45 protein-coding genes, 1 tRNA gene and 3 pseudogenes (2 of these 49 running past the window's edge) are annotated in these 57,671 nt (G+C 62.6%); 19 read left to right on the top strand and 30 right to left on the bottom strand.

Annotation, left to right across the window (positions count from 1 at the left end; genetic code table 11):
• The 3 genes from glgA to G8E03_RS06435 all read left to right on the top strand — a co-directional run.
• Positions 1-1,013 carry the 3' portion of a glycogen synthase GlgA gene (gene glgA / locus G8E03_RS06425; protein ID WP_166189909.1) on the top strand. The gene continues 391 nt to the left of window position 1, outside the view, so 1,013 of the gene's 1,404 nt are visible here — the last part of the coding sequence; the start codon falls outside the window, past its left edge; the stop codon is at positions 1,011-1,013.
• An 80-nt stretch (positions 1,014-1,093) separates the two neighbouring features.
• Positions 1,094-2,980: a glycogen debranching protein GlgX gene (gene glgX / locus G8E03_RS06430; RefSeq protein ID WP_166189911.1), complete on the top strand. Its 1,887-nt coding sequence runs from the start codon at positions 1,094-1,096 to the stop codon at positions 2,978-2,980.
• Entirely contained in the window at positions 2,977-4,596 is a 1,620-nt protein-coding gene (locus G8E03_RS06435; protein ID WP_166189913.1) for an alpha-glucosidase, read from the top strand. Before glgX ends, G8E03_RS06435 begins: the two co-directional genes overlap by 4 nt.
• A gap of 91 nt (positions 4,597-4,687) precedes the next feature.
• Here the strand turns inward: G8E03_RS06435 and G8E03_RS06440 are convergent, their stop codons facing one another.
• The 15 genes from G8E03_RS06440 to G8E03_RS06510 form a co-directional block, all read right to left on the bottom strand.
• Positions 4,688-4,954: a DUF1467 family protein gene (locus tag G8E03_RS06440; protein WP_166189915.1), complete on the bottom strand. Its 267-nt coding sequence runs from the start codon at positions 4,952-4,954 to the stop codon at positions 4,688-4,690.
• A complete protein-coding gene (gene mce, locus G8E03_RS06445; protein ID WP_166189917.1) occupies positions 4,951-5,355 on the bottom strand; it encodes a methylmalonyl-CoA epimerase in 405 nt (134 codons plus the stop codon). Before mce ends, G8E03_RS06440 begins: the two co-directional genes overlap by 4 nt.
• Before the next feature lie 73 nt (positions 5,356-5,428).
• Positions 5,429-6,430: a ligase-associated DNA damage response exonuclease gene (locus G8E03_RS06450; RefSeq protein WP_166189919.1), complete on the bottom strand. Its 1,002-nt coding sequence runs from the start codon at positions 6,428-6,430 to the stop codon at positions 5,429-5,431.
• A 57-nt stretch (positions 6,431-6,487) separates the two neighbouring features.
• Positions 6,488-6,856 (bottom strand): hypothetical protein, encoded by a 369-nt coding sequence (locus G8E03_RS06455; protein WP_166189921.1) that lies wholly within the window; start codon positions 6,854-6,856, stop codon positions 6,488-6,490.
• Between the two features lie 16 nt (positions 6,857-6,872).
• Entirely contained in the window at positions 6,873-7,568 is a 696-nt protein-coding gene (locus G8E03_RS06460; RefSeq protein WP_240910451.1) for a DUF6478 family protein, read from the bottom strand.
• Between the two features lie 64 nt (positions 7,569-7,632).
• Positions 7,633-8,295 (bottom strand): hypothetical protein, encoded by a 663-nt coding sequence (locus G8E03_RS06465; protein ID WP_205793286.1) that lies wholly within the window; start codon positions 8,293-8,295, stop codon positions 7,633-7,635.
• Positions 8,282-10,006 (bottom strand): dihydroxy-acid dehydratase, encoded by a 1,725-nt coding sequence (gene ilvD, locus G8E03_RS06470; protein ID WP_166189927.1) that lies wholly within the window; start codon positions 10,004-10,006, stop codon positions 8,282-8,284. Before ilvD ends, G8E03_RS06465 begins: the two co-directional genes overlap by 14 nt.
• A 298-nt stretch (positions 10,007-10,304) precedes the next feature.
• Positions 10,305-11,411, bottom strand: coding sequence for a BMP family ABC transporter substrate-binding protein (locus tag G8E03_RS06475; RefSeq protein ID WP_166189929.1), 1,107 nt, complete (start codon positions 11,409-11,411; stop codon positions 10,305-10,307).
• Between the two features lie 42 nt (positions 11,412-11,453).
• Positions 11,454-12,503 (bottom strand): ABC transporter permease, encoded by a 1,050-nt coding sequence (locus tag G8E03_RS06480; RefSeq protein WP_166193940.1) that lies wholly within the window; start codon positions 12,501-12,503, stop codon positions 11,454-11,456.
• 77 nt (positions 12,504-12,580) lie between these two features.
• Entirely contained in the window at positions 12,581-13,669 is a 1,089-nt protein-coding gene (locus G8E03_RS06485) for an ABC transporter permease (RefSeq protein WP_166189931.1), read from the bottom strand.
• Positions 13,666-15,165 carry an ABC transporter ATP-binding protein gene (locus tag G8E03_RS06490; protein ID WP_166189933.1) on the bottom strand — a complete coding sequence of 500 codons (1,500 nt, stop codon included), beginning with the start codon at positions 15,163-15,165 and terminating at the stop codon, positions 13,666-13,668. The genes G8E03_RS06485 and G8E03_RS06490 overlap by 4 nt, the downstream gene beginning before the upstream one ends.
• Positions 15,162-16,103, bottom strand: coding sequence for a xanthine dehydrogenase accessory protein XdhC (gene xdhC / locus G8E03_RS06495; protein ID WP_166189935.1), 942 nt, complete (start codon positions 16,101-16,103; stop codon positions 15,162-15,164). Before xdhC ends, G8E03_RS06490 begins: the two co-directional genes overlap by 4 nt.
• A 40-nt stretch (positions 16,104-16,143) precedes the next feature.
• Complete coding sequence (locus tag G8E03_RS06500; protein WP_166189937.1) at positions 16,144-18,534, bottom strand: xanthine dehydrogenase molybdopterin binding subunit; 2,391 nt, start codon at positions 18,532-18,534, stop codon at positions 16,144-16,146.
• Positions 18,534-19,949, bottom strand: a complete 1,416-nt coding sequence (gene xdhA / locus G8E03_RS06505) for a xanthine dehydrogenase small subunit (protein ID WP_166189940.1) — start codon at positions 19,947-19,949, stop codon at positions 18,534-18,536. The genes G8E03_RS06500 and xdhA overlap by 1 nt, the downstream gene beginning before the upstream one ends.
• A gap of 120 nt (positions 19,950-20,069) precedes the next feature.
• Positions 20,070-20,801: a hypothetical protein gene (locus tag G8E03_RS06510; RefSeq protein ID WP_166189942.1), complete on the bottom strand. Its 732-nt coding sequence runs from the start codon at positions 20,799-20,801 to the stop codon at positions 20,070-20,072.
• 135 nt (positions 20,802-20,936) lie between these two features.
• Here G8E03_RS06510 and dnaE point away from each other — a divergent pair, with 135 nt between their 5' ends.
• Positions 20,937-24,464: a DNA polymerase III subunit alpha gene (dnaE, locus tag G8E03_RS06515; RefSeq protein ID WP_166189944.1), complete on the top strand. Its 3,528-nt coding sequence runs from the start codon at positions 20,937-20,939 to the stop codon at positions 24,462-24,464.
• Positions 24,465-24,622: 158 nt separating this feature from the next.
• On the opposite strand, the gene G8E03_RS06520 is transcribed toward dnaE, so the two are convergent.
• Positions 24,623-25,744, bottom strand: a complete 1,122-nt coding sequence (locus tag G8E03_RS06520) for an iron-containing alcohol dehydrogenase (RefSeq protein ID WP_166189946.1) — start codon at positions 25,742-25,744, stop codon at positions 24,623-24,625.
• Positions 25,745-25,854: 110 nt separating this feature from the next.
• On the opposite strand from G8E03_RS06520, the gene G8E03_RS06525 reads away from it, so the two are divergent.
• Together G8E03_RS06525 and G8E03_RS17300 are read left to right on the top strand one after the other, a co-directional pair.
• Positions 25,855-25,929, top strand: a tRNA-Gln gene (locus tag G8E03_RS06525).
• Between the two features lie 70 nt (positions 25,930-25,999).
• Positions 26,000-26,440 carry a hypothetical protein gene (locus G8E03_RS17300; protein WP_205793288.1) on the top strand — a complete coding sequence of 147 codons (441 nt, stop codon included), beginning with the start codon at positions 26,000-26,002 and terminating at the stop codon, positions 26,438-26,440.
• Positions 26,441-26,473: 33 nt separating this feature from the next.
• Here the strand turns inward: G8E03_RS17300 and G8E03_RS06530 are convergent.
• Positions 26,474-27,814 (bottom strand): annotated as a pseudogene (locus tag G8E03_RS06530) (IS3 family transposase).
• A gap of 226 nt (positions 27,815-28,040) precedes the next feature.
• Here G8E03_RS06530 and G8E03_RS06535 point away from each other — a divergent pair.
• Positions 28,041-29,015: pseudogene (locus tag G8E03_RS06535) on the top strand (IS3 family transposase).
• 216 nt (positions 29,016-29,231) lie between these two features.
• Here the strand turns inward: G8E03_RS06535 and G8E03_RS17425 are convergent.
• Positions 29,232-29,483, bottom strand: a pseudogene (locus tag G8E03_RS17425) (transposase); the annotation flags it as partial.
• A gap of 182 nt (positions 29,484-29,665) precedes the next feature.
• Here G8E03_RS17425 and G8E03_RS06545 point away from each other — a divergent pair.
• Positions 29,666-31,591, top strand: coding sequence for a PhoX family protein (locus G8E03_RS06545; RefSeq protein WP_166189950.1), 1,926 nt, complete (start codon positions 29,666-29,668; stop codon positions 31,589-31,591).
• A gap of 75 nt (positions 31,592-31,666) precedes the next feature.
• Here the strand turns inward: G8E03_RS06545 and cysG are convergent, their stop codons facing one another.
• The 11 genes from cysG to G8E03_RS06600 all read right to left on the bottom strand — a co-directional run bounded on the left by cysG (position 31,667) and on the right by G8E03_RS06600 (position 46,981).
• Positions 31,667-33,073: a siroheme synthase CysG gene (gene cysG / locus G8E03_RS06550; RefSeq protein ID WP_166189953.1), complete on the bottom strand. Its 1,407-nt coding sequence runs from the start codon at positions 33,071-33,073 to the stop codon at positions 31,667-31,669.
• A gap of 21 nt (positions 33,074-33,094) precedes the next feature.
• The gene (locus tag G8E03_RS06555; protein ID WP_166189955.1) at positions 33,095-35,722 is read right to left on the bottom strand and encodes a nitrate reductase; all 2,628 of its coding nucleotides are present in this window, start codon (positions 35,720-35,722) and stop codon (positions 33,095-33,097) included.
• Positions 35,719-36,051 (bottom strand): nitrite reductase small subunit NirD, encoded by a 333-nt coding sequence (gene nirD / locus G8E03_RS06560; protein ID WP_166189957.1) that lies wholly within the window; start codon positions 36,049-36,051, stop codon positions 35,719-35,721. The genes G8E03_RS06555 and nirD overlap by 4 nt, the downstream gene beginning before the upstream one ends.
• The gene (nirB, locus tag G8E03_RS06565) at positions 36,048-38,501 is read right to left on the bottom strand and encodes a nitrite reductase large subunit NirB (protein ID WP_166189959.1); all 2,454 of its coding nucleotides are present in this window, start codon (positions 38,499-38,501) and stop codon (positions 36,048-36,050) included. Before nirB ends, nirD begins: the two co-directional genes overlap by 4 nt.
• 5 nt (positions 38,502-38,506) lie before the next feature.
• Positions 38,507-40,189 (bottom strand): ABC transporter ATP-binding protein, encoded by a 1,683-nt coding sequence (locus tag G8E03_RS06570; protein WP_205793366.1) that lies wholly within the window; start codon positions 40,187-40,189, stop codon positions 38,507-38,509.
• Positions 40,190-40,194: 5 nt separating this feature from the next.
• Positions 40,195-41,277, bottom strand: a complete 1,083-nt coding sequence (locus G8E03_RS06575; protein WP_166189963.1) for an ABC transporter permease — start codon at positions 41,275-41,277, stop codon at positions 40,195-40,197.
• Positions 41,278-41,346: 69 nt separating this feature from the next.
• Positions 41,347-42,714 carry a CmpA/NrtA family ABC transporter substrate-binding protein gene (locus tag G8E03_RS06580; RefSeq protein ID WP_166189966.1) on the bottom strand — a complete coding sequence of 456 codons (1,368 nt, stop codon included), beginning with the start codon at positions 42,712-42,714 and terminating at the stop codon, positions 41,347-41,349.
• Positions 42,715-42,986: 272 nt separating this feature from the next.
• Positions 42,987-44,162: a CmpA/NrtA family ABC transporter substrate-binding protein gene (locus G8E03_RS06585; RefSeq protein ID WP_166189968.1), complete on the bottom strand. Its 1,176-nt coding sequence runs from the start codon at positions 44,160-44,162 to the stop codon at positions 42,987-42,989.
• On the bottom strand, positions 44,159-44,743 hold the full coding sequence (locus G8E03_RS06590; protein ID WP_166189971.1) for an ANTAR domain-containing response regulator: 585 nt from the start codon (positions 44,741-44,743) through the stop codon (positions 44,159-44,161). The genes G8E03_RS06585 and G8E03_RS06590 overlap by 4 nt, the downstream gene beginning before the upstream one ends.
• Before the next feature lie 122 nt (positions 44,744-44,865).
• A complete protein-coding gene (locus G8E03_RS06595; protein WP_240910440.1) occupies positions 44,866-45,927 on the bottom strand; it encodes an alpha/beta hydrolase in 1,062 nt (353 codons plus the stop codon).
• A gap of 109 nt (positions 45,928-46,036) precedes the next feature.
• Positions 46,037-46,981, bottom strand: coding sequence for a LysR family transcriptional regulator (locus G8E03_RS06600; RefSeq protein WP_166189975.1), 945 nt, complete (start codon positions 46,979-46,981; stop codon positions 46,037-46,039).
• 84 nt (positions 46,982-47,065) lie between these two features.
• Here G8E03_RS06600 and G8E03_RS06605 point away from each other — a divergent pair, with 84 nt between their 5' ends.
• From G8E03_RS06605 to G8E03_RS06650, 10 genes are all read left to right on the top strand, one after another.
• Entirely contained in the window at positions 47,066-48,622 is a 1,557-nt protein-coding gene (locus G8E03_RS06605) for a sulfatase (protein ID WP_166189977.1), read from the top strand.
• Positions 48,609-49,598, top strand: a complete 990-nt coding sequence (locus G8E03_RS06610; RefSeq protein ID WP_166189979.1) for a Bug family tripartite tricarboxylate transporter substrate binding protein — start codon at positions 48,609-48,611, stop codon at positions 49,596-49,598. The genes G8E03_RS06605 and G8E03_RS06610 overlap by 14 nt, the downstream gene beginning before the upstream one ends.
• Positions 49,599-49,637: 39 nt before the next feature.
• Positions 49,638-50,126 carry a tripartite tricarboxylate transporter TctB family protein gene (locus G8E03_RS06615; protein WP_166189982.1) on the top strand — a complete coding sequence of 163 codons (489 nt, stop codon included), beginning with the start codon at positions 49,638-49,640 and terminating at the stop codon, positions 50,124-50,126.
• Between the two features lie 4 nt (positions 50,127-50,130).
• On the top strand, positions 50,131-51,639 hold the full coding sequence (locus G8E03_RS06620) for a tripartite tricarboxylate transporter permease (RefSeq protein ID WP_166189984.1): 1,509 nt from the start codon (positions 50,131-50,133) through the stop codon (positions 51,637-51,639).
• A gap of 89 nt (positions 51,640-51,728) precedes the next feature.
• The gene (locus G8E03_RS06625) at positions 51,729-52,127 is read left to right on the top strand and encodes a Fur family transcriptional regulator (protein WP_240910441.1); all 399 of its coding nucleotides are present in this window, start codon (positions 51,729-51,731) and stop codon (positions 52,125-52,127) included.
• 73 nt (positions 52,128-52,200) lie between these two features.
• On the top strand, positions 52,201-52,740 hold the full coding sequence (locus tag G8E03_RS06630; RefSeq protein ID WP_347340512.1) for a DUF2796 domain-containing protein: 540 nt from the start codon (positions 52,201-52,203) through the stop codon (positions 52,738-52,740).
• Between the two features lie 20 nt (positions 52,741-52,760).
• Complete coding sequence (locus tag G8E03_RS06635; protein WP_166189988.1) at positions 52,761-53,459, top strand: ABC transporter ATP-binding protein; 699 nt, start codon at positions 52,761-52,763, stop codon at positions 53,457-53,459.
• Positions 53,456-54,706, top strand: a complete 1,251-nt coding sequence (locus tag G8E03_RS06640) for an ABC transporter permease (RefSeq protein ID WP_166189991.1) — start codon at positions 53,456-53,458, stop codon at positions 54,704-54,706. The genes G8E03_RS06635 and G8E03_RS06640 overlap by 4 nt, the downstream gene beginning before the upstream one ends.
• Before the next feature lie 17 nt (positions 54,707-54,723).
• The gene (locus tag G8E03_RS06645) at positions 54,724-55,227 is read left to right on the top strand and encodes a DUF3299 domain-containing protein (RefSeq protein ID WP_166189993.1); all 504 of its coding nucleotides are present in this window, start codon (positions 54,724-54,726) and stop codon (positions 55,225-55,227) included.
• The gene (locus G8E03_RS06650) at positions 55,221-55,745 is read left to right on the top strand and encodes a DUF3299 domain-containing protein (protein WP_166189995.1); all 525 of its coding nucleotides are present in this window, start codon (positions 55,221-55,223) and stop codon (positions 55,743-55,745) included. Before G8E03_RS06645 ends, G8E03_RS06650 begins: the two co-directional genes overlap by 7 nt.
• A gap of 85 nt (positions 55,746-55,830) precedes the next feature.
• Here G8E03_RS06650 and G8E03_RS06655 read toward each other — a convergent pair whose 3' ends face one another.
• A complete protein-coding gene (locus G8E03_RS06655) occupies positions 55,831-56,745 on the bottom strand; it encodes a cation diffusion facilitator family transporter (RefSeq protein WP_166189998.1) in 915 nt (304 codons plus the stop codon).
• A 281-nt stretch (positions 56,746-57,026) separates the two neighbouring features.
• Here G8E03_RS06655 and G8E03_RS06660 point away from each other — a divergent pair, with 281 nt between their 5' ends.
• A protein-coding gene (locus tag G8E03_RS06660) for an alpha/beta hydrolase (protein ID WP_205793290.1) crosses the window boundary here: on the top strand, positions 57,027-57,671 show its 5' portion. It continues 591 nt past the right edge of the window; the window shows 645 of its 1,236 coding nt (coding positions 1-645); it begins with the start codon at positions 57,027-57,029; its stop codon lies off the right edge, out of view.

Here is a 57,671-nt window from a genome sequence, read left to right on the forward strand (position 1 = left end):
ATGACTGGCAGGCGGCGCTGGTGCCGGTGCATCTGCGCTTCGGCGGGGGGCCGCCCAGTGTTCTGACGATCCACAATATCGCGTTTCAGGGCCGGTTCGGCGGACAGGTCTTTGGCGAACTGGGCCTGCCCGATTCCGCATGGTCCGTCGATGGAGTCGAATATTACGGCGATGTCAGCTTCCTCAAGGGGGGGCTGGTCACCGCGGATGTCATCACCACCGTCAGTCCGACTTACGCGCGGGAAATCCTGACCCCGCATTTCGGTATGGGCATGGAGGGCGTGATCGCACCCCGCGCCCATCTGGTGCGCGGCATCGTCAACGGCATCGACACTGACGTGTGGAACCCCGAAACGGACGACGCTCTTGCCCGCAACTATACGGCCCGCACGCTGGCACGCAGGCGGGTGAATCGCCAGGCGCTGAACGATGAGTTCGGCCTGACGCCCGGCGGTCCGCTGTTCTGCGTGATCTCTCGCCTGACCTGGCAAAAGGGGCTCGACCTGCTGGCGGACAATATCGACCACCTCGTGGGCTTGGGCGGCAAGCTGATGGTGCTGGGTACGGGGGAACCGGGGCTGGAGGATGCGTTTCGCAAGGCGGCGCGGCGGCATCCCGGTCATGTGGCGACCCATATCGGCTTCGATGAGAAGCTGAGCCACCGTGTTCAGGCGGGGTCCGACGCGATCCTGCTGCCGTCGCGGTTCGAGCCTTGCGGGCTGACGCAGCTATACGCCCTGCGCTATGGCTGCCTGCCGGTTGTGGCGCGCACGGGTGGTTTGGCCGACACCGTGATTCATGCAAACGGTGCGGCCCGTCGCGCAGCGGTTGCAACCGGCTTCGTTCACGATACCGACAGCGGCCCCGCGCTGGGGGATGCGATCACAGATGCGGTGGCGTTGTACGGCACGCCAGAATGGGGTGTGATGCAGCGCAACGCCATGCGTGCGGATGTAAGCTGGAACGCCTCGGCCGAAGAGTATGCCGCCCTCTACAAAACCATTGCGCTCTGACACGACCTTGCCAATTGTGCATTGCACCATAGGTGTCATCGCGGCAGTGCCGAATCGGTGCGCGCCTTTTAGGAGATGACATGCAGGACGACCTTCGCCCCGGCGCGACGCTGACCGACACCGGCGCACGCTTTACCGTCTATGCGCCTCGCGCGGATCATATGTGGCTGTGCACGGCCGGCGATCAGGTCGAGGATCGGCAGGAGATGCTGCGATCCCTCGAACATGAGGGCTGGTGGCAATTGGAGGTCGAGGGCCTGGGCGACGGCACGCGGTACGGCTACCGCGCCGAAGGGGCCTACGACCCCGAGGCTGGCACATGGTTCGACTTCTCGAAGTTGTTGGTGGACCCTTGGGCGGTGGAACTGGACCGGCCCTATTCCTATGACCCCTCAATGGGGATCGAGGGGATGGATACCGGCGAACGCACGCCCTATTCGATCCTGCGCGCCCCGATGGAACCGTTGGACTTCGCCCCGCTGTTCCAGCCCGGTGGCCTGATCTATGAGACCAACGTCAAGGGCTACACCGCCACCCATCCCGACGTGCCCGAGGATATTCGCGGCACCGTTGCGGCGCTGGCGCATCCGTCCATTATCGACCACCTCAAGGCGATGCATATCGACGCGATCGAATTGATGCCGATCACGGCCTGGATAGATGAGCGGCACCTTGGTCCGCTCGGCCTCAGCAACTTCTGGGGTTACAATCCGGTGACATTCATGGCGCTGGACCCGCGCCTTTGTCCCGGTGGTGTGGCGGAACTGCGCGAAACGGTGTCGAAACTGCGTGAGGCAGGCATCGGCGTTCTGCTCGATCTGGTGTTCAACCATACGGGTGAGGGCGACAATGGCGGCCCGACCGTCAGCTTCCGCGGCCTCGCGAATGAGGAATATTACCGCCATATCGATGGCGTGATGATCAACGACAGCGGGTGCGGCAACACCGTCGCCTGTGACCACCCGGTCATACGCCGGATGATTGTGGACAGCCTGCGCCACTTCCTGACCCAGACCGGCATCGATGGCTTCCGCTTCGATCTGGGGCCGATTCTGGGCCGCACGGCCGAGGGCTACGATCCGCAGGCGCAGACCCTGCGCGCCATGATCGACGATCCGGTGATCGGCAAGTCCGTCCTGATCGCGGAGCCGTGGGACATAGGGCCGGGCGGTTATCAGGTGGGCAACTTCCCCGATCCGTTCCTGGAATGGTCCGACCGCTACCGCGACGATCTGCGGGCGTTCTGGCAGGGGCAGCCGCACAAGATGGGCGTGCTGGCGACGCGCATGGCCGGATCCTCCGACACGTTTCCGGGGGATAGGACGCGGGTGGTCAACTTCATCGCCGCCCATGACGGCTATACGTTGTGGGACACCACCGCCTATGTCGAGAAACACAACGCCGCAAACGGTGAGGATAACCGCGACGGCCACAACGATAACCTCAGTTGGAACAACGGGGTCGAGGGCGTGACCGACGACGAGGCGGTGAATGCCGCCCGCCGCCGCGACGTGGCCGCGATGATCGGCACGCTGCTGGCCAGTCGGGGCAGCGTCATGCTGACCGCCGGGGATGAGTTCGGCCGCACGCAGGGCGGCAACAACAACGCCTATTGTCAGGACAACGAAATCGGCTGGGTGGACTGGCAGGGGCTGGACCCCGAGCTTCTGGCCCAGTCGCAGGCCTATGCCCATGCGCGGGCCGAAACCCCTGAACTGCGCGACGTCGCGCGCCTGTCGGATGACGAGGTGGACTGGTGCCGCCCCGATGGCAGCCCCAAGCAGGATGAGGATTGGCACGACGCCCGCGCGATGCGCAAGGCGATGGAAACCGTCATCATCGACGTGAACGGTGCCGATGCGCCCATCACCTTCACCCCGCCTGAGGGGGACTGGCGCTCGCTCAATGGCTGGAACGGTGAGATGCCGGCGCGCAGTGTCGATTACTGGATCAAGGACGAGACATGACCGACAACGACTGGTGGCGCGGTGCCACGATCTATCAGATTTATCCACGCTCCTATCAGGACACGACCGGCGACGGCATCGGTGATTTCAAGGGGATCACCCGGCGGCTCGATCATATCGCGGCGCTGGGGGTGGATGCGATCTGGATCAGCCCGTTCAACCGATCCCCGATGAAGGATTTCGGCTACGATGTCAGCGATTACCGCGACGTGGACCCGATGTTCGGCACTCTGGATGATTTCGATGCGCTGATCGCGCGTGCGCACGAACTGGGGCTGAAGGTGACGATGGACATGGTGATGTCCCATTGCTCGGATCAGCACGAGTGGTTCCGGGAAAGCCGCCAGTCGCGCGACAATCCCAAGGCCGACTGGTTCATCTGGGCCGATGCGTTGGAGGACGGCTCCGCGCCGACCAACTGGCTCAGCGTTTTTGGCGGGCCAAGCTGGGAATGGGACAGCGTGCGCAGGCAGTACTACCTGCACAACTTCCTCGCCAGTCAGCCCGACCTGAACTACCACAACCCCGACGTTCAGGACGCGATGCTGGGGGAGATCCGGTTCTGGCTGGATCGCGGCGTGGATGGCTTCCGCTTCGATGCGTGCAACTATCATTTCCACGACAACCAGTTGCGCAACAACCCTCCGGCACAGCGAGGCAGCGGCTCCAGCTTCATCGAGGCGTCCAACCCCTATTCCTTTCAGGATCACCTCTACGACAAGTCGCAGCCGGAAAACCTGGCCTTCCTGCAACGGGTCCGCGCCCTGCTGGATGAATACGATGCCCGCACCTCGGTGGGCGAGGTGGGGGATGAGCATCGCAGCTATGACACGGTCGCCGCCTATACGCGCGACGGTCGCCTGCACATGGCCTATACGTTCGATTTGCTGGCGGATCAGTTTACCGCCGGGTTCATTCGCCAGACGATCGAGCGGATCGGGGACAAGGTCTCGGATGGCTGGGTGTGCCACTCTTTCTCGAACCATGATGTGACGCGCCATGTCACCCGCTGGGCCGAGCCGGGCGACGACCGGCAGAGGCTCGCCAAGTTCTGCATTTCGCTTCTGACCTCGCTGCGTGGCTCGATCTGCCTGTATCAGGGTGAGGAACTGGGCCTGCCCGAGGCCGACGTGGCCTATGAGGATCTGACCGACCCTTATGGCATTCGTTTCTGGCCCGGTTTCAAGGGGCGTGACGGCTGCCGCACCCCCATGGTGTGGGAGGGCGACCGGCCTTTCGGCGGCTTTTCCGAGACGAATGCGGACAAGCCGTGGCTGCCCGTCCCGCAGGAGCACATTGAACTGGCTGTCGATCAGCAAGGCGACGGCAGCGTGCTGGCCCATTACCGTGATGCCATCGCCGCGCGACAGGGCGATCCGGCTCTGGTCAAGGGGGATGTCGCGTTCATCGACGGATTACCGCACGATGTGCTGGCGTTCACCCGCGAGCATGAGGGCACCCGCCGGACGTGCGTGTTCAACTTCGCGCGTGAGGAACGGCGGATCGCCATGTCACTGGACGACATCGCGGATTTCCCCGCCGCGCGTGACCTGCTGGCAAAGCAGGCGGGCGGTGAGTTGATCCTGCCGCCGCTCGGCTTCGCAATGACGGCCTAGGGGCTCGCCCAGTGGGCGCAGGTTTTCGAGGTTCTCCAGACTTCCCGCCGATGGCGCCTTACGCGCCCTCGGTTCTGGGAAGGCGGCGCTCTCACTCCGTCGGGTCGAACACGTCCAGCATCTCGATGGTGATGGCACCCGATATGATGATCCCGCAGATGATCGCGGACAGGATGCTGGCCACGAGGGTGGTGATGATCAGCTTGCGTTTCATGTGCGGATGGGCGGGCGCGCCCTCGGGCGTTCCGGGCACGACGCGGCCATCCTCCGCCTGACTGACCTCACCGATGGGCAGCACGATGAACAGGGTCAGAAACCACAGAACCGCGAATACCACGATGATGGAGGTGATGGTCATGCCTGCTCCAACTCGACCAGGGTGCCGGTGAAATCCTTGGGGTGCAGGAACAGCACGGGTTTGCCGTGGGCACCGATCTTCGGTTCACCACTGCCCAGCACCCGCGCGCCGCTGTCCCGCAATTTGTCGCGTGCGGCGATGATGTCGTCCACCTCGTAGCAAATATGGTGAATCCCGCCCGAAGGATTCTTGTCGAGGAAACCCTGAATGGGCGACCCCTCACCCAGCGGATGCAGCAGCTCGATCTTGGTATTGGGCAGCGTGATGAAGACCACGGTCACACCGTGATCCGGCTCATCCTGCGGCGCACCGACATCCGCGCCCAGCGTATCGCGGTATTGCGCGACGGCGGCGTCCAGGTCGGGCACTGCGATTGCAACGTGATTGAGGCGTCCGATCATATTCGTCTCCTGATGGTTTGCCTGACTTCTAGTCCAACCCGCGCGCGGGGGGAAGCGGGACGCGAGGTCGCGGTCAATCCTCCTCACCCCGCCCGGCAATGCTGAGCGGGGCGGCCTCCAGTCCCTGCTGACGGCACCAGTGCACCAGCGCCTCCTCCGCGCCATGGGTCACCCAGATGGTCTGGGCCTTGACCTCGGTCACGGTGCGGCACAGCGCGTCCCAATCGCAATGGTCCGACACGATCAACGGCAGTTCGACGCGCCGTTGCCGCGCACGGGCGCGAACCTGCATCCAGCCGGACACGCCGACCGGCAGGGCATCGGGAAGCCGGCGCGCCCAGCGATCCTGAATGGCACCGGGCGGGGCGAGGACGATTTGACCGCGCAATTCTGCCTTCTCCACCTCCATCACCTGTTTCCACGGGCCCAGGGGCACGCCCAGCGTCTCGTATAACTGCGTCAGCTTGAGCAGCGCGCCATGCAGATAGACAGGGCGGTCATAGCCGCGTGCCCGCAGTTCCGCCATGATGCGCTGCGCCTTGCCCAGCGCATAGACCCCCAGCACATGCGCCCGCTGCGGGAACGCGGCGAGAGAGGCGAGCAACCGGTCCAGTTCCCCTTGCAGGGGCGGATGGCGGAACACCGGAAGGCCGAATGTCGCCTCGGTCACGAACAGGTCGCATTCTACCGGCTCGAACGGGGCGCAGGTCGGGTCCGCCGCGCGTTTGTAATCGCCAGAGACGACGACACGCGCGCCACCGGTTTCCAGCACGATCTGCGCGGAGCCGAGCACATGCCCCGCAGGCACGAAGCGCACTTCGACATCACCGATGCGAATGGTTTGCCCGACCGGGGCCTCCTGAAAATTCTCGAATGCCTGCTCGCCATAGCGGGTGCGGGCGATCGCGACGGTTTCGGGTGTGGCCAGCAGGGATCGCGCACCGGGCGCGCAATGATCGCCATGCCCGTGCGTGACCAGCGCACGGTCCACAGGGCGGGAGGGGTCGATGTAGAAATCTCCGGCGGGGCAATACAGCCCGTCGGGCCGGACCTGCAAGACGTCGTGCGGCTTCATCGCGCCCTCTCTTTCAGGACAGAACGATAGGGCGGCGCGGGCGCAAGGCGAGGGGGATCAGATGCCGCGGCGCAGGCGTTCGCGCAGTACGGTCTTGACCAGTTCCAGCTCACCGCGCAGCAGGGCGACCTCTGCCAGCAATATCTCGTCCGCGCCCTTGCCGATGATGACGGGCAGCGCGGCCAGAGGAGTTTCCTCGCCCTGCTTGCGCAGAAATATCACGCTGACACCGCTGGACACGACCTCGACCGGCAGCGGATGCTCGATTTCGACATATCCCGGCATCGTCTCGACCGGTCGGGGCACGGGGCGGGCGATGACCGTGCCGTCCAGAACCAGTTCCAGCGGAACGAAGCCGCCCGCCTTTACCTGGGCGTGCACCACACCATTGTCGATCCAGAAGCGGTCTTCGGTCTGCGGGGTCATGACATCCTCGATAGGGTTAGAGCGACAGGCGCGGACGGCGAGAGATGACCAGATCGCGCACCACCACCCGGTTCAGCGGGCGCGTGTTGAAGATGAGGTCGATCCAGATCTCGCGCGCCCGTGTCGGGTCGAAGGCAGTATAATGCACGTCGAATTCCAGCACGTCCCCTTGATTGCGCAGATCCAGCTGCCGCACCACCTGTTCCGTATTCGGACCATGCACCAGATTGAGCCGTGCGAACACATCGCAGCGCTGTTCCAGTTCGATGGTGTAGTCCAGTCGGATCAAGTCCTCACGCGCGATCTTGGCCATCTGCTCCGACGGCAGGGCCAGGGCCAGCGACATGAAACTGCCCTGAGTGTTCCAGATATCCAGAGCAAAGTCGTGATGCCCCTCGTCGCGCTGTATCTGGCGCGTCACGATGCGGGGTGGGTTCATGTCGTGGTGCAGGCTGACATCCGCGGCCAGTTGCGCCCCGCTCGGCGGGCTGACATGCCCGCCGGGGGTCTGGCGTATGGCCAGGATGCTGGGACGATGCAGGATTTCTGCGTCGTCGGGCATGCCGGTGGGGCGTTGCGATCTGCTGGCCAGACGCACGCCGCCGTCCATCTCGATCTCACGCGCGATCCGGCCCAGTTTTCGCGCTTGCCGTGTCCACCGGGTGGCCAGATCGTTATGTGCTGTCATGATGCGTCTGTGACGACGGCGCATGATGCGGGCCGCCCACTGGATGACCAGATTCCCGATGATGCCGCGTCTCGGCCTGCGCACCGGCCTAGACCGGCCCGGTATTGGCGGCCCGGATGCTCTCACGCAGGGCGATCGCACGTTCCAGCAGCGCCTGTTCGCCGGGCCAGAACATTTCGAGCGCGCGCACTGTCAGGATAACCATACGGCTGTTTTCCTCGCTCATCGCGCGCCAGAATCGCCGGTCCGCCCCATCGAAGGCGGTGGCTTCGTTATCCTCGACCAAGGCATAGACGGTGTCGCCGTGCAGGCGGGTTTCGATCAGTCGGGCCTCGCCCCGGTGTTCGGCCAGCAGGCCTGCGATCCGCTCGGTCTGCAAGGCGCGCTCCAGTCGCGCGGCCCGCGCGGCCAGATTGCCATCGCCGGGGATCGCCGCATCTGCGACGCTGGCGGTCATCATGACCAGCGTTTCGCTGGCGTCACCGGCGGGCAGGGGCGCCTCGACCCCCAGGGCCGCACAGCCCCCCATGACGACTGCGCCCTCATGGGCCACTTGCGGATCAATGCAATAGCCCTGAGGCGCCGCGATCGTGACGGCGTTTCCGCTACGCTCCAGCACGACGCTGCGAATTTCGGCTTCGCTGCGTGAGGTCTCGCCCCCGGCCACGCCAGCGCCCTGCTGCTCGACACACGCGCCGAGCAGCAGGATCAGCCCTGCGCACAGAGCTCTCGTGACGTCACAGATCGACATAGACATGCGTTTCCGCATTTGCGCCCGGATGGGTCACCGCGCCCTTGTAGGTGGAGCCGACCTGCTGCGCATATTTCCACAGCGCGCCCGAAGCGTAGTTCGTCGCGCGCGGGCCGGGCCAGTCGGCTTTGCGTTGAGCCAGTTCCTCATCGCTCAGATCGACGGAGATGGTCCCCGCCCGCGCGTTCAGCGTGATGATGTCACCGTTGCGCAGCAGCGCGATAGGGCCGCCATGAGCGGATTCCGGTCCGACATGGCCGACGCAGAACCCCCGCGTCGCGCCCGAGAATCGCCCATCGGTGATCAGCGCGACCTTCTTGCCCATGCCCTGACCCGACAGCGCTGCCGTGGTGGACAACATCTCACGCATGCCGGGGCCGCCCGAGGGGCCTTCGTTGCGGATGACGATCACGTCGCCTTCCTCGTATTCGCGTTTCTGCACGGCTTCGAAGGCGTCTTCCTCACACTCGAAGACACGGGCAGGGCCGCTGAACTGCAATTGCTCCTCGCTCATGCCCGCGATTTTCACGATGGCCCCTTCGGGGGCGATGTTGCCGGTCAGCCCGACGACACCGCCGGTGGAGCTGAGCGGTGTCGCGACCGGGTGGATCACCTTGCCGTCCGCCTCACGCGTGACCTTGTCGATCTCCTCACCGATGGAATAGCCGGTGGCGGTCATGCAGTCGCGGTAGATCAGGCCGGCCTTGTCCAGTTCCTTGAGGATGACGGGCACGCCGCCAGCCTCGTACAGATCCTTGGCGACGTATTGCCCGCCGGGCTTGAGATCGACGAAATAGGGCGTCTCGCGGAAGATGTCGGTGACGTCCTGCAAGAAGAAGTCGATCCCCGCCTCATGCGCCATCGCAGGCAGATGCAGGCCCGCATTGGTGGAACCGCCGGTGCAGGCGACGACTCGCGCGGCATTGATCAGCGATTCACGGGTGACGATGTCACGGGCGCGGATGTTCTTCTCGATCAGGTTCATGACCGCGCGGCCCGAGGCCTCACCATACTGGTCGCGGCTCTCATAGGGGGCCGGCGCGCCCGAGGAGTTGGGCAGCGCGAGACCGATCGCCTCGGACACGCAGGCCATGGTGTTCGCGGTGAACTGACCGCCACACGCTCCGGCGGAGGGGCAGGCGACCTGTTCCAGCTTTTCCAGCTCGCAGGTGGACAGATTGCCCGCCTGATGCTGACCGACAGCCTCAAACACGTCCTGAACGGTGACGTCCTTGCCCTCAAACCGGCCCGGCAGGATCGAGCCGCCATAGACGAAGACCGACGGCACGTTCAGGCGGATCATCGCCATCATCATGCCGGGCAGGGACTTGTCGCAGCCCGCCAACCCGACGAGCGCGTCATAGCAGTGGCCGCGCATGGTCAGCTCGACGGTGTCCGCGATGGCCTCACGACTGGCGAGAGAGGAGCGCATTCCCTCGTGCCCCATCGCGATACCGTCCGTCACGGTGATGGTGGTGAACTCACGCGGGGTGCCGCGGGCGACCTTGACGCCCTGCTTGACGCTTTGCGCCTGACGGTTCAGCGCGATGTTGCACGGCGCGGCCTCGTTCCAGCAGGTCGCGACGCCGACCAGCGGCTGATGGATTTCCTCCTCGCTCAACCCCATTGCATAGAGGTACGAACGGTGCGGTGCCCGCGCCGGACCCTCGGTCACATGGCGGGAGGGCAGGCGGGATTTGTCGATGGTCATGGGTGGCTCCCTCAAGGTGGCGTCGTGCGCATTGCTTGGGTCAAAGGCATATTGGCGCGGCGGGCCGAGGGCAAGAGCCGTGCCTTTCCCGAACGACGGTTAACGCAGGAAACAGGGGGCGGATCAGGGCGTCTGCCATGCGTATGGCCGGTATGCCTGTGCCCTCATGAGCGGATGGCACTCCGCCCCGATTCATCCACCGCATCCCGCTTCAGTTCGCCGCCCGACCGGTGGGCCGGAACGCAAAAGGCCCCGGCGGGGTGCCGGGGCCTGTCACATTCACTTGCTCTGCGAAGGATCAGTTCGGGATCGCGCCCTCGATGCCCTCAACATAGAAGTTCATGCCCAGCAGCGTGCCGTCATCGGCGGTTTCGCCTTCTTCCAGCCAGACGGAGCCGTCCTGCTTGTTGATCGGGCCGGTGAACGGGTGCAGCTCGCCGGCTGCGATCGCCTCCATCGCGGCAGTCGCCTCGGCTGCGACATCCTCGGGGATGTTCTCATTGAACGCGCCGATAGTGGTCGTGCCCTGGGCGATGCCGTGCCATGCGTCGGCGCTCTCCCACGTGCCGTCCATCACTGCCTGAACGCGCTCGATATAGTAAGGGGCCCAGTTGTCGATGATCGAGGAGAGACGCGCATTGGGTCCGAACTCCATCATGTCGGAGGCCTGACCGAAGGCGTAGATGCCCGTCTCGCCTTCCTCCAGCCCGTCCCATGTCGCCTCTGCGATGGTCATGGGGGCGGTGGAGTCGGTGTGCTGCATGATGACGTCAGCGCCCTGCTCGATCAGGGCGTTCGCGGCGTCGGCCTCCTTCGCGGGGTCGAACCAGGTGGAGACCCAGACGATCTTGAACTCCACATCGGGGTTCACCGATTTCGCGGCGAGGTAGGAGGCATTGATGCCGCGGATAACCTCGGGGATGGGGAAGGACGCGATGTAGCCCACCACGTTCGATTCCGTCATATGCCCGGCCAGGATGCCCTGCACGGTGCGACCCTCGTAGAATCGGCCCGAATAGGTTGAGACATTGTCGGCACGCTGATAGCCGGTCGCATGTTCGAACATCGTGTCGGGGAACTGTTCCGCCACGCGCAGGGTCGGTGTCATATAGCCGAACGAGGTGGTGAAGATCAGGTCCGTGCCATCCTGTGCCATACGACGGATCACACGCTCGCTGTCGCCCTCGGGGACACTCTCGATATAGGTGGTCTCCACCGCATCGCCGAACTCCTCCTCCACGGCGAGGCGCCCCTGCTCATGCTGATAGGACCAGCCGAAATCGCCGATCGGGCCGACATAGATGAAGCCGACCTTCAGCGGATCCTCGGAATGGCTCTCGGCCATCACGCCCCCGGTGGCGAGGGTCAGCGCCGTGGCCAGACCCAGTGACTTGAGAAGTTTCATAGCTGTCTCCTTGTTGATATGGTCGTCCCGCCCGCCCCTCGTTCAGTTGGAGGCGTGGAACACCCGACCCAGTGAGGCCGGGGCGTTGAGGGCCGCGCGCGTGCGGTCGCCGGAAATGGCAACCAGCACCACGATCGTCGTGAGGTAAGGTGTCATCGACAGATAGGCGGAGTCGAGACGGAAATCCGGCCATGTCAGGGCCATCGCCCAGCCAAGCAGCGCCAGTGCCCCTAAAAACGCCACCCTGATCCAGCCCTGCCGCGATTTTGTGCGGAGGTTGAATGCGATCATCACGACCGTGACCAGCGCCAGCACGATTGCGGCGATGGCCAGTATGTTGAGATTCGCGGCCTGAATGTTGATTTGCAGGATCGTGACGCCCCCGAACAGCCACGCGCCGATGATGACGCGCCCCGGTTTCCAGCTGGCAAACACCACGATGGCCAGGGCGATCCAGCCGATGCCCGCTGTCATCCCCTCGGACCAGTTCGGCACGCGCACGAGGCTGAGATACGCCCCCCCCATCCCCGCACAGGCCCCGCCAAAGGCGATGGCCGCCAGACGGATCGTGATCACACGGTAGCCCAGCGCATGCGCCGCATCGTGGTTTTCGCCCACAGCACGCAGTACCAGACCGGGGCGGGTGTGATTGAGGAACCACCAGACTGCCCCGACCAGCGCCAGCGCGAAATAGACGATCCAGTCATAGGAAAACAGCATATCGCCGAGGATGGGAAAATTCGACACTTCGGAAATGTCCAGCCGCGTCGTCTGCGGCGGGCGAATGCCGGTATAGGTCTGTCCCATCAGCGCCGCCAGTCCCAGCCCGAACAACGTCAGCGCCAGTCCCGTCGCCACCTGATTGCTCAGCAATACCTGCGTCAGAAATCCGAAGATCAGCGCCAGCAGCGCCCCCGCCAGCGCCGCGATGACAAATCCCGCGACGGGCGTGCCGCTTTCCACGGCGACGATGAAGCCGACGACCGCGCCCATGATCATCATCCCCTCGACGCCGAGGTTCAGCACGCCGGACTTTTCCACCACCAGTTCCCCGGTCGAGGCCAGAACCAGCGGCGTCGCCGCGATGATCATCGTGGGCAGCAGCACGGTCAGCAGATAGCTCAGCGCCGTGACCAGCGACAGATCGGCGCTCAGCCCGATAACATCCATCATTGGGCGATCCCCCGTGCGCTGAAGCGGATGCGGTAGCGCACCAGAATGTCCAGCCCCAGCAGGAAGAACAGCAACATTCCCTGAAACACGCTGATCGCCGCACGCGGCAGGTTCAGGTCGAGCTGCGCATTCTCACCGCCGATATAGGTCAGCGCCATCACCAGCCCCGCCGCCAGAATGCCCAGCGGGTTCAGGCGGCCCAGAAAGGCGACGATGATCGCAGTGAAACCATAGCCCTGCGGCAGCGCAGGCACCAGCTGTCCGGCGGGACCGGCGACTTCGAACAACCCCGCCAGCCCGGCCAACGCCCCGGACAGACCCAGGCAGATATAGACGATGGAGGACGGGCGCACGCCCGAAAACCGTGCCGCGCGCGGGGCGGAGCCCATGACCTGAATGTTGAAGCCCAGCACATGCTTGCGCAGCAGAACCCAGGCCAGCGGTACGAGGATCAGCGCGATCAGCACCCCCAGATGCACGCGGGTGTATTGCGTCAGACCGGGCATTCCCTGCAACAGCGGCAGAACCGCACTGTCGTGGAACAGGCGGCTTTCGGGGAAATTGAAGCCTGCCGGATTGCGCAGCGGACCCGCGACCATCGCACGCAGCAACTGATCGGCGACATAGACCAGCATCAGGCTGACCAGAATTTCATTGGCGTTGTAGCGGACCTTCAGGAACGCTGGGATCATCGCCCAGAACGTGCCCGCGGCCATGCCAGCCAGCGCCATCAGGGGCAACAGCCAGATCGTCGACGTGCCATAGAATGCCAGCCCCACCGCCGCGCCCGCGATGGCCCCGACGATGAATTGCCCCTCGGCCCCGATATTCCAGACCCCGGCCCGGAATCCGAAGGACAGCCCGATCGCGATCAGCACCAGCGGCGCCGCCTTCACGAACAGCTCGTCCCGGCTGTAGGGATCCAGGATCGGATCGACGAAGATGGTCCAGATCGCCTCCACCGGGTTCTTGCCCAGAATGGCGAACAGGATGCCCCCCGCGATCATCGTAGCGATCACCGCCAGAACGGGGGTGCCCCACATCATGGTGCGCGACGGGGCGAGCCGGGGTTCCAGACGGATCATGCGGCTTCTCCCCCACCCATCATGCGGCCGATTTCCTCGATGCTGATGCTGCCGGCGGGGCGGGTGGCGCTTAACCTTCCACCGGCGATGACCGCGAACTGGTCCGACATTTCCATCAACTCATCCAGATCCTGTGAAATCACCAGAACGCTGGCGCCTGTCGCGGCCAGATCACGCAGGCTCTGCCGGATTGCGGCGGCGGCGGCGGCGTCCACGCCCCAGGTGGGCTGATTGACCACCAGAACGCGCGGCTTTTGCATCACCTCACGCCCGATGACGAATTTTTGCAGGTTTCCGCCGGACAGGGCGCGCGCGGGCGTATCCACCCCCGGGGTGCGCACGTCGAATTGCGCGATCACCGCCCGGGCGAAGTTCGCGGCGACGTTCCATTTCAGAAAGCCCTGCGTGGACAGCCGCTGACGCACACGTCCGGTCAGCATGGTGTTGTCGGTCAGGCTCATCTCGGGCGCGGCGGCATGGCCCAGCCGTTCCTCGGGCGCGCTGAGCAGTCCCAGTGAGCGGCGACGGTTCGGGCCGAGCGTGCCGATGGGCGCATTGTCGAAGCGGATCATACCCGCCTCGACCAGAGCTTCGCCGGACAGGACCGCGACCAGCTCGTCCTGACCGTTGCCCGCAACCCCGGCGATCCCGGTGACTTCGCCGGCACGAAGCGTCAGGTCGATGCCGCTCAACGTCACGCCGAACGGATCATCGGTCGGCAGGCTCAAACCCGTCAGCTTCAGCAGGGTGCGGCCGGGAATCGCGCGGCGCACCGGCGGGTCCGCCAGCGTGGTGCCGATCATCATTTCGGCCAGCGAACGCGGTGTCTCATCCCGTGGCAGACAGGTCGCCACAACCTTCCCGCCGCGCAGGATCGTGGCGCGATCGCAAAGCACTCTGATTTCATCCAGCTTGTGCGAGATATAGAGGATCGCCACCCCGCGTTTCGACAGCAGGCGCAGCGTGTCGAACAGGGTTTCGACCTCCTGCGGGGTCAGGACGGATGTCGGTTCGTCCATGATCAACAGGCGTGGATCCTGCAACAGGCAGCGCACGATCTCGACCCGCTGCCGCTCGCCCACGCTCAGATCACCGATCAGGCGGTCGGGGTCCAGCGGCAGGCCGTAGTCGCGGCTGACGGTGCGGATACGATCCGACAGGGTGCGCGGCGCGACCGCCTCGTCCAGCCCCAGCGCGATGTTTTCACGCACGCTCAAGGCCTCGAACAGGCTGAAATGCTGGAACACCATCGACACACCGGCGGCGCGCGCGTCCTTGGGCGAGGTTGGCGCATAGTCCCGCCCGTGCAGCCGCATGTGGCCCGCATCGGGTTGCACCAGACCGTAAATCATCTTGACCAAGGTCGATTTTCCGGCGCCGTTCTCACCCAGCAGCGCGTGGACTTCACCGGGCGCGATATCGAACGCGACATCGTCATTCGCGACGACGCCCGGATAGGCCTTCCTCAGTCCTGAGATGTCCAGAAGCATATTCATGCTCTCGATTCGGTAAGCTGCGTTACGTTATTTCGCAACTGCAAAAGTTCTGACGCAAGTCCAATCGCGATCTGGGCAGGTTCTTTTCCAAGGGACTTGTCGCCTATAGGGCAATTTAGACGGGCGATTGTGGCAGGGGCATGGCCGAGTTCACGCAACCGTTTCGCAAACCGCGCGGCCTTGGTCGCTGATCCGATCAGGCCCAGATGCGCGTGGGGGCGCAGCAACACCCGGTGGCAGATCTCCAGATCCAGGGCGTGCGAATAGGTCAGCACGATGTGGATCGCGTCCAGCGGGGCGCGACCCACCGCGTCCGCCGGGTTCGCCGCCATCAGCGGGGCCGCGTGATCGGGAATGTCTTCGGGGAACCTGTCGGCAGCATCGTCGATCCAGGTGATTGCGAAGGGCAGCCCGGTGAACACCCGCACCACCGCACGCCCGACATGACCCGCGCCGTACAGCCAAAGGGGTGTTTGTGCAGGGGCAATCCGTTCGACTATCCAGCGATCCTGCATCACGGGAACCTCGCGCCCCTCTCGCAACGCCTGCACGGCGCGTGCAACGGGGAAAGGCATCTGTTCTGCGCCATCAAGAGCACGTGCGAACACTGTGCCCGAGGGTTCGGCGGGCAAGGTATCGCGGGTGAACCGTTCAAAAACCAGATCGACGTGACCGCCGCAACACTGCCCCAGCGCGGGGCCCAGCGGCACGGCGCGCAAGGCGGTCGCGCGCCCACTCTTCAACATGCGGCGCGCTTGCGCCACCGCCTCGAATTCCAATGTGCCGCCGCCGATGGTGCCGTGCTGACCCGTCGGTGTGACAAGCATGGCGGTCCCGGCCTCTCGTGGCACCGATCCGCGATGCCGGGCGACCAGCACCCGCACGACGGGTCCGCCGGCACAGGCCCTGCGCAGCGCCTCGATGTCGAACCCGCTCATGAGGCCGCCATCGAAATCCGCCCGGAATGCGCGCCCGACGTCACCAGCCTGACCCGCGTGGCGTCTCTATTGCGTTCAGCAGGCGTTCGGCTGTGGCTGGCGCGTCGAGCAGCACGTCCGAGCCTGCGGCCCGAACCGCGTCTTGCAAGGCCATCAACGCCGAGATTCCCAACATCAAAGGCGGTTCGCCCACCGCCTTGGACCGGTGAATCGTAGCCTCGACGTTCTCATTTTCATAAAGGGCGACGTTGAAAACCCGTGGTCGATCCGCGCAGCCCGGAATCTTGTAGGTCGAGGGCGCATGAGTGGCCAGCCTGCCGCCCATGGTCGCGGGGCCCGGCGGGGTCCAGACCAGTTCCTCCGTCGTCAGCCATCCCGCGCCCTGTACGTAGCCGCCCTCGATCTGGCCGATGTCCAGCGCGGGGTTCAGCGACTTGCCGCAATCGTGCAGGATATCCGTGCGCAGGATGCGGTTTTCCCCGGTCAGGGTGTCCAGTGCCACCTCCGTCACCGCCGCACCATAGGCGAAGTAGTAGAACGGCCGCCGGGGTCCGCTGCGCTGCGTGCGGTCCCAGGCCAGCTTCGGCGTGGCGTAATAGCCGGTCGAACTGAGCGAGATTCGCGCGACGTAGCAGGCCTGAACCGCCGCCCAGAACGGGATCGAATGTGTCCCGTCGCTCACCTGATCAGCGGCGAAGACCAGATCGTCAGGCGCGCAGTCGAAGGCGTGTTCGCGGATCACCGGATGTCCGTCACGGTCGATGATGCCTTTGCCTTCCTCATCGCGGTCGTGCCACAGCACCTTGGCCGTGCACAGGTGTTGCGCCATGCGATCCCGTACCGTTTCGCAAGCCGCCTTGACCGCCATGCCGTTCATATCCGAACCGCTGGACGCCGCAGTGGCGGAGGTGTTGGGGACCTTCGCAGTGTCCGTCGCCGTGATCTTCACATGCGTGGCATCCACGCCGAACGCATCGGCGGCAACGGCGGCGACCTTGGTGAAAAGGCCCTGACCCATTTCCGTGCCGCCGTGGTTCAACCGAATCGAGCCGTCAGTATAGACATTGACCAACGCGCCTGCCTGATTGAGCTGCGTCAGCGTGAACGAAATGCCGAACTTCACAGGGGTCAGTGCGATGCCGCGCTTGATGACCGGGCTGGTCGCGTTGAACTCGGCGATCTGTGCGCGGCGGGCGGAATAGTCGCTGGTTTCGGTCAACTGATCGACGATGCCGTGAATCACGTTATCCTCGACCTGCATTCCGTAGGGGGTGGTCTGACCGGTATTGCCCGGCGCATAGAAATTCGCGCGGCGCACCTCCAGCGGATCGCGGTCCAGATGGGCGGCGATATGCTCGATCACCCGCTCGATCCCCACCATGCCCTGCGGGCCACCGAAGCCGCGAAATGCCGTGTTGGAACAGGTATGCGTCAGCAGCCGGGTCGATCTGATGCGCGCGGCGGACAGGTCATAGGCGTTGTCCGCATGCAGCATCGCGCGGTCAGCCACCGGCAGGCTGAGGTCGGCGGACCAGCCGCAGCGCACATATTGGTCAAAGACGACAGCTGCGATCCGGCCCGTGTCGTCGAACCCGACGTCGTAGTCGATGCGGATCTCGTGCCGTTTGCCGGTGATGGTCATGTCGTCGTCGCGGTCATAGCGCATCTTGACCGCGCGCCCGGTCCGCTGCGCGACCAGGGCGCAGGCGACGGCCAGTGCGTTGCCCTGCGATTCCTTGCCACCGAAGCCGCCGCCCATCCGGCGCACCTGTACCGTCACCTCGGCGAAGGGGACGTCCAGCGCCTGTGCGACCTTGTGCTGGATCTCGCTCGGGTGCTGGGTGGAGGCATGGACGAGCATTTCGTCCCCGTCGCCGGGAACCGCCATGGCGGCCTGACCCTCCAGATAGAAATGTTCCTGACCGCCGACCTCGATCCGGCCCTGCGCGCGGTGTGGGGCGGTGCCCAGTGCGTCGTCGGGGCTGCCTTTCTCCCACTCCAGCGGGTCCTCCAGCAGACGCCCTGCCGCAAGCGCCTGATCTATCGTCAGGATCGGTTCCCGTTCCTCGAACGTGACCTTGGCGGCGCGGGCGGCGTGGCGGGCCTGCAAATGCGTATCCGCAGCAACGACGAACAGCGGCTGGCCGTGGAACTGTACCTCGCCCGTGCACAGCAGGGGTTCCGGCGCGGGCGAGGGGGAGACATCGGGCATTCGCGCGAAATCATCCGGCCCCAGAACCAGCCGCACGCCGGGCATGGCGCGAACCGGCGCCAGATCGAGCGACGTGACCACCCCATGAGCGACCGCCGCAAGGCCAAAGGCCAGATGCAGCGTTCCGGCAGGTGCGGGAATGTCATCGGTATAGCGGGCGGCCCCGGTGACGTGCAGGGGTCCTGAATCGTGCGGTTTGGGCTGGTGAACGCTCGCCATCACGCGACCCCCGTTTCGGATTTCGGACCGACGAGGCGCGTCGGCACCCCCTCCACCCGCTCCAGCCAATAGCGCCGGATCATGTTGCGTGCCGCCTGCATCCTGTAGGCCGCGCTGGCCCGCATGTCGCTGAGGGGTTGGAAGTCCTGGGTCAATGCGTCCTGTGCATCCCGCACCGCCTGCGCGCTCAGCACCTGTCCTGTCAGGGCTGCCTCCGCCGCATGTGCCCGCTTTGGCGTGCCCGCCATGCCGCCGAAGGCGATGCGCGCCCCGGCCACGACATCCCCATCCATGTGCAGCGCAAAACAACCGCACACTGCGGAAATATCCTGGTCGAACCGCTTGCTCAGCTTGTAGCAGGCCAGCGTATCCTCCTGATCGGGCACGAAGATACTCTCGACGAATTCGCCGGGCATCCGGTCCTGCTTGCCATAGTCGAGGAAGAAGTCTTCGAGCGGCATACGTCTGCGATCCTCACCGTGGCGCAGCGTCAGCTCTGCCCCCAGCGCGATCAGCGCGGGCGGCCCGTCCCCGATGGGGGAGCCATTGGCGATGTTGCCGCCGATGGTCGCGGCATTGCGCACCTGAACCGAGCCATAGCGGCGGATCAGTTCGGCAAAGTCGGGATGGCGGTCGGCCATCGCGCCACGCAGCCTGCTGAGCGTGACGCCCGCCCCGATACGCAGACCGCCCTGCACACGCTCGATGCGGGCCAGATCGCCGACGCGGTGGGTGAAGATCACCGGACCGACCGGGCGGAACTGTTTCGTCACCCACAGGCCCACATCGGTGGCACCGGCCACGATTGTGGCGTTGGGGTGCGCGGCATAGATCGCGGCCAGTGACGCGGTGGATCCCGGCAGGTGCAGGCCCTCGCCGCTCATGTCCCCCGATAGCGCCAACGCCTCCAGCATGGCGCGTTCGTCGATTTCCCATGCCGGAACGGGGCGGGAGGCCGCGCGCTGGGCCGCGCGAACAATCGGGGCATATCCGGTGCAGCGGCATAGATTTCCGGCCAAGACATCGTCGTGATCGACCCGCCCGGTTCGGTGTGCGGTGTACATCGACATCACGAAGCCGGGGGTGCAGAACCCGCATTGCGATCCGTGCTCCGCGACCATGGCGTCCTGAACCGGGTGCAATTCACCGTCAGGCGCGGCGATTCCCTCAACCGTTCGCAGGGCCTTCCCGGCCAGTTGCGGCAGGAAAAGGATGCACGCGTTCAGGGCCTGATGCGTCACGCCCGTGTCATCCAGCGTGCTGACCGTGACGGTACAGGCGCCGCAATCGCCCTCGTTGCAGCCTTCCTTGGTGCCGGTCAGGCCCCGCGTTTCGCGCAGCCAATCGAGCAGGGTGACCGTGGGCGCGGCCCCCTCGACCGTGACGATCTCTCCGTTGAGCATGAACCGGATCATAGCAAAGCTTTCCTCTAACCGTCGAAGCTGCCTTCAACGGTTTTTATCAAACGGTAAAATCACGGGGGCCGCAAGCCGCCCACGACAGGACTGCCAGCATCCGCACCCCGCTAATGGCCGTCAAAGAGGATCGTAGCCCAGCGCCCGCATGATGCCATCGTCGAGTTGCAGGCGGAATTCGCGCAGATCACGCCCCGGCAGACGGCGCAGGGCGGGCTCCCAGTTCGGCACCTCGATCCTGGCAAAGCCGGGCTTCGTGTCCTCCTTGCGCATCATGTGGGGGGTCAGGGCGGCCTCGGCAGTCTCTCGCAGATTGGCGGCCTGCAACAGCACCACCTCACGATCCGTATCGGCGAGCTTCAGCAGCGCGCGTGCCTTGGCCGTCCACAACGCCAGGGGCAGGAGCGGTTCCGCATCGCGCAACCCGTCCCGCCGGTGGATCGGAAAGGGTTGTGCCAACCAGTCGGGCAGGGGCATCTGGCTGGTCGCGGCACCCGGTGTGCGCGGCCTGGCGTTCAACGCGGCGGCGAAGGCGGCGGGATGCATCGTCACGCCCACGAACAATGTGTCCGCCGCATGGGCCGCAGATTGGATGATGTCCGGTGAGGGGGCCGTAGCGCTCCAGCCGAAATCAGAATACAGGATCCGGTCATGCTCGGTATCCAGCATGTGGTTGTGCAGCGCGGCCCGCTCTCGCGGGGGGACGGATTTGAGGATGGAGCGAAGGCTCGCGCGGTCCAGTTCGGGTGCGCCGCGCATTTCGGTGACGTGCCACGCCTTGCGGATATCACGCCCCAGTTCCGCAGCGCCGCAATTTCGCTCGGCAAAAATCTTCACGAACAGTGCATTCACCCGGCAAACGCCCTTTCATTTGGTTCCCAACGATACCTAACGCCCGGGGACCGGCGGGGTAAAGCCCGGCATAATTTCCGCAGGCATCCCACGGGGCCGCTGGTTCACGGGCACGGCACACGATAAGGTCGAAGGATGACCACATCCCCCCGATTCATCCACCTGCGCGTCCACTCGGCCTATTCGCTGCTTGAAGGTGCGTTGCAGGTCAAGAAACTGCCCGAGATGGCCAAGGCCGCAGGTATGCCCGCGCTGGCCGTCACCGATACCTGTAACAATTTCGCCGCGCTGGAGTTTTCCGAGGTCGCGGCAAAGGCCGGCCTGCATCCGATCATCGGCACGCAGTTTCCGCTGGCCTATGCCGGCCCGCCCCGACCGGGTGAAAAGCCGGTGGAGCCTCGCTCGATCGTATTGCTGGCGCAGAACGACACGGGCTGGGAAAACCTGATGCAGCTCAATTCATGCGCCTATCTGGACAGTGGCGATCTGCTGCCGCACCTGACGCTGGAGGAGTTGGCCCGACATTCGGACGGGCTGATCTGCCTGACCGGCGGTGCACTGGGCCCGCTGGGGCAACTGATCCGCGACGGTCACGCACCCAGCGCCGCGACGCTTGCCGATCAACTGGTCGACATGTTCCCCGACCGGCTGTACATCGAACTGCAGCGCCACCCCGTAGGAGACGCGACCCGGACGCAGGAGGAATCCGCCAGCGAGCCCGGTCTGGTGCAACTCGCCTACGCCAAGAACCTGCCGCTGGTCGCCACCAACGACGTGCACTTCCCTGTCAGAGAGATGTACGAGGCGCACGACGCTCTGATCTGTATCGCCGATGGCAACTATGTCGATCAGGCGGAGCCGCGCCGCCGTCTGACCGAGGAACATTATTTCAAGAGCGCGGACGAGATGGCCGCCCTGTTCGCGGATCTGCCCGAGGCGCTGGAAAACACCGTCGAGATCGCCCACCGCTGTGCCTTCCGTGTGACGACACGCGATCCGATTCTGCCGAAATTCGCCGATGACGAGGTGGACGAACTGCGCCGTCAGGCGAACGAGGGCCTGCAAAACCGCCTCGCCGTGATTCCCCACGCCGTCCCGGTAGAGGAATACCAGAAACGTCTCGATTTCGAGTTGGAGATTATCGAGGGGATGGGCTTCCCCGGTTATTTCCTGATCGTTGCGGACTTCATCAAATGGGCCAAGGATCACGACATTCCCGTCGGTCCGGGCCGGGGTTCGGGCGCGGGCAGTCTGGTCGCCTACGCGCTGACCATCACCGATCTGGATCCCTTGCGCTATTCCCTGCTGTTCGAGCGGTTCCTGAATCCCGAACGGGTCTCCATGCCCGATTTCGACATCGATTTCTGCATGGACCGGCGTGAGGAGGTCATCCGCTACGTCCAGCAGAAATACGGGCGCGACAAGGTCGGGCAGATCATCACCTTTGGCGCGTTGCTGTCCAAGGCGGCCGTGCGCGACGTGGGCCGTGTCTTGCAAATGCCCTACATGCAAGTGGATCGACTGTCCAAGCTGATCCCGGTTGAGGGGGTCAAGCCCGTCTCGATCCAGCAGGCGCTGGTGGATGAGCCGCGGCTGAAGGAAGAGGCCAGGCAGGAGGAGGTCGTCAACCGCCTGCTGACCATCGGTTCGGCGCTGGAGGGGCTGTTGCGCAACGCATCCACCCACGCGGCGGGCGTGGTGATCGGGGACCGTCCGCTGGACCGGCTGGTGCCGCTGTTCAAGGATCCCCGCTCCGACATGCCGGCCACCCAGTTCAACATGAAATGGGTCGAACAGGCCGGGCTGGTGAAATTCGACTTCCTCGGCCTGAAGACCTTGACGGTGATCCAGAACGCGCTTGATCTGCTCAAGGGGCAGGGCACCCCGTTGATGGACCCGCCCGAGGGCGACGACAACGCCAGCAAGGCCCGGCGCGCGGCGCTCGAAATCAATCCCTACGACATCTCCGCCATTCCGATCGACGATCCGCTCAGCTACGAACTCTACGCCTCGGCGCAGACGGTGGCGGTGTTTCAGGTGGAAAGCTCAGGCATGCGCGACGCTCTGCGCCAGATGAAGCCCACCTGCATCGAGGATATCATCGCGCTGGTCGCCCTCTACCGCCCCGGCCCGATGGAGAATATCCCGACCTTCTGCGACGTGAAGAACGGGCGCAAGGAGCGCGCCCTGCTGCACCCCACCGTGGATCATATCCTGGATGAGACGCAGGGCATCATCGTCTATCAGGAACAGGTGATGCAGATCGCGCAGGACATGGCCGGCTATACGCTGGGCGGTGCCGACATGCTGCGCCGCGCGATGGGCAAGAAGATTCAGGAGGCGATGGACGCCGAGCGCCCGAAATTCCTCGCCGGTGCTGCCGAAAACAACGTGGATCAGGCCAAGGCGCAGGAAGTCTGGGACCTGCTGGACAAGTTCGCTAATTACGGCTTCAACAAATCCCACGCCGCCGCCTATGCCGTGGTCAGCTACCAGACCGCGTGGCTGAAGGCGAACCATCCGGTCGAATTCATGGCCGGTGTGATGAATTGCGACATCCACCTGACCGATAAGCTCAGCATCTACAAGCAGGAGATCGACCGCCTGAAAATCGGTCTGATCCCGCCTTGCGTCAACCGGGCCGAGGCGACGTTCACGGTCAAGGACGGGCAGGTCGTCTACGCCCTGGGCGGTCTGAAAAACGTCGGGGTCGAGGCGATGCGCCTGATAACGGATGCGCGGCGGGCGGACGGCGCGGACAAGCCCTTCCTCGATCTGTTCGACTTCGCCCGCCGGGTCGATCTGAAACGGGTGGGCAAGCGCCCGCTGGAAATGCTGGCCCGTGCGGGCGCGTTCGACCTGCTGGACGCGAACCGGCACAAGGTCTTCGCCAGTCTGGACAAGCTGGTGGCTTACTCCGCCGCCACGCATGAGGAAAAGAACTCCAGTCAGGGTGGTCTGTTCGGTGACGCGGGTGAGGATTTGCCCGCGCCGCGCCTGCCCATGCCCGAGGATTGGCTGCCGACGGAACGCTTGGCGCAGGAGCATCAGGCCATCGGCTTCTACCTGTCAGGCCACCCCCTCGACGATTATATGCCGCCCCTGCGGCGCAAGCGTGTGATGACTTTGGCGGACATCACGGCCAAGGCAAAGGGCGGGCCCGTTGCTGCGAAACTGGCGGGCACCGTTTCGGCAAAGCAGGTGCGCAAATCGGCGCGGGGCAACCGCTTCGCCTTCGTTTCCTGCTCGGATCCGACGGGCCTCTACGAGGTGACCGTGTTCGGCGACACGCTGGAACAGGCGGGCGATCTGTTCGACGTGGGCCAGAACATCGTGATGAGCGTTGAGGCCACGATGGAGGGGGACAGCCTGAAACTGCTCGCGCGTAGTGTCACCTCAGCCGAGGATATCGTGGCGGAGGCCGGAACCGCCGGTCTGAAGATCTATCTAAACGATCAGGACGCCCTCGGCTCCGTCGCCGCGCGTCTGGCCGACAGCGCCACGGGCCCGCGCCGGGGCAGGGGGCCGGTCAACCTGATTCTGCAACACCCGGATTTGCCGGGCGATGTGGAGATCAGGCTCAAGGACGAATACCGCGTCACGCCGCAGATCAAGGCGGCAATCAAATCGGCGCAGGGCGTGGTCTATGTCGAGGAATTCTAGCCCCGCCGGGATCGGCTAGACGAAATATCGGAAGGGGCATATCGCGCCCCTTCCAAGTTTGCACGGGCAGGGAGGCCCCGTACCGCTTCACCTTGACCTGGAAACCCTGCGATACGGTTAATCATGCGCAGGGCAGCCGCCTCATGGCACCCGAACCGCTAGAAAACCGCGCGATAAATTTCAAGCGCGTCCGCATAGGTCACTTCACGCGGATTGTTCACCAGAAGGCGCGTTTGCTTCATGGCATCACGGGCCAGACCTTCCAGATGATGTTCCCCGACACCGACATCGCGCAGGGTCGTGACCAGCCCTATTTCCGGCGCGAGCGCACGAAATCCGTCGGCCAGCGTAACCCCGTCCTCGAAGAGGATCCGCGCCAATTCATCATATAGCTCTGAGGCCTGAGGAGCGTTGAACGCCAGCACCTCCGGCAGGACGAGGCAGTTGGACAACCCGTGCGGCACATGAAACTGACCGCCCAGCGGATAGGCCAGCGCATGGACCGCCGCCACCGGCGCGTTGGCAAATGCCTGCCCGGCGAGGCAGGAGCCCAAAAGCATGGCGCCGCGCGCGTCCGCATCATCGGGATGGCTGCACACGCGCTTGATATTGCCCCCCAACAGCCGCAAAGCCTCCCGCGCGAGAGCGTCCGAAACCGGGTTCTTTTTCAATTTCGAGGTATAGGCCTCAATCGCATGAACCATCGCGTCCACACCCGTCGCCGCAGTCACCGAGCGGGGCAGCCCAAGGGTCAGATCAGGATCGAGCAGCGCAATGTCCGGCAGCAGAACCTCACTGACCACGCCCATTTTTTCCTGCGTGCGCGTCGTCAGGATCGAAATCGGTGTAACCTCCGATCCCGTGCCCGCCGTCGTAGGCACAAGAATCAACGGCAATCGCGCGCCGGTGACATTTCCCACGCCGTACATCTGCGCCAAAGGCTGAGAACTGCACAATCGCACCGCGACCAGCTTCGCGATGTCCAGCGAAGACCCCCCACCGATCGACACGATTCCGTCGCAACCGGCAAGCTGCTTTAACGCATCCTCCAGCATATCCTCGGTCGGATCAGGACTGGTCCCGTCATAGACGCTCACCTTCAACCCGGCAGAGTGCATTGATTTTTCAGCGGATTTCGTGAGGTTCAGCTCCCTCACAGTGCGGTCTGTCACCAGGCCCACATGCTGCACGCCCAATTCTGCTGCAAGGGCACCCAGCCGATCCGACGCCCCTGCCGCAAAGACGATCCGTCCTGTCGTTGAGAAGGTAAATTCCTGCATGTCGTAGGCTCCCTGTCCGCAGATACGACCCTCAAGACCGATCGCACCTTTCTGAGGGCATTTTCCACTTGCAGCCCCGTTCCGCCACCACTAATAACCCCCTGACCTGTTGGGGTGTAGCCAAGCGGTAAGGCATCGGTTTTTGGTACCGTGTATCGTAGGTTCGAATCCTACCACCCCAGCCAGGCTTTCCAAGCCATTGCAATGCTTAATAAAAACGGGTTTTTGCCATCCCATATTCTCCCACTGCGATACATGGGTGTGATTCATTTGTGCGATACTCCCGCTTTCAGTTCTAAGCGACACGATCCTTTCGGCTCCATCAGGAGTCTAGAGAATGAGATTGCCGACCCATGTCCATCGCTGGATCAATGTCCGAAGGAATGGCTCGAGCGGATGGCAGATGAGAGGGTCAAGAGGGCCGCGTTTGAATTGGTTGCGGCACGTGGAACAGCGTCGATCCTGCTGCCAGAGGATGCGGAGCGATTGTCACTGGAAGGTTTGAGGTTAGAAGACCTCGGCCGGATTTCCACGGAGGTCGAAACCTTGAAGGGCTGGCTTTCGGCCTCCGAAGCGCGGGAGACTGTCGCGCAATCGGCTGGGCGAACCTTAGGTCGTGGCCCGCAAGATGCGCGAGAGGAACAGTTGATGCAGCGTGTCCGTCGTCATATAAAATGGGACATCAGAGCGGCTTGAGCATTGGAGGCTCTGGCTCGTTTGTATGATTGATTATGCTGCTTGTTTTTGATGTTGCAAGCGGCGTTGTCGGATTGTCTGTTTCTTGATCTTTGCCCTTTCCCTTAGAATGGCTTTGTCTCGCCCGAAGTAGACGTCGGCCGGTGTGACGTTGTTTAGGCTCTCGTGGTAGCGTTGGTTGTTGTAGTAATCGACGAAGGCCCCTATTTGGCGTTCGAGATCACCGGGTAGGTAGTAGTTCTCGAGCAGAACCCTGTTCTTCATGGTCTGGTGCCAGCGTTCGATCTTGCCTTGGGTCTGCGGGTGGAATGGCGCGCCGCGGACATGCGTCATTTTCTGATCCTCCAACCACTTGGCCAGATCGGCTGAGATGTAGCATGAGCCGTTGTCGCTGAGCAGACGTGGCTTGTGCCGCACAATGGCCTGGTCGCAGCCTGATGCTGTCAGAGCCAGTTCAATCGTGTCTGTCACATCTTCGGCCCGCATATTTGTGCAGAGCTTCCAGGCGATGATGTAGCGGCTGTAATCGTCCAGGATCGTGCTGAGATAATACCAACCCCAGCCAATGATCTTGAAGTAGGTGAAGTCAGTCTGCCACATCTCGTTGATTGCCGTCGTTTTGTCTGTGAACTCATCAGCGGCCTTGATCACCACGTAGTCCGGTGCGGTGATTAGATCAGCCGCTTTCAAAATACGGTAAGCCGATGACTCAGAGATAAAATACCGCTTCTCATCGGTGTATTTGACGGCAAGTTCCCGTGTGGTCAGGGCCTCATGTTCCAATCAGGTCATCACGACGGACATTAGGAATGCGGTTCCAGACCGATCCTGGGCGTGGGGACCTATCAGCCAGCCCATCCAGGCCAAAGTCGACATAGAGATCATACCATCGATAGAATGTTGTGCGTGGGATACCCAGCATGTCGAGGGTCTGCTTGACTGGCAGATGTGACCCCTCAACGGTGCGGATAATCTCAAGCTTCTCAGATGCAGGGTACCTCATTCCGCGAACTCCCCAGCCCCTGTCATGCTTTTTTTGAGCAGACGGTTTTCAAGGGTCAGATCAGCGACGCATTCTTTCAGGGCCAAAGCCTCAGAACGCAAATCCTTTACCTCAGGCGATGTGGCCTGTCGCGCCGTGTCGCCAGATAACCGGCGCTTGCCAGCTTCGAGAAATTCCTTCGACCAGCTATAATACAGGCTTTCAGCAATACCCTCCCTGCGGCATAGCACCGAGATGCTTTCCTCGCCGCGCAGGCCTGCCAATACAATGCGGATCTTTTCTTCAGATGAATAGGTTTGCCGCGTCTTGCGGCGGATGTTCTTAACCACCTTTTCGGCGGCGTCTTTCGACGTCTGGGGTTTCTTTGTCATCTCGATCTCCTAATCGATAAGATGAACCAGAAATCCTTCCTTATTCAAATCCACAAATCTGTGCCATGGGTGCTGACGTCAGACAAACAGTAAAGTGGTCTCATCTTTTCGGACAGGTTTGGGTAATCCCCCCCGATCTTAAGGGGATGCGGAAGCCGAATTTTCTCGGCAAGATATCTGAGGATATTTACGATGAAGAACGGGACGATTTAGCGAGGCGCAGATCATGGCTGTGTTGAAGCAGGCGGAGGGTGGTGTGCCGGTCTCTGAGCTTTGCCGGGAGTATGGGATGAGCAGTGCCAGCTTTTACAAATGGCGGGCGAAATTTGGCGGTATGGACGCGTCACTTATCGCAGAGATAAAGGACATGGCCGAGCAGAACCGCGGCCTCAAGAAGATGTATGCGGAGATGAGCATGCAGATGAGTTGTGCAAGGAAGCTCTCGGAAAAAGTCTTGAGGCCGTCTCATCGACGAGAGATGGTCGTGAAAGTGGTGGCGGTGCATGGGGTGTGTGTCGCGCTGGCGTGCCGCACGTTCCAGATCAGTGAGACCTGATATCGCTACAGTCCAACCATGAGCACTGAGAACGAGGAGATCGCCGATTGGTTGGAACGTCTGACGGCAAACAAGCGCACCTAGGGCTTTGGCCTGTGCTTTCTATATCTGCGCAACGTGCAGGGCTATTGGAACCATAAACGCGTGTACCGGATTTACTGCGAACTGGAGCTGAATCTATGGATCAAACCTAAGAAACGGCTGAAGCGTGACAAGCCAAATGAGACGTGGTCGATGGATTTTATGGCCGATCAGCTCTCTGACGGCAGGTCGATCCGGACATTGAACGTACTGGATGACTTCAATCGCGAGGGTTTGTGCACGGAAGTGGACTTCTCACTGCCCGCCGAGCGGATCGTGCGCAGCTTGCGCCAGATCATGGAGTGGCGCGGAAAGCTCATGGAATGGGCCGAAAAAAAAGGCGTTAGGCTCGAATACATCCAACCCGGAAAGCCCCAACAAAATACCTACATCGAGCGCTACAACCGCGCGGTTCGCGGCGAATGGCTCAGCCAGTACATCTTTGAAACCATCGAGGAGGCACAGGAGCAGGCCACGGTATGGCTCCGGACTCACAACAATGAGCGACCCAACATGGGCATCGGCGGCATAACACCCGCAATGCAACTGAAAACAGCCGCCTGAATTTTACGGCTGAACCCTATTAAAGATGGGGGGATTACCCCTGCTAATCTGTTCGAAAAGAATATCCCGCCAGCCGAGGCCGAAGAAAACTTCTATGCACAGTGCGACGTGCTCGATATGGTCGCGTGAAATGAAGCTATAGGTCTCCGGCAAACTCGGGGCGATTCCTTTGCTGGCAAACCACGAGAGAGGAGACTCTCGCACGAAGTACGCGGTCGCCTTTTTTAGAATGGTGCGTTCCTCGGTCACCCGGGCCAGCTCTCGCTTCAGCCGCTTGATCTCAGCAGCCTGTTGCGCAATCTCAGATCGGACGCGTGGTGACTTCGCAAACTGCGCCTTCCACGTGTACAGTGACTTGGTGCTGATCCCGAGCCGCTCAGCCACCTCGCTGACCGCATATCCACGCTCGACAACCTGTGCCACAGCGTCTTTCTTGAACTCATCCGTAAATCGAATGCCCTTGCTCATATCCGTCTCTCCTTGGCTTAAAAATTACCAAGCAAAGCGTCTACAAATCTAGCGGCACCTCACGTGGCGGCTGAAACCGCGCTTGGACCGTGCTTTCACAAATCCCAAACATTCCTGTTACAAAACTGTCGATATCACCTCCTAGTTTTCGCGTCAGTAGCACCCGATCAGGAAGCCAGGATATGTCCCACATTAACTATGATGAATTGTCTTTTGACGATGAAGACGAGCTGAAGTTCCCGCGTCCCACCATACAGGGTTTCGACGCTGTGGTCGAAAGCGCGATCTCACGCAGGGGCTTTCTGGGCGGGGCATTGGCCTTTGGCTCTGGCGCCGCTGTCATGGGTGCCGGCGTGCTGACGGGCACTGCCGCAGAGGCGCAGCAAACGTCTCGGTTCGCTTTCGAGCAAATCACCCCGCAGACTGACGGCACCGTCCACGTCCCCAATGGCTATCGCTGGGACGTGCTGGCGCGCTGGGGCGATCCGCTGTTCTCGGACGCGCCCGCCTTCGATGCGGCCACGGGTATCCCCACCGAAGGTTCCGATCGTGTCTTCGGTGAGAACACCGATGGGATGGAGCTGTTCGTGATCGGCGGGAAGGAGCTGCTGGTTGTGAACTCCGAATACGTAAACGGAGGGATCAACCTGCCTGCGGAGCAGAATGGCCAACCAGCCTCAGCCGATGATGTGACACGGCTACAGAACTTTCAGGGCGTGACCGTGATGGAGGTGACCGAGGGCGACGAAGGATGGAAGGTCGTTGTCGACAGCCCCTATAACCGTCGCATTCACCACCGCACGCCAATGCAGATCGACGGCCCGGCTGCTGGCCACGACCTGATGAAAACCAGCGCCGACCCCACCGGTACCACGTCACTAGGCACATTCAACAACTGCGGCTCGGGGCGCACGCCGTGGGGCACCTATCTGACCTGCGAGGAAAACTTCAACAGCTATTTCGGAACCACATCTGAACTGACTCTGGAGGACGCAACAGCCGACGGTTTCGCACGCTACGGCGTCAATACCGAGATCGACCCGGGTCGCTACAACTATCATGGCTTCGACGCGCGCTTCGATCTGTCGAAGGAGCCGAACGAGCCGCACCGCGCCGGATATATCGTGGAGATTGACCCCTCAGACCCCACCTCGACACCGATCAAACGCACCGCTCTGGGCCGTTTCAAGCATGAGAACGCAGCTTCGGTCGTCGCACCGGATGGTCGCGTTGTGGTCTACATGGGCGATGATGAACGTGGCGAATACATGTACAAGTGGGTGAGCCGCGATGTGTACACCCCGGGCGGGGATACCTCGACCTTGCTGAGCGAAGGTCAGCTTTATGTTGCCAAATTCAATGACGATATGACCGGCACATGGATCGCCCTGACGCCAGAGGATACCGGCATGTCTGCCGCTGAAATCGCGATCTTCACCCGGATCGCGGCGACTCAGGTCAGCGCGACCACCATGGATCGTCCTGAGTGGATCGCCGTGAACCCCACTGCGATCGAGGCGTATTGCTGCCTGACCAACAACTCACGGCGGGGCGCGACGAACGATGATGGGTCCGTCCGCACCAACGCTGCGGGTGAGCCGATGGTGGTGAACGCGCCCAATCCGCGTGAGGTCAACAATTATGGCCAGATCGTACGCTGGCGGCCGCATCACGATGATCACGCGGCGTCGACCTTTGACTGGGATCTCTATGTCATGGCGGGCAATCCCACGGTCTATACCGAGGGGCTGTATGCAGGCACGGCCAATATCAACGCTGGCAACCTGTTCAATTCCCCTGACGGCATGCAGATCGACAGCACGGGCATGATCTGGATCCAGACAGATGGAAACGACGATAACGAAGGTGATTTCCTGGGCATGGGCAACAACCAGATGTTGGCTGGTGATCCTGTGACGGGTGAGATTCGCCGCTTCCTCACCGGCCCCAATGGATCAGAGGTCACTGGCCTTACCTGGTCCGCTGATCGCCGCACGATGTTCGTGGGCATCCAGCACCCTGCCGCGCCGTTTCCTGATGGTGAGGGGGCGCTTCCCCGCTCGTCCATTGTGACGGTGAAGCGGGTGGACAACGCATTGGTCGGCTAATTTCGGCATTGTCTCAGGCGGAGTATTTCGCCTGAGACATTACAGCCCGTGGGCGGTGAAGGTCTTCGCCAACTTTCAAACGGTTGCGAGCATGGGGCGAGCCGCCGGTATGCCCTGTTGCGTCACTTCTGCCGCCGGCCAAGTGATGATCAGCACGGCGCAGCCGGTGATGCCATGTTCGGCCAAGGTGTCGGGCAGGATCGTGATCGTGGTCTTGAGAATCTGCTGCGACCCCTTGGAGATGTCGGCCCCGATGGTCACCTGCGCCTGTGCGGGCAGACCGCTTGCCATCAACTCATCCCTCAGGCGTGGGGCCTGGGCCACGGCCATGTAGAGCACGGTGGTCGTGCCGGGGCCGGTATGGCGCAGCGTATCGGGCAGGGCCGCGCCCTCCCGCGCCATGCCGGTGGCCAGCACCAGCGTATCGGCAACGCCACGCTCCGTCAGGGGTAGCCCGGCGGCGGCGGCGGCCCCGCAGGCCGCAGTGATGCCCGGCACGATCTCCACGTCTATTCCGGCCTCACGGGCCGCGTCGATTTCCTCAGCCGCGCGCCCGAAAATGCCCGGATCGCCGGATTTCAGGCGGACGACCCGGCGCCCCTTGCGCGCTTCGGCCACGATGATGGCGTTGATCCGCTCCTGCGGCCAGGCATGTGCGCCCACGACCTTGCCGACGAAGACACGCTCGGCATCGCGGCGGGCAAGCTCCAGCACGTCTTCGCTGACGAGCCGGTCGTAGAAGATCACATCCGCCTCCTGCAACCGCTCCACCGCGCGCAGGGTCAGCAGGTCGCGCGCGCCCGGCCCGGCACCGACCAGCGCAATGGAGCCTTTGGCCTCCTGCTGGAATGTGCCGCCTGCCTCCAGCGCCGATTTCACCTCGGTGATTGCGTGATGTTCCTGCCCCGCGATCCACTTGCGGCGCGGGGAGCCGTTGAAAACCCAGGCCCAGAAGGCACGACGCCGCGCGCGCGGGATATCGCGCGCCACGGCCCCGCGCAATCGACCGGAAAAGGCGGCAAGTCCACCCAGAGAGGGGGCCAGAGATTGCTCGATCTGCGTCTTTATCTGCCGGGCGAGCACGGGGGCGGTGCCCTCCGTCCCGATGGCGACCACGACCGGATCGCGATCCACGAGGGACGGCGTGGTGATGTCGCAAAGATCAGGGCGGTCTACGACATTGACCGGGCAGCGCGCCGCCGTGGCCAATGCATGAAGCGCGGCATCGTGAGCCGGGCAACCGGTGGCGATGAAGGCCATGGCGGCTCCCTCGAACGTGGCCAGCGTGACGGGGCCTGCGCTCCATTCCACGGTGCCTTGCGCGACGGCGCCTGCCAGTTCGTCCTCCAGCCTGGGCGCGGCCAGGATGATGCGTGCATCGGTCTTGAGGATCAGGCGTGTCTTTTGTGCCGCCTGCTCCCCCCCGCCGACGATGACGACCCGGCGGTCGGTGGTGCGGATGAACATGGGAAAGCTTTTCATCACAATACTCCTTGGCAGGACTTATTCAGCGGCGAGCGGGCGGCGGGCACGCGAGATCAGTTCGGCGATTTCGGGGCGGCAGGAGCCGCAATTGGTGCCTGCTCCAAGCGCCTCTCCGATCGATTCCACGGTGAGATGCTCGCCGGTCTCGACGGCGGACAGGATCGTGTTCACCCCGACTGAAAGGCAGGCGCACAGCACTGGGCCGGGGTCGGCCTGATCGCCGGGGCGGCGGCCCGACAGCACGGTCGGCGCGTCCGTGCCCGGTAGCTGGGCCAGGTAATCGCGCATCGCCACCACCGGGGTGGGTGAGAGGAATAGCGCGGCCTCCAGCACGCCATCGCGGTGAAAGGCGAGCCGGTGCTGGCCCTTTGCAGGGTCGCTGATCTGCTGAAGGTCACTGTCGGGCAGCGCAAAGAGCGCGCGCGCCATCGTCTCTACATCACCCAATGGTGCAGCGCCTGCCAGCTCCGCCCGCCACCCGTGGGGTGTGCGGGCGCGGGCCCAATAGGTGCTGTCGGGTGTGATGGGGCCGGCAGAGATGGCAAAGCCGTACCAGGCGGCCCTGAAGGGTGTGACCGAAACCACTGCCGCCTTGCTTTCCGGTTGGCCTGACACGGGGTCATATGCCGCCGGGATCAGTGTATCGACGCGGGCACTCGGGGCCGTGTCGCCGGTCCAGTGGATGGGGGCGAAGACCTGACCGGGTGCCACGGCATCGGTCTGGCGGGCGCGGAAAATCGTGCGACCGGTGGGGCTGGCCACCGTGACCAGCGCACCGGGGATGAGGTTGAGGTCTGCCGCATCATCGGGATGAATGTCCAGAAAGGGTTCGCCCAGATGCGCTGACAGGCGCGGCGCGCGTGCCGTGCGTGTCATGGTATGCCACTGATCGCGAATCCGGCCGGTGTTGAGGCGAAACGGATATTTTGGGCTGGTCCGCGCGGCTGGCGCACGATGGGTCAGCGGTAGCATCCGGGCCTTTCCGTCAGGGTGGAAATACCGCCCATCCGCGAAGAAACGTTCCGCATCGTCGCGCCCGGTTACGGGCCAGCGGGTGGGAGGCAGGGCGCCGTAGCCCGGCTCATCCAGATCGGCGAGGGCAGAAATGTCGAAGTCGCGGCCGAAGCTGGCTGCGACCGCAGAAAGACGTGCATATTCGCGAAAAATCTCCGCCTCGCTCTGCCAATCGAAGGCGTCACGCCAGCCCATGCGCTGTGCGACCTGCGCCATGATCCGCCAGTCGGGGCGAGCCGCGCCGGGGGCGGGCAAAGCTGCGCGCTGGCGGCTGATGGTGCGGTCGGAATTGGTGACGGTGCCTGATTTCTCGGCCCAACAGGCGGCGGGCAGCAGCACATCGGCCAGTCGCGCGGTGTCGGTATCGCCCGTGATGTCGCTGACCACGACGAAGGGGCAGGCCGCGATGGCGTCGGCCACGGCGTCGGCATCCGGCATGGTCACGGCGGGATTGGTGTGGACGATCCACAGGGCCTTGATGCGCCCGTCGCCCACGGCCCTGAACATATCCACTGCCTTGAGCCCCGGTGCATCGGGAAGCGGTACGGGCGCGTCCCAGAACCCGCTCACCGCCGCACGGTGGGAGGTGTTTTCGAGATCGAGATGACAGGCAAGCATGTTGGCCAGCCCGCCGACCTCACGCCCGCCCATCGCGTTGGGTTGACCGGTGACGGAGAACGGCCCCATCCCCGGCTTGCCGATCCGCCCCGTCGCCAGATGGCAATTTAGGATCGCGTTCACCTTGTCGGAGCCGGAACTGGACTGGTTCACGCCTTGGGAGAAGACGGTGACGACCCTTTCGGTGCCGATCCACAGCTTGCAAAATGTGGCGAGGTCGTCGGGGTTGAGGCCGGTGACCCCGACATCATCCGCAAGCGCGGCTGCCAGAGCCGCCTCGAACCCGGTGACCGTGGCGGCAAGGTCGGTGGAGACGTGGCCCGTGCGGTCGATCTCGGCCAGAAGGTGGTTGAACAGGGCCACGTCAGAGCCGGGTGCAAGAGCAAGATGCAGGTCCGCCCCGTCGCAGGTTGCCGTGCGGCGGGGGTCGATGACGACGATCCTGGTGCCGCGCCTTTGCCGCGCGGCCAGCAGACGTTGGTGTAGCACCGGGTGGCACCACGCGAGGTTGGAGCCGACCAGCACCACAAGGTCGGCCTGATCAAGATCCTCATAGGTGCCCGGCACCGTGTCCGTCCCGAAGGCACGTTTATGTCCCGCCACGGTAGAGGACATGCAAAGCCGTGAATTCGTGTCGATATTCGCAGAACCGATGAAACCCTTCATCAGCTTGTTCGCGACGTAGTAATCCTCCGTCAGCAACTGGCCGGAGACGTAGAAGGCCACGCTGTCGGGCCCGTGTTCGGCAATCGCGTCCGTAAACTTGCCCGCCACCAGATTGAGCGCGGTGTCCCAGTCGGCTGTTTGCCCACCGATCCGGGGGGTCAGCAGGCGGCCATCGGACCCGAGCGTCTCACCCAGGGCGGTGCCTTTTGAGCAGAGCCGCCCATGATTGGCCGGGTGTTCCGGATCGCCGCGCACGGCCAGGCCGCCCGCACCGTCCGGGCTCAACAAAACCCCGCATCCCACGCCGCAATAGGGGCAGGTGGAACGGATGTCGCACGGCGTGCTCATGCCGCTTGCCGGGCCAGCAGCTTCGTCGCGTCGAGCAGGATGCGGCCCGTCTCGATCCGCACCGGATAGGTGTCGATCCGGCCTTCGTCCGCGCCCTGCGCCTTCCCGGTGTTCAGGTCGAACACCCAGTTGTGCAGCGGGCAAGTGACCTTTTGCCCGTGCACGATCCCCTCGGCCAGCGGGCCGGCCTTGTGCGGGCAGGTGTTGGAGGCCGCGAAGACCTCCTCCACGTCCGTGCGAAAAACGGCCACGCAGCCTGCCTTGGTCTTTACGATGCGTGCGCCGCGCAGGGGGATGTCGTCCACCGCGCCTATGTCGAGCCAGTTCATTCCGCCGCCTCCAATGTCAGATCTGCGAGAGGTTCGTATTTTGTCTGAGCCTTCTTGGCCTCATCCGCCCACGGATCGCGGCGATAGATGGATTGGGAGAGTTCGAACCGCGCGACCAGTGCAGCACGCTCCTCGATATCATCGACGACCCGCTCACGCGTCCAATCGAGGCTGACCTTGTCGATCCACTTGTAGATCCGGTCGAGATATTTGGCCTGCTCGCGGTAGAGCTGGACAAAGGCGATGATGACGTCCATCGCCTCTTCCTCCGTCTCCACCTCGGCCAGGCGCTGGATTTCCTTGAGGTCCATGCCAGCGGCCCCGCCGACGCCGATCTGATATCCGCTGTCCACGCAGACGATGCCGATATCCTTGCAGGTCGCCTCCGCGCAATTGCGCGGGCAACCCGATACGCCAAGCTTGACCTTGTGCGGCGTCCAGCTGCCCCACAATGCGCGTTCAAGCCGGATGCCCAGGCCGGTGGAATCCTGCGTTCCAAAGCGGCAATGATCGGTGCCGACGCAGGTTTTTACCGTGCGCAGACCCTTGGAATAGGCGTGGCCCGATACGAGGCCCGCGCGGCCCAGATCGGCCCACATGGCGGGCAGATCCTCGCCCTTGACGCCCAGCAGGTCGATGCGCTGGCCGCCGGTCACCTTCACCGTGGGCACATTGTATTTGTCCGCCGCATCGGCGATTGCGCGCAATTCAGCCGCGTTGGTGATCCCGCCCCACATGCGCGGCACGACGCTGAAGGTGCCGTCCTTCTGGATGTTGGCGTGCTTACGCTCATTGATGAAGCGACTTTGCGGGTCGTCCTGATATTCCACCGGCCAATCTGCGATCAGATAGAAATTCACTGCCGGGCGACAGACATGGCAGCCATTGGGCGTGCTCCAGCCAAGTTCCTGCCAGACGGCGGGCTGTGATTTCAGCTCCTTGGTTCTGATAAGCAGGCGCACATCCTCATGGCTGAGATCGGTGCAGCCGCAAATCGCGGCGGATTGGGGTGCGGCGTAGTCATCGCCGAGCGTGACTTCGAGCAATTGTTCCACCAATCCCGTGCAGGTCCCGCAGGACGCACTGGCCTTGGTCGTTGCGCGCACGGCTGCCAGATCGCCTGATCCCGCCCCGATCGCATCCACGATCTTGCCTTTGCAAATGCCGTTGCAGCCACAGATTTCCGCATCAAGCGGCAAGGCTGCAACGGCTGAGAGAGGGTCCGCGGGGGAGCCCCCCTGAAAGGCCGGCCCGAAGATCAGGGTTTCGCGCATCTCCGCGATGTCTGTGCCGTCCTTGATCAGCCCGAAGAACCAGTTGCCATCCGCCGTGTCGCCATACATCACAGCGCCGACCAGCGTGTCATTCTCGATCACGAGGCGTTTGTAGATGCCGCGCGCGGGGTCGCGAAAGACGATATCCTCGCGACCTTCGCCCTCTGCGAAATCACCGGCGCTGAACAGATCGCAGCCTGTCACCTTCAGCTTAGTGGAGAGGGTTTTCTGCATGAACACCGCCTGCTGACCCATCAGCGTTTGCGCCGCGACCTTCGCCTGATCGTAGAGCGGCGCCACGAGGCCGAAGACCGCGCCGTCATGCTCGACACACTCACCCACGGCGAGGATGTCCTCGTCCGAAGTGACAAGCTGATCGTCCACATGCACGCCGCGCCCGACGGCCAAGCCTGCGTCCTTGGCAAGCGTGACGGAGGGCCGGATGCCCACCGCCATGACCAGCAGGTCGCAGGGCAATTCCTCACCCCCGTCCAGTTGCAGGGCGCGGACATGGCCGTTTTCGCCCAGAATGGCAGTGGAGTTCGCCATCAGCCGGATGGTGATGCCCTTTTTCTCCAGCGAGGTTTTGAGCAGATAGCTTGCCGCCTCGTCCAGCTGCCGCTCCATCAGGTGGCCCATGATGTGCACCACCGTGACCTCGGCACCGCGTGCGGCCATGCCGGCTGCCGCCTCCAGCCCCAGCAATCCGCCGCCGATGACGACGACGCGCTTGCCTGCGCCCGTCTCCATCATCTTCTGGGTGTCTTCCAGGTCGCGATAGGCGATCACGCCGTCCAGATCATGACCGGGCAGGGGGATGATGAATGGGTCGGAGCCGGTGCCCAGCACCAGTTTGTCATAGGGCACATCGCCGTTCGGCGCGCGCACGACCTTGGCCTCGCGGTCGATCTGCATCACACGCTCGCCAAAGCGGCAGGTCACCCCGCGCTCGACATACCAGGCCTCATCATGGGTGATGATGTCCTCATAGGTTTTCTCGCCCGACAGGACAGGGGACAGCATGATGCGGTTGTAGTTTCCGCGCGGCTCGGCGTTGAACAGGGTGATGTCCCAGTCCACGCCTGAATCCCCGTCCGCGCCTGAATCGGTGAGGTGTTCAAGCACGCGGCCCGTGGCCATGCCCGCGCCGATGATAACGAGTTTCTGTTTGCTCATATCGTTCACTCCGCTGCTACCGCCGCGGGGGCGGGTGATGTCTTCGGCTTGGTGCCGTGCTCATATTCCTTGAGGAAATCCAACACTTCCTGCCGGTAGGTGTAGTAATCGGGATGCTCCAGCAGCGCCTTGCGCGTGCGGGGACGGGGCAGATCGACCTCGGTGATCTTGCCGATGGTCGCTTGCGGACCGTTGGTCATCATCACCACGCGGTCGGCCAGCAGGATCGCCTCGTCCACGTCATGGGTCACGCAGATCGCCGTGACCTTGGTGCGGGACCAGACCTCCATCAGGACCTCCTGCAGCTCCCAACGGGTCAGGCTGTCGAGCATGCCGAACGGTTCATCCAGAAGCAGCAGCTTGGGGCTGAGCGCGAAGGCCCGGGCGATGCCGACCCGCTGCCTCATACCGTTGGAGAGGGAGCTGGCCTGCTTGTCCATCGCATCGGCCAGTCCGACCCGTTCGAGGTAGTATTCGATCACGTCCTGCCGTTCGGCGCGCGATGCACGGGGATAGACCTTGTCCACGCCGATGGCGACGTTTTCCTTCGCGCTGAGCCATGGGAACAGGTTGGGTGACTGGAAGACCACGGCCCGCTCGGGATCCGCGCCCAGCACGCCGCGCCCGTCGAGGGCGATCACGCCCTTCGAGATTTCGTTCAGTCCCGCGGCCATGGTCAGCACCGTGGACTTGCCGCAGCCCGAATGCCCGATAAGCGAGACGAACTCCCCCTTGCGAAGCTTGAGGTTGAAATCCTCGACCACCGTAAGCGGCCCCTTCGGGGTGGGATAAACCTTGTGCACCTGCGAGAAATCGACATAGCGCTCGGTCACGCCGGAGGCACCGGCAGTCGCCACCGCGCTGGGCAACCCGTGGATCGGGGTTACGCTGGGCAGGGTCCGGGTTTCCTCGATCTTCGCCTCTATGCCCACGTCCACAAGGTAGGATGTGACCTGCGCGCGCAACGCCTTGAACGTTTCATCGCTGTTCATCGCGATGCGGTCGCGCGGGCGGGGAATGGTGACGCTCACCGGCTCCCCCAAGGTTCCGTCGGGGTTGAGCGGCACGATACGATCGGCCAGCAGAATGGCTTCGTCCACGTCATTGGTGATGAGGATGCAGGTCTTCTTGTCCTGCTCCCAGATATCGAGGATCTCATCCGCCAGATTGGCCCGCGTCAGCGCATCGAGCGCCGAAAGCGGCTCATCGAGCAGCAGCATTTCAGGGTCCATGGCCAGCGCACGAGCGACGGAGACGCGCTGACGCATCCCGCCTGACAGTTCGGCCGGGCGGCGCGTCGCCGCGTGGCTCAGACCCACCATTTGGATATAGTGATCTGCCTTGGTTGTCTTTTCGGCCTTGGAAAGCTTGGGATAGACCGCCTCCACCGCGAGCATCACATTGCCTTGCACCGTCAGCCACGGCATCAGCGAATAGGACTGAAAGACCAATCCCCGCTCCGGCCCCGGCCCGGTGATCGGCGCGCCTTTGAAGGTGACGGTGCCGCTGTCGGGGGATTCCAGTCCCGCGATGAGGTTCATGAGGGTGGATTTGCCGGTGCCCGAGAAGCCGAGGATCGCGACGAATTCGCCCTCCGCCACATCGAGGGAGATGTTTTTCAACACCTCCACCCGATGGGCGCCCCCTCCAAACCCCTTGGAAACATTTTCGAATGTCAGGATACCCATCGCGCTCACCGATTTTTCGAGAAGGTGAAGAGCGATTGCAGCGCATACATCACCCGGTCGAGCAGGAAGCCGATGATCCCGATGGTGAAGACCGCCACCATGATCTTGGCCAGGCTCGACGATGACCCGTTCTGGAACTCGTCCCAGACAAATTTGCCGAGGCCGGGGTTCTGGGCAAGCATCTCCGCCGCGATCAGCACCATCCAACCCACACCGAGGCTGAGCCGCAAGCCGGTGAAGATCAGCGGCAGCGACGAGGGCAACACCAGCTTGGTGATCTTGGTCCAGGTGTTCATCTTGAGCACCTTGGAAACGGAGACGAGATCCTTGTCGATGGAGGCCACGCCAAGCGCCGTATTGATCAGCGTCGGCCAAAGCGAACACAGCGTCACGGTGATCGCGGAGACGAGGAACGATTTCGCGAACAGACCGTCATTCGTGGTGTAAACCGCCGAGACCACCATGGTGACGATGGGCAGCCAGGCAAGCGGGCTGACCGGCTTGAAAATCTGGATCAGCGGGTTCAGGGCTGCATTTGCCGTCGCCGACAGGCCCGCGGCGATGCCCAGAGGCACTGCGATGGCCGTGGCAATCAGAAAGCCGAAGAACACCGTCTGGATTGAGGTCCAGATCTGCTGGTAATAGCTGGGTGCGCCGGTATAGGGCACATCGCGCACGTCCTCGGGGCGACCCGCCTCGATCATGCGTTGGTTGCGGGCATCGACCTGGGTCTGGAACTGCTCGGCGCGTGCGGCCTTGGCGCGCGCATCTTCGTGCAGGTTGACGGCTTCCTCCCACACTGCGCCCGGACCGGGGATCGCGCCCAGCGAGGTCTGCACCGTGGGGGCCAGCGTGGCCCACATCATCAGGAAGGCGGCAATGGCCAGAAGCGGCACGCCAAGCTGTCGCCAGATCTCGCCCATCTGCGCGCGGGGATTATCGCCCGCTGCCGCCTTGAAAACAGGGGTCAGCCAGGCAAGGCCCAGAACCTGCAGCCATTTATCCACGGCGTTGATGCGCGTGAAAAGACGGGCGCGCCGCGCCGTGCGGGCGGCCTCGATCTCGACTTGTGGGTCGGCGGTGATCATCGTTCAAATACCTTCCGGCTCAAGGGGACAGGTCCGGGCCAGCGGTGCGGCCCGGACACGCAGCGGGCCTTAGCCCTGCACTTCATCGCCAACGACGCGCTGATCGCCGTGCAGACCTATGGGCAGGCTGTCGAGATAGGCGTTCGGTGCACGACCGTCATAGGGAATGCCGTCGATGATATCGGCCGCAGGTGTCGGCGCGCGGTAGCCATCGGTGTCCCATGGGAAGTCCGCCTCATCTGCCAGACCGTCGTCCACCAGGGAGCGTGCGGCCTCAAGATAGATGTCGGGGCGATAGACTGAGCGGGCGACCTCATCATACCAGCTGTCGGGCTGCTGCTCGGCGATCTGACCCCAGCGGCGCATCTGGGTCAGATACCAGACCGCGTCGGAATAATAGGGATAGGTCGCATTGTAGCGGAAGAAGACGTTGAAATCGGGAATGTCGCGCACGTCGCCCGGCTCGAACTCGAACGTGCCGGTCATGGAGGCGGCAATCACCTCTGCATCGGCGCCGACATAATCCGGGCGGCTGAGGATCTGGACCGCTTCCTCCCGGTTGGCGTTGTCATCCGCGTCGAGCCACATCGCGGCCCGGATCAGGGCGCGGGTGACGGCCAGGGTCGTGTTGGGGTTTTCCTCCACGAACTCGGCGGACATGCCGAAGACCTTCTCGGGGTTGTTGCGCCAGAGCTGGTAATCGGTGATGACCGGCACCCCGATTCCCATGCGCACGGCCTGCTGGTTCCACGGCTCACCCACGGCGTAGCCGGAGATCGTGCCAGCCTCCAACGTGGCGGGCATCTGCGGCGGCGGGGTGACGGAGAGATATGCATCCGCTCCGATCTGGCCGGTGATGTTATCGGGGGAGTAGTAGCCGGGGCTGATCCCGCCTGCGGCCAGCCAGTAGCGCAGCTCGTAATTGTGGGTGGAGACAGGGAACACCATGCCCATGTTGAACGCTTCCCCGCGCGCGTTGAAATCCTCGATCACCGGGATCAAAGCCTCGGCGCTGATCGGGTGCTGGGGGCGTCCATCCTCCATCGAGGGGACGTGCGGGCGCATCATTTCCCACACCTCGTTTGAGACGGTGATGCCGTTGCCGTTCAGGTCCATCGAGAAGGGCGTGACGATATGCGCCTCGGTTCCGTAGCCGATCGTGGCGGCGAGCGGTTGGCCCGCGAGCATATGCGCGCCCTGAAGCTGACCGTCGATCACGCCATCGAGCAGAACCTTCCAGTTGGCCTGCGCCTCAAGGGTCACGAACAGGCCCTCATCAAAGAAATAACCCTGCTCGTAGGCAACCGCGAGGGGCGCCATGTCAGTCAACTTGATGAACCCGAAGGTCAGGATATCGGTCTCAAGCTCCAGCATTTGGGCAAAGCTGGGGGAGCCGATGCCTGTGGTCGCGGCCAATGCAATGAGCAGTTTCTTCATGGAGATTCTCCGAAACGTTGGTGGATCGCCCGATCCGTCGGGCAATAAAAAAAGCCGCCGACACGCCTCGCCCGGGAGTGGGCAAACGTGTCGAGCGGCTTTGCTCTGATACTGCCCTGCTACCGGGCGAATTTCGTGCCGGAGGCGCCATTGCCTTCCAACACCTTCATTAAACCGACAGGACTTCGCAGTCGCAACAGAAAAATGCACCTATGCGTGCATCTTACCTGAATTGTATAATTTATGGGCGAAAATTGGGGCTTGATTGATCGCTATTTAAGCAGCGGCTCGAAAATCTCACCGTTAAAGAAGCAGTCGCGCGGCAGAATCAGGCGGCCCGCGCGGGAGGCGACAGGCGTATCCTCGCTCAGGGCACCTTCCAGTTTTGCGGATGCGCCGGGCAGATCAGCGCCGGTGTTCGCCATCGCAGCACGATAAATATCACTGCGAAAGGTTGAGCGCGCCTTTTCCGCCGCCTGATCCGGGTCGAGGCCGACGCGATTGGCAAGGCGCGAGGCGATCCATTCAGCCTGACTGCGCCACGGAAAATTCGCGGCACCCCGGTGGAACTCGACAAACCCCGACGTGCGCCGCATCGTACCATCGGGAGACGTCACGAAAGTACCGCTGAGGGCACGATCCAGAAGTTCGGCAGGCAGGTTCAGCCATTGCGAGCGCGAGAGAAGCTCCGTCGCCAATGCGCGCGAAGATGGATTGGCCAGCCAACGCCCCGCCCGCCACAGCGCGCGGATCAGTGCCTGCACGACCCGAGGTTCCTGCTCAATCCAGGCGTCGCGCACCGCCAGCACCTTTTCCGGCGCGAAGGCCCAGATGCGTGAGCAGGGCAACAGCAGCTCCCCGACGCCGCTTTCCACGGAATGGCTGCCCCATGGCTCACCTACGCAAAAGGCGTCGATCTCTCCCGCACGGATTGCTTCACCCATGTGAGGAGGGGGCACAACGCGAACGATCAGCCCCTCGGGCGCGGGCATGCCGAGCGCCTTGAGCCAGTAATAGACAAGCTCCGCATGCATGGAGAACGGAAACGGTACCCCGATGCGCAATGGCTTGTCCGCCGCCGCGATCAGCGCGCGGCCCGCATCCCACGCGTCGTCAAAACCGAAACTGTGCCCCTGATCGCGCAGGCGCGCGGCCAACGCGCGGCTTACACCGATCACATTGCCGTTCACGCTGAGCACCGAAACCGCCGACAGCTTTTCCTCGACACCGCCAAGGCCAAGGGCGGCGGCCACCGGCACGGGGGCGAGCATGTGCGCGGCATCGACCCGGCCGAGCCGCAGCATATCGCGCAAGGCAGACCAGGACGGCGCCCGCGACAGGGTCAGATCCAGCCCTTCCTCATGCGCGTAGCCCATTTCGTGGGCGATAATCAGCGGGGCCGCGTCTATCAATGGAATGAAGCCGAGCGACACGGGATGGCTTCTCATGATAGCAGTCCCGCCGCAGTGACCAGAGCGGCAGCGATGTCAGCCAATCGTTTGCCTTGATCCATGGCCGCTTTGCGCAGAATGGCGTAGGCCTCGTCCTCATCGACGCCGCGGGCCTTCATCACCATGCCCTTGGCGCGGTCGATCAATTTGCGTTCCTCCAGCGCCTTCTTGGTTTCGGCCAGTTCTGTGCGCATCCGCTGGAACATGCGAAAGCGCGCGATGGCCGCGTCCAGAATGGGTTTGAGCCGCTGCGGTTGCAGCCCGTCCACCACATAGGTCGACACGCCCGCCTCGATCGCCGTGTCCGACAGGCCCTCGTCTGAGCGGTCGACGAACATCGCCACCGCACGTTCCATCGGGTCGGAGGCTATGGCAAGCTCTTCGAGCATATCGCGGGAGGGGTTTTCGATGTCGATCAACACCACATCGGGCGACAGCGCCTTGATCTGTCGGGCAAGCCCGGTGCGTGAGCCGAGCACGTGGATCTCATAATCCCCCGCCTCACGCAGCGCATCGACGATGACGAGCGCACGCTCGCGATCCTCCTCGACGACAACGATGGATAAATTCTGAGCCATGAGGGTAAAAGTAGCCATGCTGCGCGCGCGAAGTAAAGGTGCAAGTGCGAAGCCGCAAGGGTTGCACGCGCGGTCTGAATCGTGGTTGCGGATTTCACGCCCTCGGACAGGTCAGCGCATCTTCAGTTGCCCAAAGTTATGCTGACCGGTCCGACAGACAGGGAGTTGGAAGGAATCGGTTCGATATCGCGCAGCCCCTTTATCAGGGCGATTGCTGCGGGCGATGTTCCGGGCAGAAAGTGATTTCCGCCCCTGTTCCCCAGCCCGGTCATATCAATTGTGGAAACTCCGAGTTCATCAAGCTGATCGAGATCCTCAACGGAGCCAAGCTTCTCCGCCCCCCCCGAAATACCGGAGGAAAGGAGCAGCAGTCGGTCGTTGCGCGCTACCGCGACAATGAAGGGCTGCGGAGGTTCTCCCAATGCGCGAATCTGGGACCGAAACAGATCCAGATCGATATCGGGTGAGATCAATGCGATAGAGGCCAGATTGTCGAGCATATCGCGCCCGCCGCTCAGTGCGATTTGCCGCAAGCTTTCCATGATCAGATGGCATCCCATCGAGTGGCCGACGAGGGATACCTTTAGCCCATCTTCTTTCAGAAGCGCCGTAAGCAAAGTAGCAAGAGCATCGCGCGCAATGAGCACGCTGTCGCGATCATAGGCGTATTCCAGGGGATCCCCGGCCGACGGCCAGGCAAAGTGGATCTGTGGCCCCCGCATCTCGTAATCCCAGGCGATCTGGGCGTGACGATAGGCGGCTTCGGCGAAATTGTTGTTGTAGCCATGGACGAACAGCACCGTTTCTTCATCGGACTGTGCCGCAGCGGTCCGCGCGGCCTGGATGAGAGCGTCGATATCCGGCATGGTGTCCGCGCTGGTAAGAGCGAAGTGCCGGGCGGGATCGACGAAGCGCACGGGCGGCCATTCTATTTTTCCAGGCTGGTGGGTCGGCGGGATCGAGATCGCGAGCCGGGCAAATTCCATCTCCTCCGCCCGGGCTTTGCCATAGGCGATCGGCGCAGGGTCGGCGACACGTGCCGTGGCGACCAACAGTTCCTGAATGCCCGCCGCGACGTCGGATTGCGGCGCGACGGAAAAACTGCCCCGCGGTGTGCATCCGGTCAGCGCGGCCGCGCCTGCAAGCGTGAGGAAACGACGGCGGTCGCAGAGGGATATGTTCACAGGACAACCTCGTTCAGGCGGATGGTTCGGAGACAGATTTGTATACGCGCACGTGCAGCATTGCCAGCGCGTGCAATATGTGTCGGCATCACGAATGCGCAACTGCATTTCATGGATCTGGTTCCTCGAAAGACGGCTCTCGAACCAGGCTTCGGATCCTCTGGCCTATCTGTTCACGGAAAAACCGTATCGGAAGCAGGTCGGCCGCCACCTGGCGATAGTAGATGTTGACCGGCATGTCCCAAAGCGGCTCCTCCAAGCGAAGTTCGCTCAGTCCAACACGGCAGGCCGAACGGGCCAGCGGCGAAATCAGCACCGCCACCATGTCCGACGCGCGCACCAGCGAGGTCAGCGCTGCGGCTGAATTCGTGCGGATCGCGATCTTCGGTGCTGGCAGATTGCGCAAGGCCATGTAATGTTGCGAAAGGTGGAAGAAACCTTCGTCTTCGTAAAATCCTGCCCAGGACCACGCGGCCAGATCGGAGGGTGTCACCCGGTCCATCCGTGCCAGGGCGTGGTCGCTGTCCGCCACTGCCCGCATGGGCAGATTGGCGATGAATTCGGTTTCGATTTCGTGCGAGTTGAGCGCCGGGATCGACCCGGCCGCAAGAAACACGTCGATCTCACCAGCAAGGAAAAGCCCGGCAAGTTGATCCCCCACGCCGGTAATCATGTCGATCGTCATCCCGGCGAACTGTGCCTGCAAGTCGATCAGGACATCGGGCAGAACCGTCGTGGTCCAGGCAACCCCGGCCCCCAATCGCAGGCGGCTCAGTTTGCCCTCTCCCATGGCGGCGACTTCCTCCCTCGCGAGCCGCGCGCCCTGCTGGATGCTGATGGCGTAGCGATACAGCACCTCACCCGCTGCGGTGGGGGAAACCCCGCGCGGTTGCCTGCGAAACAGTTCCGCGCCGAATTCGTCCTCCAGTTGGCGCAGGCTCATGCTGAGCGCGGGCTGGGAAATTCCAATCTGCGCCGCGGCATGCGCGATGTTGCCGCTTTCGTAGACCGCGACGAAATGAAGTAGTTTGCGAGTTACGAGAGGGTTTATCATCAATAAATATTACTTATACCAACGCTGAAAATATATACTTTTCTTTACTCATACACCGTGAGACCGTTCCCGCAAGGGGGACAGATGCGCACGATTTTCGTACTTTTCGACAGCTTGAACCGGAGCGCGTTGGGCGCTTATGGCGGCACATCCGTCAAAACACCGAATTTCGACCGGTTTGCCGAACGAGCCATGACCTTCGACCGGCATTACGTCGGATCGTTGCCATGTATGCCAGCGCGTCGCGACCTGCACTCCGGGCGGCTGAATTTCACGCATCGCAGCTGGGGGCCGCTGGAACCGTTCGACAATTCCTTCGCTGAGATCCTCAAATCCAACGGCACCTATAGCCACCTGATCAGCGATCACCTGCATTATTTCGAGGATGGCGGTGCGGGGTTTCACACGCGTTTCAACAGCTGGGACTTCGTCCGCGGGCAGGAATACGATCCCTGGGTCGCCATGGTGAAACCGCCCCTGGATCGCTTTCGTGAGATGTATGACGCGCGTCACTATCCGATAACCCGTGATAGCAAGCGTTTTCAGTCAATGGTCAACCGTGAAACGATCCGGGATGAGGCCGATTTTCCCGGGCCGAAATGCTTCGCGTCAGGGTTCGAGTTTCTCGACAGGAACCGCGAGGCCGATGACTGGCTGCTGATGTTGGAATGCTTCGACCCGCATGAGCCCTTTCACGCCCCCGCCGACTATCACGACGCCTATGTTGAGGCGGCGGGCAAGGTTCTGGACTGGCCGCGCTACGAACGCGTGGCGGAAAACCCGGAAGAGATCGAAACGATCCGCGCCAATTACGCGGCACTTGTGGCGATGTGCGATGCCTATTTCGGCAAGTTGCTGGATTATCTGGACCGCCACGAGATGTGGGAGGACACGGCGCTGATCCTGACCACGGATCATGGCTTCCTGTTGTCGGAGCATGACTGGTGGGGCAAATGCCGAATGCCCTATTACGAAGAAGTCAGCCACATCCCGTTGATGATCCATGACCCGCGCTTTCCACAGGCGGCGGGGCAGCGGACCGATGCGTTGACCCAGACAATGGACCTGATGTCGACGCTTCTTGGGCTGCACGATGCGCCAGTGCCGCCCGAAGCCCGCTCGCATGATCTGGCGAATGTGCTGGCACTACCCGCCGCCGGTGGTCGCGATGTCGCGGTGTTTGGCGTTTTCGGGGGGCCGATCGGGATGACGGACGGTCAGCATGTCCTTTACCATTACCCCGCCGACTGGCGCGCGCCGGGACTGCGCGAATACACGCTGGCGCCACAGCACATGAACGGCCCGTTTTCGGTCGCGGAGTTGAAGACGGCGGAACTCTCGCAGGGGTTCGACTTCACCAAGGGCGTGCCGCTTTTGTCGATTGCCGCTCTGCCGGACGCGCCCCGCGTGCCGATGAATGACGGTCTGGGCTTCGACGATGTCGGCACACGTCTTTACGATCTGGTCGAAGATCCTGACCAGGAGTGCCCCATCGACGCCCCGGACATCGTTGCGCGCCTGCGGGCGCAAGCTATCGCGGTTCTACAAGACCACGACACGCCCGAGGAGGTGTACCGCTGGTACAACCTCGACGTTTCCACACAGATCAAAAAAAGGGAGGAACTACATGACACTGTTTAACAAGATTGCAGCCGTCGCGCTCAGCGCCACGGTACTGGCCAGCCCCGCGCTGGCCGAATTCCCTGAACGGAATATCGAGAACATATACCCCTGGGCGCCCGGCGCGACCATGGCGGCGAGCCAGGTGATCGCCGACGCGATGGGGGGTGAGCTTGGCGTCAACATTTCGGTCGTCTCAACTCCGGGCGCTGGCGGTGTGAAGGCGTTCGAGACGGCGATGTCACGCCCGGCGGACGGCTACACGATCTTCGACGGCTATGTCGCACCTCTCGTCTTGCAGCCGATGCAGGGCAACGCGGACTGGAGCTATACGGATTTCACGCCGCTGTGGTCCGCCACCTCCAACGCCTTCGCCATTGCCGTGCGCGCGGATGAGGACCGCTTCGAGGATCTGCCTGCGCTGCTCGATTATGCGGCTCAGAATCCGGGCGATCTGCGCTATTCGCCGGGCAATGCCGGGGCGCTGCCGCATATGGTGGTGGCCAAGGTCATGCAGAACAGCGACGCCGTCGCACAACTTGTCCCCTACCCGGAAATCGACAACGCGGTCCGCGATCTGCGCAGCGGCATCCTCGACTTCATTGTGATCAATCCGGGGGTCTACACCGTCAACAAGGACAGCGTGAAGATTCTCGGCGTCCTCTCGACCCTCGAACGGTCGTCCGAGACCTATGGCGGTGCGCCGCTGATCGGGTCGTTCGGGCTGGACATGGGCATGACCGATCTGTCCCCGATGGGCTGGAACTGGTGGCTCGTGCGCAGCGACACGCCCGAAGACGTGGTTGCCACCCTGCGTGAGGCCATGGGCACGGTGATGAACGACGAGGAAACACAGAACCGGCTTCTCGAAATGGGCTATGTGCCGACGCTGTTCTCCCCCGAGCAGTATGAGGAGATTGTCGGCCCGGTCGCGGACCAGTTGCAAGGCGGCATCGACGCCATCGCGTGGGAGAAGGAGCAACTCGACAACATGTAAGTTGTGGCGTGGCCGCCGCGTCTGAGGGAGGAGGAAATCATGCGTCTACGGGCTTATTCCTATGACTGGATCGTGTGGGGGCTGTTTCTGGCGCTGCCACTCGTCATTTTCTGGCAGGCCGCCACCTCACTCGAAGAACAGGGCGTGGCCGGCGGCGGCCCGATGGAAAACGCCGCCAGCTTTCCAAGGCTGATCGCTTGGTTGCTCCTCGGCCTCGCGGCGGTGAACGGGGTTCGCATCGCGCTTTGCCGCATTTCCGCGCCGTCCCCGCTGGCGCCGACGCCCACGACGCGGCTGGCCTGTGTCGTGACGGCGGTCTTCGTCGCCTACCTGCTCTTGCTGCCGTGGCTGGGGTATCACCTCGCCACACCGGTCATGATGGCGACGACGATGATGTTGCTCGGACTCTCGATCCCCGTCGCAGTCGCGGGCGGGGTGGCGATATCCCTGCTCGTGGCGGCGGTGTTCCAAGGGCTGCTGAACGTCGTGCTGCCGGTCGGTCTCTTCGAGATCACATTGTTCGGCTGACCGGATGCTCGATCTTCTCATTCAGGGTGCGCCGCTGTTCTTCACGTGGCAGGCGGTGCTGCTGACAGCGGCGGGGATTGTCGCCGGCCTGTTCATCGGAGTCCTGCCCGGGTTGGGGCCGCTGATGGGCATCGTTCTGATGCTGCCGGTGGCATTTCACCTGCCGCCGATTCCGGCGATGGGGATGCTGATCGCGATCTATGTCGGCGGATCGGCCGGCGGTTCGATCTCGGCTATCCTGCTGCGGATCCCGGGCACGCCCCTGGCCGCTGCCACGCTGTTCGACGGCTACCCGATGGCGCAGAAGGGCCGGTCGCAGGATGCTATCGGGCTGTCGATCATCGCTTCGTCGCTGGGCGGGCTGCTCGCCGGTTGCGTGCTATTGTTTTTCTCTCCTCTTCTTGCGGCGTTCGCGCTGCGCTTCGGCCCGCCGGAATATGCGGCGATGGCGCTCTTCGGGCTTCTGACCATCGCGATCGTATCCGAGGGTTCGACGATCAAGGGGATGGTCACGGGGGCCTTCGGACTGGCCATCGCTACGATGGGCACGGATGAGTTCACCAACGCCTATCGGTTCACCTTCGGAAATTTCAATCTGACGAGCGGCCCGCATATCGTTCCCGTTGTGGTCGGCCTGTTCGCGCTCTCCGAGGTCTTCGTGCAGATCGAAGGCGGCGACCTTACCGCCAGCCCGAAGATCCAGCGGCTCAGGGTCTCGTTCCGGGCATTGCGGCTGATCCTGGCGCATAAGGTCAACCTCGTCCGCTCGGCGCTGATCGGCACGTTCATGGGCGCCATTCCGGGCGCTGGCGGGGATGTCAGCGCCTTTGTTTCCTACGCCGTTGCGCGCCGTCTTGCAGGGCCGGACGAAGGGTACGGTGAGGGCGCGGAGGGCGGTGTCGTCGCGACCGAGGCGGCCAATAATGGCTGCTGCGGTGGCGCGCTGATCCCCGCCCTGTCGCTTGGCATCCCCGGCGACGCCTCGACAGCCGTTTTGCTGGCGGCGCTTTTTCTTCTGGGGTTCTTTCCCGGGCCGGAGTTGTTCCAGTACAACGCGGACATCGCGGGGGGCATCTTCATCGCCTATCTCATCGGGAATGTCGTGCTGCTGATCGCCGGGATCGTGCTGGTCCCGTTCTTCGGCAGCGTGCTGAAGCTACCTAAGGCGTGGCTGCTGCCCGCCGTGATCCTACTTTCGACGATGGGGACATACGCGTTGCAGAACTCGGTCTTCGATCTGTGGGTCATGCTGGTGTTCGGGGCGGTCGGCTATCTGTTGCGCCGCGCAAATTATCCGCTTCCGCCGATCATCATCGGCATGATCCTCGGCTCCGTGTTGGAGAACAACCTTCGCCGGTCGCTGCTGATCTCACGCGATGGGTTGCAGATCTTCATTGACCGCCCGATCAGCGCGACGATCCTGGGGATGACCGGGGTGTTGCTGGTCTATGTCGTCATCACGCTGATCCGTGGCGCGCCGAAAGCTGCGAAGGACGAAGAGTCGTCGGATTGATTTTCTTCTCAGGTGAAGCGGAGTTCTTTGGCTTCGCGCTGCAATCGCTTGCCGTATGTTACTTTATAAAATTACAATGAGATTAAGGAATGGAGGTTTTGCCGATGCGAAAGCACGCCGCCTTGCGGCAGTCAGATGTACTCAGCGTGCTGCAAAGGCACGACAAACCTATGACTGCGTATGAAATCCTGGGTCGGATGAAGACGGATGAGCCGGATCTGGCGGCACCGACAATCTACCGTGCACTTGCGGCTTTGACGGACCAGGGGCGTGCGCATCGGCTCGAATCGATGAAATCATTTGTTCCATGCCGCTGCGAGCATGCGGACTCTTTGCCCGTTCTGGCCGTTTGCGAGGATTGCGGAGCGGTCGAGGAGCAGGACGGATCACCTCTGCTGTCCGGCCTGCGGGAAATCTCCTCTCGCATCGGGTTCGCCGGAGCGCGTCATATCATCGAAATCCAGGGACAGTGTCGTGACTGTGCTTAACATCTGAAAGACGGAGCATCTGATTATGAGAAAACTTTCCTGTCTCCTGCTGGCAACCTGCATGACCACGCCCTTGTCCGCGCAGGAAACACGCCAACTCGATGCGCATGAGCATGGTGTCGGTCAGCTTGACATCGCGATAGATGGCGACAGGGTCGCGATGGAGCTGCACGCACCCGGCGCGGATATCGTGGGGTTTGAGTATGCGGCGAATGGTGATGAAGACCGCGCCGCGGTGGATGCCGCTGTGACGCGCCTCTCCAAACCTCTTGATCTGTTTGTCCCGTCGGCGGACGCTGCCTGCAGTGTGATACGCGCCAGTGCTGAACTGGAAGCTGAGGACGCGCATCATGATGACGAGCACGACGAGCATGACGAGCATGACGAGCATGACGGAGCGGATCACGAAGGGGAAGTGGGTCATACGGAATTCCATGCGGAATATCTGCTGGAATGCGCGGGTCCGGCGGCCTTCAATGAGATCACATTTGCCTATTTCGAGACGTTTCCAAACGCGATGAAGCTGGAGGTGCAATTAATTTCAGACACCGGCGCCACATCGTTTGACGTTGATCGAGCCGAACCGACGCTCGATTTAAACACCACGCGCTGATCCTTGGACATCATGGCAATATGAACTCCGCCCCAATCTTGGAACTGCACGATGTTCACTACCGTTGGCCGGGGCGAGCGTCCTTTGCGCTCAACGTTCCGGATTTCGCGGTGCGAGCGGGCGAAACGGTCCTGCTGCTTGGTGAAAGCGGGTCAGGAAAATCGACGCTTCTGTCACTGATCTGCGGAACGGTGACGGCGCAGTCCGGTGTCGTTCTGGTGCAGGGTGAGAATCTCGCGAAGCTTACAGCAGCGGGGCGCGACCGATTTCGGGCCGAGCATATCGGAGTGATCTTTCAGCAATTCAATCTGCTGCCCTTCGGCAGTGTGCTGGACAACATCCTTCTGCCCCTCAGGTTCGCGCCCGAACGCAGGGCGAGAGTCGCGGATCCGAAAACGCAGGCTGAGCAGTTGATCCGAAGTCTGGGCTTGCCGGCAGAGCTTGTGCAGGCCCGGGCGGGGAAGCTGAGTGTCGGGCAGCAGCAGCGGGTCGCGGCGGCGCGTGCCCTGATCGGCAACCCGTCGCTGATCATCGCTGATGAACCGACTTCGGCATTGGATGCTGCGACCCAGGCCACGTTCCTCGAACTGCTGTTTGCTCAATCGCGCGCGAACGGAACATCCTTGCTGATGGTCAGCCACGATGCGCGTCTGGCGGATCACTTCGACCGCGTCGTTGAAATGTCCCAGATCGTTCGTATGCAAGAGGTGGTGACATGATCCTGCGACTTGCCATGGGGTCATTGATGGCGCGGGCGCTGACGGTCGGGATGACGATCCTTGCCATCGCCCTATCGGTCGGTCTGTTTCTGGGGGTTGAGAAGGTGCGCACCGGCGCGAAGGCCAGCTTCGCCGACACCATATCCGGCACGGACCTCATCGTGGGTGCCCGTTCCGGCTCCGTGCAGCTTTTGCTCTATTCAGTGTTTCGGATCGGCAATGCCACGAACAATATGACGTGGGAGAGCTATCAGGACATCGCGGCACGACCGGAGGTGGACTGGATCGTGCCGATCTCACTGGGCGACAGCCATCGTCAGTTCCGGGTGATGGGGACGACGTCCACTTTTTTCGAACGTTATAAATATCGCTCCGGCCAATCGCTCGACGTGGCGGAGGGTGCGATCATGTCCGACCTGTTCGATACGGTGATCGGGGCGGATGTGGCCGCCACACTGAGATACGAAGTCGGAGATCCGATCGTGGTGGCACACGGCCTGGCATCCTTTTCAGAGCATGAAAATCAACCCTTCCAAGTGTCGGGCATTCTGAAAAAGACCGGCACACCGGTCGATCGGACTGTGATCGTGAGCCTTGAAGCCATCGAAGCGATTCATGTCGATTGGCGCAGTGGTGCGCAAATTCCGGGACAGGTTACATCTGTCGATACGATCCGGCAAATGCAATTGAGGCCACAGGCCGTGACCGCAGCATTGATCGGTGTCGAGAGCCGCCTGCAAATCTTCGGCTTGCAACGTGCGATCAACGAATATGGTGAGGAACCCCTTCTGGCGATCCTGCCCGGCGTTGCGCTGCAAGAGTTATGGCAGATCGTCGGTATTGCCGAAGTGGCGCTGATCGGCGTATCGGCAATGGTCGTCGTGACGGCTCTCATCGGTATGATGGCAACGATATTTTCCAGTCTTAACGAGCGGCGCCGCGAGATGGCGATCTTTCGAGCAATAGGCGCGCGGCCGGCCGTCATTTTCGGTATGCTGGTTTTGGAGGCCTCACTCATGGCTGCGTTCGGTGCCGTTCTGGGCCTTGGACTGCTTTATCTCGGCCTGTTTGTCGCGCAACCGATGATCGACAGTGCATTCGGACTGTGGTTGCCGATTGATCCGCCATCAATCCGGGAGGTGTGGATTTTGAGCGGAGTGATGGCGGCTGGCGTAATCGTGAGCTTGCTTCCCGCCATGCGCGCCTACCGTCTGTCATTGGCCGATGGTATGATGGTCAGAATTTGAAGGGGAGGGGGGCCACTGTGAACATTTCACGTCGCACACTGATCTTGTCTGCTGCGCCCGGCGCGCTGGTTCCGTCAACCGCCTTCGCTGCGACCCCTCTGGAGATCACATGGGATGATCTGATCCCCCCCGGTGTTCCTTACTCCGAAATCATCGGGGAGGGGGAGCTGGATGAGGAAAACGATTACTGGCGACCGATCTTCGATGCCAACGCCACCAGGCTGAACACGGCGCTCGATGGTGCCTATATCAAAATGCCTGGATATATCATCCCTCTCGATCTGACCGCTGACGGTGTGACCGAATTCGTGCTCGTGCCCTATGTAGGGGCCTGCATCCATACGCCGCCGCCGCCGCCGAACCAGCTTGTGTTTGTCACGACCTCCACCCCATGGCCGGGCGACAAGCTGTGGGATGCGGTCTGGGTAACGGGGCACATGCGCCACCAGTTGCAATCAACCGAGGTCGCTGAAACCGGCTACGCCCTGACTGCCGAAGAAATGGAGGTCTATGTATGGTGAATTCCCGGATGGATCGCAGGTGCTTCCTTGCTGCTCTCGGCGCGCTTTCTCTGCTTCCGCAGTATGTGCGGGCGGAGGAGTATATAGATATCGACTGGTCGGACCTGCTGCCCGAGGGCGATACGGTACTGCCCCCGGCGCTACAGGCTCTGGGCGCACACGATCAATCCGCGTTGCCGAGCCAACAGCGCGCATCAAGTGGTGTGCGGACGGACTGGAACGGTCAGATCATCAGGCTGCCGGGATTCATCGTGCCACTTGAATATTCCGGCAGTGGCGTGACGACGTTCATCCTCGTTCCGTTTGTGGGCGCGTGTGTGCACGTGCCGCCGCCCCCCGCAAATCAACTGGTGCTTGTCACGACACAGACGCCTTACGAGGCTCAGGGCCTGTTCGAGCCTGTGAACGTCATCGGGATGTTCGGTACATCGGCCACCGTGACTCAACTGGCAGAGATTGGATATGCCCTGTCGGCAGACCGGATCGAACCGTTCCCGCTTCAGAGTTGGGCGCGGTGACCTATGAAACTGGTGGCGTGCGGCAGGGCGGGGGCCGAGGGCAGTCACGTTCGCTTCGGCCCTTTCGGGAATGTGGATTAGTTGGTTAGCCGTGACCGTAGAGTTCAGCATTATCATGCGCGCGGTCCTGATGCTCGAACTCCAGACTTGAATGGTTGATGGCAAAGCGGTCACGCAGGCGATCCTTGATTTCTCGCTTCACAGTCTCGATGCGCGACCAGGCCTCCGCCGTCAGGACGACGTGGCAATCAAGCGCTGTCTCATGCTCCTGCATTTGCCATAGATGAACATGGTGCACGTCGCTTACGCCTTCGACGCTCCGCACTGTTTCCACCACCTTGCTGCCATCCATCTCTGGCGGGCTGCCCAGCATCAGTGTTCGGATCGGACCGCCGATTTCGGTGAAGGCCAGCCACAATATATAAACCGCGATACCGATGGTTATCGCCGGATCGACCCAGCGCAGATCGTAGAGAATGATCAGCGTCCCCCCGACGATAACCGCGATCGAGGCGAGCGCGTCCGACAGGTTGTGCAGAAAGAGTGCGCGGATGTTCACGCTGTCCTTTTGCATCGACCAGGTAAGCCAGGCCGTCAGGCTGTCCACGACCAACGCGACGGTGCCGAGTATCACGACCGTCCAGCCTTGCACCTGGGGCGGGTCGATCATGCGCATCCCACCTTCGTAGATCAGATAGAAGCCGATGAGGATCAGCGTCGTGTAATTGATCAGGGCGGCCACGATCTCGATCCGGCCATAGCCGAAGGTCATGTTTTCGTCCGCTGGCCGCCGCGCAATCTTACGCGCTGCGAAGGCGATTACCAACGACGCCATGTCAGAGAAATTGTGCAGCGCATCGGCAATCAGGGCGAGGCTGCCGGACAGGATACCGCCGATGATTTGCGCGACGGTCAGAAGCGCGTTCGCCCAGATCGCGACGGAGACGCGCCGGTCGCCTGATTGCGCGCTGATATGCGCGTGGCCGTGGTCATGCGGCATTTCGTGCCTCCTTCGCGTAGCGGTGCTCGTTATGAAACGCGGCGGTATGTCGAACGTTCCGAAGCTGGGCGCAATGCGGGCTTACTGGTTAGAAGCGCCGCACCGGCCCATTCGACCAGCGTTTTCTGGCCCGGCAAACAAGGATGGTTCGACCGCTTTGCCCGCTCAAGGCATATTGCAGCATATCCGGGGCCAGTTTCAACCGCCTCAGTCGAGGTGAGAATCTTAATTGACACTATATCAATAAATACTGTATGCCCGTTTAACCCAAGGAGGACAGAGTGCAGAATCAAACCGTAAAGCCGTTGGCAGGATTGCGCGGCGCCCAGTGGAACGAAGCTCAATTACCGGCTGACATGCGCGCAAGCGTACATTCGTTGACCACCGTGGACGGGGCCAATCTCAACGGTTTTCTGTACTCGCGCGGGGGTGAAAAGGCCGTGTGCTGCCTGATGCACCCGCGGGAGATTCTGGCCAGTCATTATCTCGTGCCGGAACTGCTGCGCGCGGGGGCCGCCGTGTGGGTTCAAGGGTCGCGCAGTGCGGGCAACGACCTGCGTCTTGAGCATGAGCTGGCTGTGCTCGACGTGGATGCGGGCACTTCATTCCTCAAGAACGCGGGCTTCGAACAGATCGTGTTGGTGGGAAATTCCGGTGGTGGCGGGCTTTACGCCTATTACGCTGAGCAGGCATCGCTCGACCCGGAGGCACGGGAGAAGCGCACGCCAGGCGGGCGGCCGGTCAAGCTGGCGCAGGCCCCGTTGGCCCGGCCCGATCTGATGATCTTCGTCGCGCCGCATCCGGGGCAGGGCATCTTGCTGATGAACTCCGTCGACCCGTCGGTGACCGACGAACGCGACCCCCTGTCGATGGATCAGTCCCTGTTTCCGTTCGCATCCGAAAATGGCTTTGATCCCAAAGGAGCG

It is taken from the genome of Pontivivens nitratireducens (assembly GCF_011290545.1).
Classification (GTDB): Bacteria; Pseudomonadota; Alphaproteobacteria; order Rhodobacterales; family Rhodobacteraceae; genus Pontivivens; species Pontivivens nitratireducens.

Excerpts from the sequence above, each read along its gene's own strand:
- glgX (WP_166189911.1), top strand. The coding sequence starts at position 1,094 with ATGCAGGACGACCTTCGCCCCGGCGCGACGCTGACCGACACCGGCGCA.
- G8E03_RS06435 (WP_166189913.1), top strand. The coding sequence starts at position 2,977 with ATGACCGACAACGACTGGTGGCGCGGTGCCACGATCTATCAGATTTAT.
- G8E03_RS06440 (WP_166189915.1), bottom strand. The coding sequence starts at position 4,954 with ATGACCATCACCTCCATCATCGTGGTATTCGCGGTTCTGTGGTTTCTG.
- mce (WP_166189917.1), bottom strand. The coding sequence starts at position 5,355 with ATGATCGGACGCCTCAATCACGTTGCAATCGCAGTGCCCGACCTGGAC.
- G8E03_RS06450 (WP_166189919.1), bottom strand. The coding sequence starts at position 6,430 with ATGAAGCCGCACGACGTCTTGCAGGTCCGGCCCGACGGGCTGTATTGC.
- G8E03_RS06455 (WP_166189921.1), bottom strand. The coding sequence starts at position 6,856 with ATGACCCCGCAGACCGAAGACCGCTTCTGGATCGACAATGGTGTGGTG.
- G8E03_RS06460 (WP_240910451.1), bottom strand. The coding sequence starts at position 7,568 with ATGCGCCGTCGTCACAGACGCATCATGACAGCACATAACGATCTGGCC.
- G8E03_RS06465 (WP_205793286.1), bottom strand. The coding sequence starts at position 8,295 with ATGTCGATCTGTGACGTCACGAGAGCTCTGTGCGCAGGGCTGATCCTG.
- ilvD (WP_166189927.1), bottom strand. The coding sequence starts at position 10,006 with ATGACCATCGACAAATCCCGCCTGCCCTCCCGCCATGTGACCGAGGGT.
- G8E03_RS06475 (WP_166189929.1), bottom strand. The coding sequence starts at position 11,411 with ATGAAACTTCTCAAGTCACTGGGTCTGGCCACGGCGCTGACCCTCGCC.
- G8E03_RS06480 (WP_166193940.1), bottom strand. The coding sequence starts at position 12,503 with ATGATCATCGCGGCGACGCCGCTGGTTCTGGCCTCGACCGGGGAACTG.
- G8E03_RS06485 (WP_166189931.1), bottom strand. The coding sequence starts at position 13,669 with ATGATCCGTCTGGAACCCCGGCTCGCCCCGTCGCGCACCATGATGTGG.
- G8E03_RS06490 (WP_166189933.1), bottom strand. The coding sequence starts at position 15,165 with ATGAATATGCTTCTGGACATCTCAGGACTGAGGAAGGCCTATCCGGGC.
- xdhC (WP_166189935.1), bottom strand. The coding sequence starts at position 16,103 with ATGAGCGGGTTCGACATCGAGGCGCTGCGCAGGGCCTGTGCCGGCGGA.
- G8E03_RS06500 (WP_166189937.1), bottom strand. The coding sequence starts at position 18,534 with ATGGCGAGCGTTCACCAGCCCAAACCGCACGATTCAGGACCCCTGCAC.
- xdhA (WP_166189940.1), bottom strand. The coding sequence starts at position 19,949 with ATGATCCGGTTCATGCTCAACGGAGAGATCGTCACGGTCGAGGGGGCC.
- dnaE (WP_166189944.1), top strand. The coding sequence starts at position 20,937 with ATGACCACATCCCCCCGATTCATCCACCTGCGCGTCCACTCGGCCTAT.
- G8E03_RS06520 (WP_166189946.1), bottom strand. The coding sequence starts at position 25,744 with ATGCAGGAATTTACCTTCTCAACGACAGGACGGATCGTCTTTGCGGCA.
- G8E03_RS17300 (WP_205793288.1), top strand. The coding sequence starts at position 26,000 with ATGGGTGTGATTCATTTGTGCGATACTCCCGCTTTCAGTTCTAAGCGA.
- G8E03_RS06545 (WP_166189950.1), top strand. The coding sequence starts at position 29,666 with ATGTCCCACATTAACTATGATGAATTGTCTTTTGACGATGAAGACGAG.
- cysG (WP_166189953.1), bottom strand. The coding sequence starts at position 33,073 with ATGAAAAGCTTTCCCATGTTCATCCGCACCACCGACCGCCGGGTCGTC.
- G8E03_RS06555 (WP_166189955.1), bottom strand. The coding sequence starts at position 35,722 with ATGAGCACGCCGTGCGACATCCGTTCCACCTGCCCCTATTGCGGCGTG.
- nirD (WP_166189957.1), bottom strand. The coding sequence starts at position 36,051 with ATGAACTGGCTCGACATAGGCGCGGTGGACGACATCCCCCTGCGCGGC.
- nirB (WP_166189959.1), bottom strand. The coding sequence starts at position 38,501 with ATGAGCAAACAGAAACTCGTTATCATCGGCGCGGGCATGGCCACGGGC.
- G8E03_RS06570 (WP_205793366.1), bottom strand. The coding sequence starts at position 40,189 with ATGGGTATCCTGACATTCGAAAATGTTTCCAAGGGGTTTGGAGGGGGC.
- G8E03_RS06575 (WP_166189963.1), bottom strand. The coding sequence starts at position 41,277 with ATGATCACCGCCGACCCACAAGTCGAGATCGAGGCCGCCCGCACGGCG.
- G8E03_RS06580 (WP_166189966.1), bottom strand. The coding sequence starts at position 42,714 with ATGAAGAAACTGCTCATTGCATTGGCCGCGACCACAGGCATCGGCTCC.
- G8E03_RS06585 (WP_166189968.1), bottom strand. The coding sequence starts at position 44,162 with ATGAGAAGCCATCCCGTGTCGCTCGGCTTCATTCCATTGATAGACGCG.
- G8E03_RS06590 (WP_166189971.1), bottom strand. The coding sequence starts at position 44,743 with ATGGCTCAGAATTTATCCATCGTTGTCGTCGAGGAGGATCGCGAGCGT.
- G8E03_RS06600 (WP_166189975.1), bottom strand. The coding sequence starts at position 46,981 with ATGATAAACCCTCTCGTAACTCGCAAACTACTTCATTTCGTCGCGGTC.
- G8E03_RS06605 (WP_166189977.1), top strand. The coding sequence starts at position 47,066 with ATGCGCACGATTTTCGTACTTTTCGACAGCTTGAACCGGAGCGCGTTG.
- G8E03_RS06610 (WP_166189979.1), top strand. The coding sequence starts at position 48,609 with ATGACACTGTTTAACAAGATTGCAGCCGTCGCGCTCAGCGCCACGGTA.
- G8E03_RS06615 (WP_166189982.1), top strand. The coding sequence starts at position 49,638 with ATGCGTCTACGGGCTTATTCCTATGACTGGATCGTGTGGGGGCTGTTT.
- G8E03_RS06620 (WP_166189984.1), top strand. The coding sequence starts at position 50,131 with ATGCTCGATCTTCTCATTCAGGGTGCGCCGCTGTTCTTCACGTGGCAG.
- G8E03_RS06625 (WP_240910441.1), top strand. The coding sequence starts at position 51,729 with ATGGAGGTTTTGCCGATGCGAAAGCACGCCGCCTTGCGGCAGTCAGAT.
- G8E03_RS06635 (WP_166189988.1), top strand. The coding sequence starts at position 52,761 with ATGAACTCCGCCCCAATCTTGGAACTGCACGATGTTCACTACCGTTGG.
- G8E03_RS06640 (WP_166189991.1), top strand. The coding sequence starts at position 53,456 with ATGATCCTGCGACTTGCCATGGGGTCATTGATGGCGCGGGCGCTGACG.
- G8E03_RS06650 (WP_166189995.1), top strand. The coding sequence starts at position 55,221 with ATGGTGAATTCCCGGATGGATCGCAGGTGCTTCCTTGCTGCTCTCGGC.
- G8E03_RS06655 (WP_166189998.1), bottom strand. The coding sequence starts at position 56,745 with ATGCCGCATGACCACGGCCACGCGCATATCAGCGCGCAATCAGGCGAC.